Below are 45,445 nucleotides of genomic sequence, written 5' to 3' on the forward strand. Positions count from 1 at the left end.
CTGGGCGACGATGGCGGCCAACAGGCCCTGCCAGTGCCCGGCAAGCTGGGCGATGGTGGCTTCGTCGAACAGCGCGGTTGCGTAGGTCAGCGACACTGCAATCCCTGCCTCGTGCTCCACGGTCTCCAGCGTCAGGTCAAACTGCGCTGTCCCGCGTTCCCAGTTCAGGGTCTCGACAGCCAAGCCAGGCAGCTGCCGACCCTGCCCACGCGCTTCGGTCCGGTGATTGAACATGACCTGGAACAACGGGCTATGGCTGAGGCTGCGCTCTGGCTGCAAGGCTTCGACCAGCTGCTCGAACGGCAGGTCCTGATGGGCCTGGGCACCCGAGACGCGTCGCTGAGTCTGCTCAAGCAGTTCAGTGAAGGTCATCCCCAGGTCGAAGTCCGCCTTGAGTACCTGGGTGTTGACGAAAAAGCCGATCAGGCCTTCGGTCTCCATTCGATTGCGGTTGGCCGTGGGTATGCCGACACGGATATCGTTCTGCCCGCTGTAGCGGTGCAGCAAGGTCTGGTAGCTGGCCAGCAGGAGCATGAACACGGTCACGCCCCGATCACGCGCCAGCTGCTTGAGGCCGGCACACAGTGTGTCGTCCAGGCTGATATCCAGGCTTGCACCTGCCCGGCTCTGCACGGCCGGGCGAGGACGGTCGATCGGCAGTTCCAGCACCGGCTGCTCCCCCCCCAGCTCGGCCTCCCAGTACGCCAGCTGACGCGCCAGCTCACCCGCTTCCATGCACCGGCGCTGCCAGATGGCATAGTCGGCATACTGGATCGGCAGTTCCGGCAACGACGCCGGCTGGCCAAGGCGATGCCCCTCGTAACTGCGGATCCACTCGTCCAGCAGTATCGGCATCGACCAGCCATCGGAGACGATATGGTGCATGACCAGGATCAGCACATGGTCGGCCTCGTTCACCTGCAGCAGCCTTACCCGCCACAGCGGCGCCTGCCGCAGGTCGAAAGGCTGGCCGGCCTCTTCTTCGATGCGACGTTCAAGGCGCTCGGCAAAATCAGCGTCGGGTGCCGCTGCAAAGGGCTCCTGCACAATGTCCACCCGCACACTCGGTTCAATGACCTGGACAGGCTGGTCGCCGTCCTGGGCAAAAGCGGTGCGCAGGCTTTCGTGGCGGTGCACCAGGTCTTCAAGGCTACGCTGCAGAAGCGCGGGGTCCAATGCGCCCCTGAAACGCAGGGCCATGCTGATGTTGTAGGCCGCGCTTTCGGGCTCGAACTGCCAAAGGAACCACTGGCGCTGCTGGGCATACGACAACCCGATGGGCCCCCATTCGTCCCGTATCCGCGGGATCGGCAGCCGAGCGAAGCTCATGCCCTTGGACTGCATCTTTTCAAAGAATTGCTTGCGCTGCTCCAGTGGCAGATGCAGAAACCGTTTAACCAGCTCGATGTTCTGGGCCGTCATTTCAAACACTCTCCAGTTCTGCCAGGAAATCACTCAACTCATCGACATCCGCTGGGCTGGCAGGCGCCAGCTCAGCCATCGTCGCCACGTAGTCCGCAAGTCGCCCGGCACTGAACAGGGCCGAAAGCGGCACCTCCAGCCCCAGCAGCAACTGCACGCGCTGGGTCGCCTGGACTGCCAGCAGCGAATGCCCGCCCAGCTCGAAGAAGTTGTCGTTCATGCCGACCCTTTCAAGCTTCAGCACATCGGCCCAGATCGCTGCCACCTGCACTTCAAGTTCGCTGCAAGGCACCACGAAACCTTCCTGAAGCGTGTTTGCATCCGGTGCAGGCAGGGCTTTGCGGTCCAACTTGCCATTGGGGGTCAGTGGCAGAGCGTCCAGCGCGACGAAGTGCGCCGGGACCATGTATTCCGGGAGCATGGCCTTCAGATACTCACGCAGGGTGTCGCGAAGCGACTGCATGCACGCATCAGCCACAAGGTACGCGACCAGTTGCCGCCCACCCGGGCCTTCGCTATCGATCACCACCGCTTCGCGAATGGCGGGATGCGCAAGCAGCTTGAGTTCGATCTCGCCCAGCTCGATGCGGAAACCACGGATCTTCACCTGATGATCGATACGCCCGATGTACTCGATCATGCCGTCGTTGCGATAGGACGCCAGATCACCGGTCCGGTACAGACGGCCTCCGCCATGCTCGGAAGTGTCGAAAGGATCAGGCAGGAATTTCTCCGCGGTCAGTGCCGCACGCCCCAGGTAGCCCCGGGCAAGACCGGCACCGGTAAGGCAGAGCTCGCCCGCAACCCCGGACGGCATGGATTTACCATTGATGTCCAGCGTGTACGCTGTCGTGTTCGCGATAGGCCGGCCAATATTGGCTCGCCCACCGGACTCACGGCGGGTCCAGGTGGAATAGGTGGTGTCTTCGGACGGCCCGTACAGGTCGTAGACATGCTCCACGTGGCCCAGTGCATAGAGCCTGTCCACCACTGGCTGCCGCAAGGGTTCGCCTGCCAGGTTGACAATGCGCACGCTCGCAGGCAGCGAACCGGCGTCGAGCAGCGCCTTGATGGCCGAGGGCACGGTATTGACCAGGCGTACGCGTTCTCGTGCCGCCAGGTAGGGCAGTTCCAGCGCATTCTGCGCGAGCACCGCGTAGCCACCCGCAGCCAGCGTGACAAACAGCTCCCATACCGACAGGTCGAAACAGATGGACGTCGATGCCAGCACGCCTTGCAGGTCCTGCGTGGTGTAGACCGTGCGCGCCCAGCCGATCAGCGCCGTGACATTGCGGTGCTCGATCAGCACACCTTTGGGCAGCCCTGTGGATCCCGAGGTGTAGATGCTCAGTGCCAGGTTGCCCGGCGCGGTGACATTGTCCAGATGCCCATCAGCGTCGTCTCGCAGCTGCAACCGGTCAAGCAGCAAGACTTCGGCCGTCCCGCCCTGCGGCAAGCGATCCGCCAGCGAAGCCTGGGACAGCAACAGACGAGCCTGACTGTCCTGCATCATGTAGGCCAGGCGATCACGGGGGTAGAGAGGGTCCAGCGGCACATACGCACCGCCTGCCTTCAAGATCGCAAGCAGACCGATCACCATCTCCAGGCTGCGCTCGAGTGCAACCCCTACCAGTACATCCGGGCCCACCCCGCGTTCGCGAAGGTGGTGCGCCAACTGGTTGGCACGCCGGTTGAGCTGCTGATAGGTCAGGTGTTGGTCGCCGAAAATCAGCGCGGTGGCATTCGGCGTGCGAGCGGCCTGCGCTTCGATCAACAGGTGTACACAAGGCGCGTCCGAAAGCGACAAGGCATCACCGTGTCGATGAACGAGGTCTTGCAGGTCCTCGTCCTCGGTCGTCATTGCCAGGTCACCCAGCCTCTGATCTGCACCACTGACCAGCGCCTGCAACAGCGTGCCGAAGTGGCGGGCGATCTGCGCGATGCTTTCTTGCGTGAAACACTGGCGGTCGTAGCTGTAGTGCACCGACAGGTGCGTACCTGCGCCAATCGCCAAGGTCAGCGGCACGCTCGACTGTTCATGCCCGTGCACGTTGCCGAACACGAGCCCGGCGGGTGCGCTCTGCTGCAGCGCATCGCCGACTGGGTAGTTCTCGAACACCAGCAAGGTATCGAACAGCCCTTCCCCACCCGATCCGGCCCAGCGCTGGATGTCGTACAAGGGGCTGTGTTCGTATTCGCGCAGCGCCAGGTTCTGCGCCTGCAGTTGCTGCACCCATTCTGCCACCCGCTGCTGCGGACGCGGGTTGGCGACCACCGGCAGCGTGTTGATGAACAGCCCCAGCTGTTGCTCCACACCGCGCAGCTCCGCCGGGCGACCGGATACCGTCGCACCGAAGCTCACGCACGATTGCCCGGTGTAACGCTGCAGAAGCAGCAGCCACGCCGCTTGCACCAAGGTATTGACGGTCACCCGCTGCTGCCGGGCAAAAGCAGCCAGCGACTGCGTCTGCTGCTCGCTCAAGCGCTGCTGGTGTTCACCGTAGCCGGTACCCAGGCGGGCCTTGTTCTGACGCATGGCCAGTGCCAGGCGCGTAGGCTCGTTCAGGTCATGCACCTGCTGCTGCCAGAAAGCCTGAGCTTGCCGGGCATCCTGGCGCTGCAACCATTCGATGTAATCGCGATAGCGGCCCGGCAGCCCACCGTTCGGCACCCCGGCATACGCCTGGAGCACCTCCGCGAGCAACTGCGCATTGCTCCAGCCATCCATCAGAATGTGATGGCTGGTGAAGACCAGATGGCACGATGCTTCACTGGTGCGGATAACCGCCAGGCGCAGCAGGGGGTCATGCTGCAGGTCGAAGCCCTTGCGCAGATCCGCTTCGGCCCAGCTGTCCAGAGCCGCACCCTGCTCGGCGATGCCGGCCCAGTCCAGGTACGTGAACGGCAATTCGAGCTGCCTGCGAATGACCTGCAGCGGGTGCTGGAAGCAGGTCACGAAGTTGGCCCTGAGCACCTCATGGCGATCGACAGCGGCCTGCCAGGCGAGCCTGAAGCGTGGCACGTCGAGCCCTTTGACGTCGACGCGCATCTGGTTGATGTAATGCCCCCCGCCTTGCTCGAACAGGCTGTGGAACAGCATGCCCTGCTGCATGGGCGCAAGGGGATAAAGATCTTCGATCTGCGCCGCCGGAACAGGCAGGCTGTCCAGTTGGGCCTGGGTCAGCCCGGCCAGCGGAACATCCGAAGGCGTCAAACCTGCGTGGGTATCCGCCAGGCAATGCTCGACAATCGCCTTGAGCTCGGCAGCGAACTGGTCGGCCAGGCGCTGCACCGTGTCAACGTTGAACATGTCGCGGCTGAAGGTCCACTCAAGGTTCAGCTCACCGGCATAGACCTGGCCATTGATCGACAACCAGTTGTCCAGCGGCGCTTCGCTGCTCTGGCTGGCGCCGGCGCTTTCGCCAGCAGGCACCAGGAACGCCGACGCATCGGCGTCCGAGCCCGGCGCGAAGCTGCCGTCGAACTGCCCCAGGTAGTTGAAGGTGATGCGGGGGTTCGGCAACTGCGCGAGCGCCGCGCGGGCCTGCTCATCGCCCAGGTAGCGCAGGGCACCGTAGCCAATGCCTTTGTCCGGGATCGACCGTAGCTGTTCCTTGATCCGCTTGATCGACGCATCAAGCGTCTGCTCTGGGCTCAGTCGCACCGGGAACACGCTGGTGAACCAACCCACGGTCCGCGTCAGATCAATGGTATCGAACAACGCTTCGCGGCCATGCCCCTCCAGTTGCACGAGCACGTCGCTGCGCTGGGTCCAGCGTGCGATGACGCGGGCCAGTGCGGTCAGCAGCAAGTCGTTGATCTGCGTACGGTAGGCAGCAGGTGCCTGTTGCAGCAGTTGCCGGGTACTGGCCGAGTCAAGACGGGTGCGGGCGGTGCCGACATGCATGCCATGCAACGAGCCACCCGGGTTGTCGCAAGGCAGGTCGGCATCAGCCTGGCCGAGTTGCGCCTGCCAGTAAGCCAGCTGCGCCTGCAGCGTTTCGCTGCGAGCGTAGCGCTGCAAGTGCGCAGCCCACGCCTGGGTCGCGCTGGTCTTGGCTGGCAGGTCGACTGGCTGGCCGGCGTGCAACTGGCGGTAGGCGGTTTGCAGGTCTTCCAGCAGCACGCGCCAGGACACCCCGTCCACCACCAGGTGATGGATCGCCAGCAACACGCGCTGGCTGCCATCCGCGAGGGTTGCCAGCAATGCCCGCAGCAACGGGCCGCGCTGCAGGTCAAGGCTACCCTGGACGTCATTGCACAACGCTTCAAGCGCCTCGGCATCCGCCACAGTAGCCTGCCACAGCAGACCTTGCTGTGGCTCTGGCGAACCGTAACGAGCCGTCCATTCACCCGCTGCACAATCGAAGCGCAGGCGCAGCGCGTCATGGTGGATCACCAGGGCCTGAAGCGCTTGCTCCAGTGCCTGGCTGTCGAACGCCTGACCTGCCTTGAGCAACAGCGCCTGGTTCCAGTGGTGGCGCTGGGCAATGTCCTGCTCGAAGAACGATTGCTGGATCGGCAGCAGCAGGGTCTGGCCAGTGGCAGCCTTCTGCTCGATCAGCAATCCGCCTTCGTCCCCTTGCCTGGCGACCGAGGCCAGTCCTTGGACGGTCTGGTGCTGGAACAGCTCTTTGGGGGTGAAGTGGATACCCGCCTGACGCGCGCGGCTGACCACCTGGATCGACATGATGGAATCGCCACCCAGTTCGAAGAAGTTGTCGGACAGCCCCACCTTGTCGACTTTCAGAACATCCGCCCAGATCCCGGCGATGGTCTGCTCCAGCGCGTTTCGAGGTGCCACGTACACTTGCTGCAGCTGAGTGACGTCAGGCGCTGGCAGGCCCTTGCGGTCCAGCTTGCCATTGGGCGTGAGCGGCAACGTGTCGAGGAACACCAGGTGCGTGGGCACCATGTAGTCCGGCAAGGTCGCCTTGAGGTGATCGCGCAGTTCGCTGCGCAGCAGGCTTTGCCCCGGCAGGTCGTCAAGCTGCACATCCGCACTGACCAAATACGCGGCGAGCTGCTTGCCGCCTGGGCCCTGGATGTCGATGACCACACTTTCGCGCACCGCCGGGTGATCCTGCAACCGCGCCTCGATCTCGCCAAGCTCGATACGGAAACCGCGGATCTTGACCTGATGGTCGATGCGCCCCAGGTAGTCAACCAGACCGTCGGCGCGTGTGCGGGTCAGGTCACCGCTGCGGTAGACGCGCTCGCCGTTCGCGGCGAACGGGTCGGGGACGAAGCGCTCGGCGGTCAGGCCTGGGCGGTCGAGATAGCCACGCGCCAGGCAGAGCCCGCCAAGGAACAGTTCGCCACTGTGCCCCAACGGCACCAGGTTGAGGCTGGCATCGAGGACATAACTGCGGCGGCGCCCGACCAGGCGGCCGATAGGCGCGTAGGCCGCGCCGCAGGTATCGCCTGGCGACGCGCTCCAGAGCAACGGTGTGACCACCGTTTCGGTCGGCCCGTAGCCGTTGAAGATGTATTGCGGGCGCAGGGCCTGCCAGGCCAGCTCGTATCCAGCTTGCGGTACGGCATCACCACCGAAGCAATAAATGCGCACCGGTGGCGGGTTGCCCACCCGCAGGGCATGCTCGGCCAGCTGTTGCAGATAGACCGGCGGGAACACGGCAATGGTCACGCCATGCCGGTGCATCTCGGCGTAGGCCTGCTCGGGCAGCCACAGGCTGTCGTCACGCACCAGCACACTGGCGCCGTTGATCAGCAGGTGCATCCAGGCCTCATGGGCGCCATCGAAGGCGAAGGACATGAAGTGCAACTCGCAATCCTGCGGGCCGGTTTCATAGCGTTCACCGTTGGCCAGAATGTGCGAGGCCAGAGGCCCGTGCGCCACTGCGACACCCTTGGGCATGCCGGTCGAACCCGAGGTGTAGATCACATAGGCAAGGTTGTGCTTTGACAGCGCCACCTCGGGCGCCGTGTCCGGGCCTTGTTGCCAGGTGGCCGGCAGGTCCACCGCCAGCGTCGGCAACCCGTGCGGGATTGGCAGCGTGCCCAGCACATCGCTCTGCGTCAGCACCAAGGCCGCAGCGCAGTCCTGCATCATGTAGCGCAGGCGGTCCTGCGGATAAGCGATGTCCAGCGGTACATACACGCCACCGGCCTTGAGCACCGCCATGAACGCCACCATGATCTCGGTGGAGCGGCGCATGGCGATGACCACCCTGACCTCCGGGCCGACGCCTTGCTCGATCAAGCGGTGCGCCAGGCGATTGGCCTGCGCATCGAGTTGGCGGTAGCTCAGGCGTTGATCGTCGAAGCGGATCGCGATGGCTTCGGGGGTGCGGGCAACCTGGTCTGCGAACAGTTGATGGACGAAACGGTCGTCCGGATGGTCGTCGCCAGTCTGGTCCCACCTTGCCAACAGTTGCTCACGCTCCTGCCTGCCCAGCATCGCCAGTTCGGCGACACGCTGATGGGGTTGACGCACGATGTCGGCCAGCAGGTTGCACCAATGCTGCGCCAGCGCCTCGATGCGCGGGCGGTCGAACAGCGCGGTGGCGTAGACCAGCGAAGCGCCCAGCCCCTCGGCATGCTCGAAGGTATCAAGGGTGAGGTCGAACTGTGCGGTATAGCGCTCCCAGGCCATGCCTTGAACTTCCAGCCCGGGCAGGCTGCGCACCTGCCCCCGCTGTTCGGTCTGGTGATTGTAGAGCGCCTGGAACAGCGGGCTGTGGCTCAGGCTCCGCTCAGGGTGCAGCGCCTCGACCAACTGCTCGAACGGCAGATCCTGATGAGCCTGGGCCGCCAGGGCCGTCTGACGCGTTTGCTCAAGCAGCTGGCTGAAGGTGGTGTGCAGGTCGAACTCGGCCTTGAGCACCTGGGTATTGACGAAGAAGCCAATCAGGCGCTCGGTTTCCAGGCGGTTACGGTTAGCGATCGGCACCCCAACGCGAATGTCGTCCTGCCCCGAATAGCGGTGCAACAGGGTCTGGAAGCTGGCCAACAGCAGCATGAACAGGCTGACGCCCTGCTGCTGGGCCAATGCCTTGAGCGCGTGCACGAGGTCGCGGTCCAGGTCGATGGCGAAACTGGCGCCGGCGAAGTCCTGGTTGGCCGGGCGCGGGCGATCACCGGGCAGTTCGAGCACCGGCTGCCGGTCGCCCAGCTGGGCCTTCCAGTAGGCCAGCTGGCGCTCACGCTCACCGGCCTCCATCCACTGGCGCTGCCATACGGCGTAGTCGGCGTACTGGACAGGCAGCGCAGGCAACTGCGCCGCCTGCCCGTTGCGCAGCCCTTGGTACAACTGCACCAGTTCATCGACCATCACCGGCATCGACCAGCCATCGGAGACGATATGGTGCAAGGTCAGTACGAGGACATGGTCATCCTCGGTCACGCGCAACAGTTTCACGCGCAACAACGGCCCGTGCTCCAAATCGAAGGGGCGTTGCGTCTCTGCCTCGACCAGGCGCTTGAGCAGCGCGGCCTGTTCGTCTCCCTCGCACGGTTCGACCCCTTCGCAGGCCAGGCTGAACGGCTGCGCCGGGTGGATCACCTGCAGGGCTTGGTCACCGGCCTGGCGGAAGGTGGTACGCAGGGTCTCGTGCCGCGCGATCAGCGCTTCGAAACTCAGGCGCAGTGCCTCGACATCCAGCTCGCCGCGCAGTCGCAGGACCGTGGCCATGTTGTAGGCGGTACTTTCAGGGGCCATCTGCCAGAAGAACCACTGCCGCTGCTGGGCATAAGACAAGGCCAACGGCTGCGTGCGGTCGACCGGCTGCAACGCCAGGGCAGGCGCGTGCGTGCCCTGCCCTGTCAAGGCAACGAAATCAGCCAGCACCGGGGCTTCGAAAAGCGTGCGCAGGGGTATTTCCAGGCCCAGTACCTGGCGAATGCGCGAGGTGACCTGGGTAGCCAGCAACGAATGCCCGCCCAGTTCGAAGAAATGGTCGGTCAGGCCGATGCGTTCAACCTTGAGGACCTGGGCCCAGATGGCTGCAATCTGTTTTTCGCGTTCGCTGCGAGCGGGCACGTAGGCAGGCTGGTCGAGGCTCAGGTCAGGCCTTGGCAGTGCCTTGCGGTCCAGCTTGCCGTTCGGCGTCAGCGGCAATTGGCCGAGGAACATCAGGTGCGCCGGAACCATGTAGTCCGGCAATGCAGCCTTGAGGTGGCTTGACAGGTTTTCACGCAGCGCATCCTGCGGCTCAACACCGCCCTCGATTACCAGATAGGCGACCAGTTGCTTGCCGGTGGGCCCGTCGATGTCGATGACCTGTGCTTCACGCACCCTGGCATGCTCTTGCAGTCGCGCTTCGATCTCGCCCAGTTCGATGCGCAGGCCGCGAATCTTGACTTGATGGTCGATGCGACCGACATAGTCGAGAACACCCTCGACACGCGCGCTTGCCAGATCACCGGTACGGTACAGACGGCCGCCGCCGACCGGGTCGAACGGGTCGGGAATGAAACGCTCGGCGGTCAGCGCCGGGCGGTTGAAATAGCCACGGGCGAGGCAGCCGCGACCACCGATCAGCAGTTCGTTCACCCAACCGGCCGGGGCCAGGACAAGGCCATCGTCACAGACATAGGTCACCCTGCCGCCCACCGCCCGCCCGATCGGCACGATGGCCTTGCCACCGGCACCCGGCTGCAAGCCTGCACAGTCCTGAACAGTGGTTACCACGGTCGCCTCGGTAGGCCCATAGGTATTGAGCAGACGTGCCTGCTGCAATCCGCTGGCGTACCAGTCGCCAAGGCTTTCCATCGGCATGGCTTCACCGCCCACGTGCACCTGACGCAGCGATGCGCAGGCGCCGGCGGGCAGCTTTTCCGCCGCCAGCATGCGCCAGTAGGCGGTGGTCAGGTCCGCCACGGTGATGCCGTGGGTGACGATGGCCTGCTTGAGGGTTTCGATGTCCCACAGCTGCGAGCCGCGCATGACGACCCGGGCACCGCAACACAAGGCCGGGTAAAGCTGCTCGACAAAGCCGTCGAAGTTGACCGTGGCGAACTGCAGCACCCGATCACTGGCATCGAGCCGCGAATAGTCAGCCGCCACGCTGCAGAACACCGACAGCTCCCGATGAGCGATGGCCACACCTTTGGGCTTGCCGGTGGACCCGGAGGTGTAGATCACATAGGCCAGGTTGTCGGGGACGGTCAGGCTCACCGGGTTGGCCGTACTGTAGTTGCCCAGCCACTGCTCACCCGCCTGCATTTCAAGGCAGGTCACCGTTGTGGAAACCGGCAGCATCGGTACCAGGTGGGGCTGGGTCAGGAGCAGGTGAACACCGCTGTCCTGCATCATGAAGCGCAGGCGCTCCTGCGGGTATTGCGGGTCGAGCGGCACGTAGGCACCACCGGCCTTGAGAATGCCAAGCAGGCCTACCACCATGTCCAGGCTGCGTTCCACGGCGATGCCAACACGCACCTCAGGCCCCACGCCAAGCTCGCGCAGCTTGTGGGCCAACTGGTTGGCGCGGCGGTTGAGTGCCTGATACGTCAGTGCCTGATCATCGAGGACCAGCGCCGTAGCCTCCGGTGCGCGCAGAACCTGCGCCTCGAACAGCTGATGCACACCGAGGCCTTCGGCGAAACGCAAGGGGGCCGGGTCGACGGCTTCGAGTGCCAGCGTGTGCTGGGCAGCCGACAGCAAAGGCAGCTCGGCCACCGGCAATACCGCGTCCTTGGCCAGGGCGCCCAGCAGGTTGACCCAGACCGATGCCAGGCGTTCGATACGCTCGACGTCGAACAGGTCCGATGCATAGCCAAAGGAAGCGATCACACCATCGCTGCGTTCGAGGGTGTCCAGCGACAGGTCGAACTGCGTGGTGTGTTCGACCAGGTCGACCTCCTCGACACGCAACCCTTGCACGCTGTCGCCGGAGACCCGCTCGCCAAGGTCGCTCAGGTGGTTGTACATGACCTGGAACAGTGGGTTGTGGCCCAACCCCCGCTCGGGTTTGAGCGCTTCCACCAGCACATCGAAGGGGATGTCCTTGTTCGCCTGAGCCTGCAGGGTGGTCTCTTTGACCGCCAGCAACAAGTGCCTGAAGGACTGCAACGGATCGACCGCCACGCGAGCGACCAGTGTGTTGACGAAGAAACCGATCAGCCCTTCCAGCTCAAGGCGATTACGGTTGGTCACCGGCATGCCGATGTTGAGCGTTTCGCGCCCGCTGTAGCGCGACAGCAGCAGTGCGAACGAGGCCAGGAACACATGGAACAGCGTGGCATTGGCAGCAACCGCCAGACGCTGCAGATCGGCGGTGAGCGCGGCAGGCAGGAGTATATCCACGCGCCCGCCGCGATAGCTCTGGACCTGAGGGCGAATACGGTCGGCAGGCAGTTCGAGGACTGAAAAATCGTCTTCCAGCGTGGTTTTCCAGAATGCCAGCTGGGCCTGCAGCTCGCCCGAGGCCAGGCGTTCGCGCTGCCAGGCGGCGTAATCGGCGTACTGCACCGCCAGCGCCTGGCGCTCGAGCGACTGCCCGGTGGTGTGGGCGTTGTAGACGGCAGCCAGCTCGCGGACCATGACGCTCATGGACCAGCCGTCCGAGACGATGTGGTGCAACAGCACGGTCAGCACCTGCTCGTGCGAGCCACCCTGGAACAGCTTGACCCGAATCAGTGGCCCCTGCTCGAGGTCGAAGGGCGTAAGCGCCTCGTCCTGTAGGCACTGCTGCAGCGCCCGGCCGTCGGCAGTGCTGAGGTCATGGTACTCGATGCACGGCGACGCTGCGGGCAGTATGCGCTGCCGGGGGATGCCGTCATGCTCTTCGAAGACCGTGCGCAGGGATTCATGGCGCATCACCAGCGCATCGAACGCGGCCTGCAACGCGGCCCGGTCCACCTGGCCTTGCAAGCGGATGGCCAGGGGGGTGTTGTAGGCGGTGCTTTGCGGGTGCAGCTTCCAGAACATCCACTGGCGATACTGGGCGTGCGAAACCTGCAGCGGCACCGTCCGGTCCAGCACCTGGATCTCGCCCCCGGCGACCTGCTCCAGCCCCTGCAGCGCCTCGACGAAACCGGACAGGTCGGCAGTGTCGAACAGCACCCGCAAGGCCACGTCCAGGCGCAGTTGCTGCCTGATCCGCGAGACCACCTGAGTGGCCAGCAGCGAATGGCCACCCAAGGCGAAGAAATTGTCGTCGAGGCCGACCCGGGATTGTTGCAACACGTCGGCCCAAATGGCCGCGACCTGCATCTGCAGTGCGGTCTCGGGAGCCCGGTAAAGGGCTGTGACGGCGACCGGCTCAGGCAATGCCTTGACGTCGACCTTGCCGTTGAGGGTTACCGGCAGATGCTCCAGCAGCATCAGGTAATGCGGCACCAGATGCTCAGGCAGGGCGAGCTTCAACGCGGCCCGGACACCTTCGACGACTGCTTGACGGGCTTCGTCCTGCGCAGCCCAGTGCTGCGGGACCAGGTAGGCGGCCAGCTGCCGATCGGCGTCTTCGCCAACCACGCGCACAACGGCGCTTTCGATTCCCGGCAACTGCCGCAGACAGGCATCGATCTCGGCCAGTTCGACGCGGTAACCGCGAATCTTCACCTGGCCATCGATGCGCCCGGCAAACATGCATTCGCCGTCAGCGTTCAGGCGTACCCAGTCGCCGGTACGGTACATCCTCGCACCCTCGGTGCCGCAGGGGTCGGGCACGAAGCGCTCGGCGGTCAGCGCCGCCTGGCCCAGGTAGCCACGCGCAAGCCCTGCACCGGCGATATAGAGCTCCCCCCTGGCCTTGCCGGGCACGGGCTGAAGGCAGCTGTCCAGCGCATGGGCGCGCAGGTTTTCCAGCGGCTGGCCGAGCACCGGTCGATCCTGCAGGGCATGGGTAAGGACGCCGACCGTTGTCTCGGTGGGACCATAGTGGTTGATCACCTCGAGGTCGGGCGCCAAGGCCTTGATGCGGCCCAGAAGCGCCGCAGTACACGCTTCGCCCCCGACCACCAGGCAGCGCCGTGGCAAGGCTTCGGCACCTGCGGCGAGCATGGCCTGCAAGTGCGAGGGGACGATCTTCAGTGCATCGATGGCATGCGCCTGCAGGTAGGCGGCGAAGACCTGGGCATCGAGCACGGTCTCCTTGGGCAGCATGTGCAGGGTCTTGCCGTAGCACAGTGCACCGAACAGCATGGTGTGGCCAAGGTCGGCCGCCGGCGTGGTGACCATCGCCAGGTTGGCGATCTGGTCCATGGGCAGGCGTTGGCTGACGCCGTGCACGTAGTTGACCAAGGCGCCATGGCTGACCGCGACGCCCTTGGGCTTGCCGGTGGTGCCGGAGGTGTAGATGACATAGGCAAGGTTGTCGGCATGGACCGCCACCTTGGGCGCCGACGCTGACGGGTAGTCGCCCGCCACGTCAATCGCTGTGACGCCTTCAGGCAAGCTGATCTGCCTCGCTCGGCCCACTACCCATTTGACCTCGCTGTCGGCAAGCATGAAGTCGATGCGCGCCTGGGGCTGGTCAGGGTCCAGCGGCAGGTAGGCGGCACCGGCCTTGAGCACGGCCAGGATGCCGATGAGCATCTCGCAGGATCGGTCGGCCACCACGCCGACCCGCTGATCCAGCTGTACGCCACGCGCCAGCAGTGCGTGGGCCAGGGCATCCGAGCGTGCCTGCAAGGTGGCATAGCTGATTCGACCGGCGTCGCCGCTCGCTGCAAGGCCTTGCAGGTTGAGGTTGGCGGCCGTTTCGATCAGGTGATGAACGCACAGGCCGGGCGTTTGCGCCCCGGCAGCTTGCGGTTCCAGCGGCTGTACCGCCTGGGTCGCCAAGGGCAGCTCGCCGACCGCAGTGGAGGGCGATTGGGTCAGCCCGTCGAGCAGTCGCAACCAGTCCTCGCCGAAACCGATGATCGTGGCTTCTTCGAAGACATCCAGCGCATAGGTGAACACCGCGTGCAGACGCCCGGCGCTTTCATAGGTGTCCAGGGAAAGGTCGAAGCGAGCGCTGTGCTTGTCCAGGGCGACTTTTTCCAGCGTCAGCCCACTGCCAAGGCGGACCTGACCGGCGTCGGCGATGGCCGCCTGGTGGTTGAACAGCACCTGGAACAACGGGCTTTGCGCGCTGCTGCGATCCAGTTCGAGCGCCTCGACCAGGCGCTCGAACGGCAGGTCCTGGTGCGCCTGGGCGCCCAGGGCGGTGTCTTTGACCCGGCCGAGTAGCTGGCTCACATCCATGAGCGGGTCGATATCGGTATGCAGCACCTGGGTGTTGATGAAGCAACCGATCAAGCCTTCTACTTCGGTACGGTGGCGGTTGGCGACCGGAACGCCGACGCGGATGGCGCGCTGGCCACTGTAGCGTTGCAGCAGCAGCTTGAACGATGCCAGCAGCACCATGAACAGGGTAACCCCTTGGGCGCTGGCCAACGCCCTGAGACGCTCGGCAAGCGCGGGGTCGACCTGCAACTCGCGCCGCGCACCGCGATGGCTCGGTGCGCCGACACGGGGATGGTCGAGCGGCAGCTCAAGCACGGCATGATCATCGCCCAGTTTCTCGCGCCAGTAGCTCAGCTGTCGCGCCTGCTCACCGGCTTCCAGCCAGCTGCGTTGCCACAGCGCATAATCGCGGTACTGGATGGGCAGCGCCGGCAGGGTCGCTTCGCTGCCCTGACAGGCAGCATCGTACAAGCGCACGAACTCATCGATCAGCACGTTCAGCGACCAGCCATCGGCCACGATGTGGTGCAGGGTGAGCAGCAGCACGTGCTCGTCGGTAGCCAGTTGCAGCAGGTTCACGCGCAACAGCGGCCCTTGCAGCAGGTTGAAAGGTGCCTGCGCCTGGCCTTCGGCCAGTGACGCGACACGGGCCTCGCGTTGCGCCGCTGCCAGGGCGGTGAGGTCGTGCTCGACGATGGCAACGGCCTCGGCAGCGAGGACCTCCTGGTACAGATGCTCACCCTGGGTACGCAGGCGCGTACGCAGGCTCTCGTGGCGCGCAACCAGGCGATCGAACGCTTGCTGCAGGGCCTGGCGGTCGAGCTTGCCCTTCAGGCGCACAGCCATGGGCAGGTTGTAGGCAGCGCCCTGGGGGTCCAGCTGCCAGAGAAACGACATACGCCGCTGGGCGTAGGACAACCCATCGCGGTCATCGCAGGCAACATCGGCAGGGATCGGAAACAAGGAAAAATCGACGCCCTCTGCCTTTAGCCCGGCCAGGAACAAACGGCGTTTCTCCGGCGGCAGTTCGATAAAGCGGCGAGCGAGTTTCAACGAGTTTTCGGCATTCATGCAATGCGTCCTTAGCGATAGGAAGCGGGACCACAGGGCCCAGTCATCCCTCAAAGACGAAACAGCCGCGAGCTGATTTAGCCAAAGCCCCGGCCACCGCCGGCAGCCCAGGCTGCGCGCTTAAATCACCGGGTGGGCGACTCGTCTGAACGTCATACCCATCCTCCAGAAGGCGGCCCTCGCGATGCTCTCCACCCTGGCCAACAACCTGCGCAAGCGGGTCACTCAAGCGCTCCCCGGCAAACGCCCCAGCTATCGAATCTTCAATGTCCAGCTGAAGCGGCGGATCGCGCTCAGCCCTTCGCTCACCCGGCTGGTATTCACCGGCCCGGAGGTTGCTGAAATGACCACCCTGGCCCCAGACCAACGGGTCAAGCTGCTGTTTCCCGCCCCCGACGGCTCACCGCCCAGCCTGAACAACGACCTGCACTGGAAGGCCGCGCACAGTGCCCTGCCACCGACCCAGCGCCCGCCGATGCGCACCTACACCATCCGTGCCTTGCGCCGTGAGGCGCTGGAGGTGGATATCGACTTCGTGCTGCATGGTGTCAACGGCCCCGCCTCGGCCTGGGCCACCCACGCGCAGGTGGGTGACCGTTTGCAGATAGTCGCGCCCAACCTGGCCTATGACGGCGACCCCGGCGGTTATGAATGGAAGCCACCGCAAGGTGTGCGCAATGTGCTGCTGGTAGGTGACGAAACCGCACTGCCGGCGATTGCCGGCATCCTGGAGCAACTGGCTGACACCCAGCCCGAGCTGGCGGTGCAAGCATTCATCGAGGTGCCGCTGGAGGCGGATTGCCTGAGCCTGCGCCATGGCGATGCCACGGCGCTGCGCTGGCTGCCGCGCGAACGGCTGAGCTGCGCACATGGCCAAGCCATGCAGCACGCCGTGCGCGAGCTGGCCAGCCTGCCGCTTGGGCACGCCGCACCACGGGCGAAGCTGGAAGACGTGGATATTGAGACTCGCATCCTGTGGGAACAGGCCAGTAGCGACAGCAGCGAGTTTCACGCCTGGGTGGCGGGGGAATCGGCGACGGTGATGGAGATACGCCGGTACCTGATCAAGGAACGTGGATTGCAGCGAGAATGCCTGACGTTGATGGGGTATTGGCGGGCCGGCCGAACCTTTGATTGACGTGAGACAGCCGAGGGCGTTGTGCGCCCCCGGCTATCGGTCAGACTGCCGCGATGAACGCCTCGGCAAAACGCTGCGCCACTTCATCGACCTGCTCGCCGCTGATGATCAACGGCGGCAGGAAACGCACCACGGCGCCATGCCGCCCACCCAGCTCCAGAATGAGCCCACGCTTCAGGCACTCTCGCTGCACCTTGGCCGCCAGATCGCGGTTGGCCAGCGGCTGGCCAAGCGCATCCCGCTTACCTTGCGGGTCCACCAACTCCACGCCGAGCATCAACCCACGCCCGCGAATGTCGCCCAGCTGCGGGTAATCGCGCTGCAACTGCTGCAGGTGCCTGCGCAAGCGCAGCCCCATGGCCTCGGCGTGGTCGGCCAGGCGGTGTTCCACCAGGTAGTTGATTACCGCCGAACCCGCCGCCATGGCCATCTGGTTGCCCCGGAAGGTGCCGGCGTGCGCGCCCGGCTTCCAGGTGTCCAGCCAGTCGCGGTACACCACCACCGCCAGCGGCAGGCTGCCGCCAATGGCCTTGGACAAGGTGACTACGTCCGGTACGATGCCGGCATGCTCGAAGGCGAACATACGCCCGGTACGGGCAAAACCGCTCTGGATCTCGTCGACGATCAGCGCCACACCGGCCTGCTCGGTGATGCGGCGAACGCCCTTGAGCCATTCGATATCGGCCGGAATCACCCCGCCCTCACCCTGCACCACCTCCAGGATCACTGCCGCCGGCAGCGGCACACCGCTTTCCGGGTCGAGCAGCAGGTTTTCCAGGTAATGCAGGTTGGCCTTCACCCCGGCTTCGCCACCCAGGCCGAACGGGCAGCGGTAGTCGTAAGGGTACGGCATGAACTGCGCGCCATTGCCGAGCAAGGCCCCCAAAGGCTGCTTCGGCCCATGGCTGCCCATCAGGCTCAACGCCCCCAGGCTCATGCCATGGTAAGCGCCCTGGAACGCCAGCACGGTGCTACGACCGGTGGCCGTGCGGACCAGTTTCAGCGCTGCCTCTACCGCATCGGTACCAGTCGGGCCACAGAACTGCACCTTGGCCTCGCGGCATAGCGCCTCGGGCAGGATGCCGAACAGGTCCTGGACGAAGCGGTCCTTGACCGGCGTGGTCAGGTCCAGGGTATGCAGGGGCAACTCATCGGCCAGTACCCGCTGGATCGCCTCGACCACCACCGGGTGGTTATGGCCCAACGCCAACGTGCCGGCGCCGGCCAGGCAGTCGATGAACTGGCGGCCTTCGACATCCTCTACGTAGATGCCACGGGCGCGCTTTAGCGCCAGCGGAATGCGCCGTGGGTAGCTTCGGGCGTTGGACTCCTGTTGTTGCTGGCGTTGCAGCAGGGGCGATTCGGTAAATTCGTACAAAGGTTGCGACGCGCTGACCGGTGCAACCTGGGCAAGGCTGGAAGCGGTGGACATGGGTGAATCCTCGCAAACAAGCGAATGGGCAGTTATCGCTTGGAAAACGCTTGAGTGCCGGGAGGATTTAGCGGTTGTTACTGAATTTTACTTAGCCCGCGCTGGCCCTTTCGCGGGTAAAACCGCGAAAGGGCCAGCACAGGCAGTGAAGATCAACCGGCCGAGCGCGCCGGTACTTGCAAGAGCACCCGCAACCCATCGCTACGGCTGTCGAAGCGCAAGCTGCCGGCACACCGCTGCACGATCGCCTGCACAATTGCCAACCCCAACCCGCACCCACCACTCTGTCCATTACGCCAAAAGCGCTCGGTCAGGTGCTCAAGGTCGGCGTCGGCAATCCCCGGCCCATGGTCGCGCACCATGAACCCCACCTGCCCGTCGGCCATCTGCACCTCCAGCTCCACTGCCTCGTCGCCACCATGGCGCAGGGCGTTGTCCAGCAGGTTGCGCAGCGCGGCCACCGCCAAGGGGGCCGGCATGCCCAGGTAGATCTGCGTCGCTTCTTCAGGCAAACGCAGCACGATGCGCCGGTTATCGCCGCCACCGGCGTCCTGCACCGCCTGCCGGGCCACCTGTTCGGCGCTGCACTGCACGCCATCTTCGAACGACAGGCTGCCTTCCACCCGCGCCAGCATCAGCAACTGTTCCAGCGTGCGATGCATGCGGTCGGCCCCTTGTTCGGCATGCTCCAGCGCCTGCTCGCGCACGGTACCGTCGGTCATGCGCGCCACTTGCAGGTGGGTCTTGATCGCGGTCAGCGGGCTGCGCAGCTCATGGGCGGCATCGTCGGTCAGGCGCCGCTCGCGCTCGAGGGTCTGGGCAATGCGCAGGAACAGCTGGTTCTGGGTTTCCAGCAACGGCTGCAATTCGCTGGGCATGCCTGCCACCTGCAGTGGCTCGACGCTATCGGCACGCCTTCGCCGTAGCGCATCGCGCATGCGGTTGAGCGGCTCGAGGCCTTTGCCCAGGCCAATCCACAACAACCCCAGGCTGCCGAGCAGGGCCATCAGCACCGGTGCAGATGCCGCCAGCAGAATCGACTGGTTCAGCGCCTCACGCTCCATGTGCCGGTCAGCCGTGGTGATGCGCACATCACCATGGTTGTAGGTGAAGGTACGCCACAGTGCACCGTCGATCGTCTGGTCACGGAAGCCACTGCGCTCATCGTCCATGGCGCCATCGTGCTTGTGGTTGCTGGCAAGGATCTCGCCACGCAGCGAGCTGACCTGGCAGGCCATGCCGTCCGGCACGCTGAACTGGTCGGCAGAAATGTGCGCCTCCCCGCCCTTGGCGGTGAGCGGCTGCGGCAACTGGTCGATCAGCCCGGCGACCATACGCGCCGACGCCACCAGGCGCTGGTCGAGGGAAAACATCATCTGCTGGCGCAGGTCACGCAGCATCCACGCAGCGGCCAGCACCCAGATGATCACAAAAGCACTGCCCAGGATCAGGCTAAGGCGTACCCGCAGGCTCATGATGCGGCCTCTTCCGGCGCCTGCGCCGGGCCCAGGCGGTAACCCAGGCCACGCACAGTCTCGACGATGCCGTTGCCCAGCTTGCGCCGCAGGTGGTGGATATGCACGTTCAGGGCGTTGCTCTCGACTTCGTCGCTAAAGCCGTACACACAGTCTTTCAGTTGTTCGCTGGACAACACCCGCCCGGGGTTCTGCAGCAATGCCTGGAGCAGGGCCTGCTCCCGGCGGGACAAGTCGACCGGCCGCCCGGCCAGGGTCGCCTCGCAGCTGCTGGGGTCGTAACGCAACGGGCCGTGTTCGATCACATTCACCGCCCGCCCCGCCACCCGCCGCAGCAGCGTGTGCAGACGAGCGGCCAGCTCGCGCAGGTCGAAGGGTTTGAGCAGGTAGTCGTCGGCACCGGCCTGCAGGCCATCGACGCGGTCGGTGACGGCATCACGGGCAGTGAGCACCAGTACCGGCAGTGTTTCGCCCTGCTGACGCAGGCGGCGCAGCAGTTTCAGGCCGTCTTCATCGGGCAGGCCGAGGTCGAGAATCATCACATCGAACTGCGCGGCCTGCAGCATCGCCCGCGCACTGGCGGCGTTACCCACCCGGTCAACGGTCAGGCCCTGGGCGGTAAGGCCGGCGCAGATGCCGGCGGCGATCAGGTCGTCGTCCTCGCAGAGCAGAACGTGCATGGTGGGGCTCCCGGAGTGGTGTGGCTGGCATTGCACCTTGGGCGGATTAAGGTGAGATTATGAACCAAGCGAGGCCCTGCGGCGTGTCGACATCCAGCAATACCCCTGCATCTTCCACCTCGACCACCACACAGCTACCCCGGTGGGCATGCACCACCGAGCGCGCCCCTCCATCGCCATGCAGTTGCCCCAGCGCCGGCCAGAAATCCCGCCCGAAGATCACCGGGTGCCCCTGCTGCCCTGCGTGGCGTGGCAGCACGATACGGGACGCATTGGCGGCCTCGGCCAGGCGGCGCAGGGTTGCCGGGTCGATACATGGCATATCACCCAGCAAAATCGCTACCGCCTGTGCCTGGCTGTCGTGAAGCGACCGTGCCCCGACAGCCAAGCTATGCCCCATACCGGACGCGGCATCAGGGCTGCCGATTACCCGGCAACCGGCAGGCAACCCGAAATCCTCCCCACGCTCCCCCTCACGCAAGACCACACGCACCTCGTCGAACACCGCCCTGGCCCGCTCCACGCTGTGCGCCAACAGGCTGCGGCCATCGGCCAGGGTTGCCCGGCGCTTGTCGGAACCGAAGCGCGTGCTGCTGCCAGCCGCCAACACCAGCGCCATGACGCTCACGGCGCGACCTTCTGGCGCTTGCCAAGCCACTGCAACGCCCGGCATACCCCCTTTCGTTCACAATGCTGCACGTTTGCTCCGCCTTCAGCGCGACGAATCGCAGGAATTCAGGACCGACATACAGGGGGCCACAATTCGTATCCGTTGAAAAGGGGTTAACCTTGGGTTAATCGACTCCAGCCAGCATGACCCCATTCCTGGATCTACCAAGGCGAAGACATGCGCGTTTTCCTGCTCTTCCTGACACTGTTGCTGGCCGGCCCCTTGCAGGCCAACCCGTTCGACGTCAAACCTGACTTTTTACCGGTCAACCAGGCCTTCGTGCTCACCCACGACCGCCAGGCCGATGGCCAGATGCGCCTGTACTTCCAGATCAAGCCGGGCTACTACCTGTACCAGAAGCGCCTGAAGTTCGACGGCTTGCCCGCCGACCAGCACCCGCAGCTGCCGCCGGCGCTCAACCACCATGACGAGTTCTTTGGTGACAGCGCGGTGTACCGCGACCAGCTTGAGCTGCTGCTGCCCGCCAATGCCCAGGGGCAATTGCGCCTGGGCTGGCAGGGCTGTGCCGACGCCGGCCTGTGCTACCCGCCGCAAACCACGCAAATCGACCTGGGTGGCGGTGTGGCGCCTGCCGCCGAGCAAGCCGGCGACCAGGCGCTGGCCAGCGGCCTGCAACAGGACCACCTGGCCTGGAGCCTGCTGGCGTTCTTCGGCCTTGGCCTGCTGCTGGCCTTTACCCCCTGCTCGCTGCCAATGCTGCCGATTCTTGCCGGGCTGGTACTGGGCAACGGCGCTAGCGCCCGGCGCGGCTGGCTGCTGGCCGGGGTGTATGTACTAAGCATGGCGCTGGTGTACGCCGCACTGGGCGTGGTTGCCGCGCTGCTGGGGGCCAGCCTGCAAGCCTGGCTGCAGCAACCCTGGCTGCTGGGCAGCCTGGCGGGGCTGTTCGTGTTGCTGGCCCTGCCGATGTTCGGCGCCTTCGAACTGCAATTGCCCGCCGCCCTGCGGGACCGCCTGGACCGCGCCGGGCAAGGCACCCGTGGCGGCAACCTGTATGGCGCTGCACTGCTGGGGGCGTTGTCCGGCCTGCTGCTTGGCCCGTGCATGACCGCGCCACTGGCAGGGGCGCTGCTGTACATCGCCCAAAGCGGCGACGTGTTGCAAGGCGCGCTGGTGCTGTTCAGCCTTGGCCTGGGCATGGGCGTACCGCTGCTGTTGCTGGTGACCCTGGGCAACCGCTACCTGCCGCGTCCGGGCGCCTGGATGGAGCGGGTCAAGGGCGTGTTCGGCTTCGTGTTCCTGGCCATGGCGCTGTACACCGTGCGCAGCCTGCTGCCCGCCACCCTGCTGCTGGCGCTGAGTGGCGCCTGGCTCGTCGCCTTGGCCTGGGCCAGCTGGCCGGCCCTGCAGCGTCTGCCAGCATTGCGCGCTGTGCCACTGTTGGGTGCCCTGTGGGGCGGCTTGTTGCTGGTAGGCGCCGCAGCAGGTGGCGACGATCTCTGGCAGCCGCTGCAACCGTTCGCCGGTGGTGGTGCGCCAGTTGCTGGTCAGCATGCCGAGGACAGCTTCGTCACGGTGAGCCGCCCCGAAGACCTGCAACGTGAACTGGAAGCAGCAAAGGCCCGTGGCCAGTGGGTGATGCTCGACTACTACGCCGACTGGTGCGTGTCGTGCAAGGTCATGGAAAAGCAGGTGTTCGCCCGCAACGACGTGCAGGCCGGCCTGGCCGGCGTGCACTTGCTGCGCTTGGACGTGACCGCCGACACGCCAGCCAGCAAAGCCCTGCTGCAACGCTACCAGGTACCCGGCCCGCCCAGCATCATCTGGATCGGCCCGGAGGGCGACGAGCGCCGAGCGCGGCGTATCACCGGTGAAGTCGACGCCGCTGTGTTCCAGCAACACTGGGCCCAGACCAGGAGCCAAGGCTGATGCTGACCGTAACCCTCGGGCCACTGACCATGGCCCTCAACCACCTGCTGATGCTCGCCGCCCTGGGGATTGCCTGCGTGGTCGGCTGGTGGGTCGCCCGGCGCGGTGGCGAAAGCCCGGAGTCGGCACTGTTCAACCTGTTCCTGATCGGCGTGCTGGCTGCCCGCGCAGGCTTCGTGCTGGCCTACTGGCCGATGTACCGCGATGAGCCGTTGCAGATCATCGACATTCGCGACGGTGGCTTCCTGTTCTGGTCGGGCCTGGCCGGTATCGTCCTCGCTGCCCTGTGGCAAGGCTGGCGCCAACCGGGCCTGCGCCGCCCGCTCGGTTGGGCGCTGTTCAGTGGTGCGTTGTTCTGGGGCCTGGCCAGCCTGGGCGGGCACCTGTACAGCAAAGGCACCGAGCTGCCGGAACTGAGCCTGCGCAACGCTGGCGGCCAATCCGTCGCCTTGCACAGCTACCGTGGCAAGCCGCTGGTGATCAACATCTGGGCCACCTGGTGCCCGCCCTGCCGCCGGGAAATGCCGGTGCTGCAACAGGCGCAAAGCGACTATCCGCACGTGACCTTCCTGTTCGTCAACCAGGGCGAGACCCCGGAAAACGTCAGCACCTTCCTTGCCACCACCGGCCTGAGCCTGACCCACGTGCTGTTCGACGGCACCGGCCTGCTGGCCCAGCGCGTCGGTTCCATGGCCCTGCCCACCACCCTGTTCTACGACGCCGACGGGCGGCTGGTTGGCAGCCACCTGGGCGAGCTGTCCCGGGCCAGCCTGCGCCACGCCCTGGAGCCTTTCGACCGGGCCACCGCGCCCGCCCCTGCCGCACAAGGAAACTGACATGCGACTGACTGCCCTGCTGCCCCTGTCCCTGGCCCTGCTGGCCGCCCCCGCCTTGCAGGCCGAAGAGCTGCCCAAGGCCGTTCAGCAACTGCAAGCCAAGGGCGCTGTGATCAAAGGCAGCTTCGATGCGCCCAACGGCCTGCGCGGTTACGCCGCCGAGTACCAGAACAACGCCCTGGCCCTGTACCTCACCCCCGACGGCAAGCATGTGCTGGTCGGCAGCCTGTTCGACGAACAAGGCAAGGACCTGAGCGCCGAACCGCTGGAAAAGCTGGTGTATGCGCCGATGAGCAAGGAAATCTGGGCGAAGATGGAGAAAACCGCGTGGATTGCCGACGGCAAGGCCGATGCGCCACGCAAGGTGTACCTGTTCAGCGACCCCAACTGCCCGTACTGCAATATGTTCTGGGAACAGGCACGGCCCTGGGTGGAATCGGGCAAGGTGCAGTTGCGCCACATCATGGTCGGCATCATCCGCGAGGACAGCCCGGGCAAATCGGCAGCCCTGCTGGCGGCGAAAGACCCGGCCAAGGCATTGCAAGCGCATGAAAAAGCCGGCAAGGCCAGCAAGCTGAAGGCACTGGAGCAGGTGCCGGAGGCCGTGCAGCAGAAGCTGGCGGCGAACATGGCATTGATGGAAGAGATGGGGTTGCAGGCAACCCCGGCGATTTTCTATCAGGATGAACAGGGCAATTTGCAGAGCCAGCAAGGGGCACCTCGGCCAGAGATGCTTGGGAAGATTCTCGGTAAGCGCTGATCGCCGGTTGCCTGTACCGGCCTCTTCGCGGGCGTGCCCGCGAAGAGGCCAGTACAGGCTAGCCAATCACTTTAGAGCCCCTCAAGCTCAGCCATCAGGTCACTAAGCCGGTCGACCTTGTCGTCATCCAGCGCACTGCCCTGAAGCCCCTGCACATACTCGGCCAGCTCCTCCACCGTGCTGCACTCGAACATCGCCCGCAGTGGCACGTTCAGTTGCAGCTGTTTCTGCACCCGCGAGGCAATTTGCGTGGCCAGCAACGAATGCCCGCCCAACTCGAAGAAGTTGTCGTGCACCCCCACCCGTTCGGCCTTGAGCACATCGGCCCAGATACCGGCCAACACTTCCTCCAGCGCGTTGCGCGGCGCCTGATAGGCCTGGCTGTGCTGGCCGCCGATGTCGATGGCTGGCAACGCCTTGCGGTCGAGCTTGCCATTGGCGTTGTGCGGCAGGTGGTCGAACCAGCCCCAGTGCAGCGGCACCATGTATTCCGGCAACTCGGCACGCAGGCGTTGCTTTACCTGCTCCAGCAACCCGGCGTCAGCGGCGATACCCTGGTGGGCCACGAGGTAACCGACCAGATGCTTGCCATTGACGCCTTCCTGCACGCCCACCGCAGCGTCGCGGATTTCTGCCTGTTCGTGCAGGCGCGCTTCGATCTCGCCCAGCTCGATGCGGTAACCGCGAATCTTCACCTGGTGGTCGATGCGCCCGACGTATTCCAGCACACCGTCCGGGCGCTGCCGAGCCAGATCGCCGGTGCGGTACAGGCGCTCGCCCGGCGATCCGAAAGGATGAGGAATGAACGCCAAGGCCGTGCGCACCGGGTCGCCGACATAACCACGGCCCACGCCAGTCCCTGCAACACACAGCTCGCCCACCGCACCCAGCGGCACCAGCGCCTGGTCTTCGCCGAACAGGTACAGGCGGTTGTTGTCGGTCGGTGTGCCGATAGGCAGGTAGCTGCCTTGGGTTGACGCAGCATCGACACGGAAGAACGCCACGTCATCGGAACATTCTGCCGGCCCGTAGGCATTGACCAGGCCAATGTGCGGGTAGCGTTGCAGCCACTGCGCCGCCAGCTCCGGCGGCATGGCTTCGCCGGTCGGCAGCATCCAGCGCAGGCCGTCGAGGGCCTGGTGGTCGTTGGCCAGCATGCCTTGAATCAGCGATGGCACGCTTTCCAGCACGGTGATGCCGGTCGCCTGCACATGTGCCAGCAGGCCCTGCGGGTCATGGGCGATGGCGTTCGGCACAATCTCCACCTTGGCCCCGAACAACGGTGCAGCGAGGAACTGCCACACCGAAATATCGAAGCTCTGCGAGGCAGTCTGGGCGATCACGTCCTGCTCGCTCAGCGCCAGGTACGGCACCTTGCTCAGCTGGTTGTTGAGCATGCCGCGCTGCTCCACCATCACCCCTTTTGGCAGGCCGGTGGAGCCTGAGGTGTAGATCACATAGGCCAGGTTGTCCGGGCCACTGTGAATGCCAGGGTTATGGCTGGCAACCGGGCTTGCCTGGATGTCTTCCCACACCAGCAACTGTGGCCGTAGCGCAGCCTCCAGTTCGCCCAGCAACTGCCGGCCTTGCTCGGCACAGGCCGCGCTACACACCAGCACCGGGGTACGACTGAGCTGGATGATGCTTTGCAGGCGCGCCGCCGGCAGGCCCGGGTCCAGTGGCAGGTAGCCCGCACCGGCCTTGAAGCTGCCGACGATCATGCCCAACAGCGGCAAACCGCGCTCGGCCAGCAGTGCCACCGGCTGGTCCACCTTCACGCCTGCCGCGACCAAGGCGTGGCCCAGGCGGTTGGCCGCCAAGTTCAGCCCGGCGTAGTCGTAAGACGCTTCCAGGCAGCGGGCGACGGTACGTTCCGGGTGCGCAGCCACCTGTGCTTCGAACTGCGCGATGTAGCTCTGCTCCAGCGGATAAGCCCGCTCAGTGCGGTTGCAGTCCTCCAGCAGGAAGCGCTGTTCTTCTGCACCCAGCAGCGGCAGTTCGCTGACCTCGCCGTCGAAGCCTTGCACCAGCGCCAGCAGCAGGCGCTTGAACTCGGCCAGCAAGCGCTCGACGGTTGGGAAGTCGAAGTAGCGCTGGTCGAACGACAGGTGCAGGCCAAGGTCGTCGCCCGGGTAGCACACCGCCGTCAGCGGGAAGTTGGTGTGGGTACGGCCCGAATCGGAACTGGCATTCAGGTGCTGGGCATGATCGAGCACGGCGGTTTCCACCGGGGCGTTCTCGAACACGAACAGGCTGTCGAACAGCGGCTGGCCTTTAGGCAGCTCGCTGCACTCCTGAATCGCCACCAGCGGCAGGTATTCGTACTCGCGCAGCTCCATGTTGCTTTGCAGCAGGCCTTGCAGCCACTGGCGCACACTGCGGCGCTCACCGGCTACCGGCAACTGCACGCGTAAGGCAACGCTGTTGATGAACAGGCCGACGGTGCGCTGCATCTGCGGCATGCTCACCGGGCGCCCGGCCACGGTCACGCCAAAGGCCACATCGCGGTCGCCGCTGTAACGCGCCAGCACCAAGGCCCAGGCCGCCTGGGCGAAGGTGTTGACGGTGAGCTGGTGGGCCTGGGCCAGTTCGCGCAGGCGCACGCCATCACTGACGTCAAGGCGGGTGTAGCAATCACCCACCACCATGCCGCTGCCGGCGTGGTCATGGCGCAGCGGGCGGTCACTCGGGATGGCAGTGGCGCGCTCGAAACCGGCCAGGTTCGCCTGCCACCAGGCGCGTGCGTCGTCCAGGCCCTGGCGTTGCAGCCAGCCGATGTAGTCGCGGTAACGTGGCGGCACCGGTAGCTGGGCCTGACGGCCTTCGCCAAGGGCCTGGTACACCTCGAAGAAGTCGTTCATCAACAGCGAGCGGCACCAGGCATCGATCAGGATGTGGTGGTTGCTCATCATGAACCAGTAGCGCTCGTCGGCCACGCGCACCAGGCGCAGGTGGAACGGCGCCTCACTGAGCAGGGCGAACCCGGCCTCACGCTCCTGCTTGTGCAGGGCTTGCAGGCGCTGCTCCTGAGCATCGTCCGCGAGACCGCGCCAGTCCTGATAGTCCACCGCCAGGCTGCCCGGCTTGTGGATGATCTGCAGCATCGCCTCGCCACTGTTCCAGCTGAACGATGCGCGCAACGCTTCATGGCGTGCCACCACGGCCTGCCAGGCCTGGGCGAAACGCGCGGGGTCCAGGGCGCTGTTGATGCGGTAGCGGTCCTGCATGTAGTACAGGCCCGTGCCGGGCTCCAGCAGGGTGTGCAGCAGCATGCCTTCCTGCATTGGCGTCAGCGGGTAGACGTCTTCGATCTGTGCCGCTGGCACGGGCAGCGCATCGATCTGCTCCTGGCTAAGGTGTGCCAGCGGGAAGTCCGACGGAGTGAAGCTGCCGTTGCCATCGGCCAGGCAATGGGCGACCAGCGCCAGCAGTTCCTGGCGGTAGGCTTCGGCCAAGGCAGCGATGGTGCGCTCGTCGTAGCGCTCGGCACTGAACGTCCAGCGCAGTTGCAAGGCACCGCCATACACCTGGCCATCGACGCTCAACCCGTTGGGCAGCGGAGCATCGAGGTCATGCGCCAAGCCGGCCGGGGCTTCCAGCGGCTGGAACAGCGCCGCGCGGTCGAACTGCTGGTCGAACTGGCCCAGGTAGTTGAAGGTGATGCGCGCCTGCGGCAAGGCCGCCATCGGCTCGCGCACTTGCGGGTCGGCCAGGTAGCGCAGCACGCCATAGCCCAGGCCTTTGTGCGGCACCTGGCGCAGTTGTTCCTTGATGCGCTTGATCGAACCGGCCCGCGCCGCATCGTCCTCGCCTGACTGTGGGCGCAGGCTGAGCGGATACGCGTTGGTGAACCAGCCGACGCTGCGGGTCAGGTCCATGTCTTCGAACAACCCGTCACGGCCATGGCCTTCGAGCTGCACCAGAACCTCCTCATCGCCGCTCCAGCGGCACAAGGTTCGCGCCAGCGCCGTCAGCAGCAGGTCGTTGACCTGGGTGTGGTAGGCCGCCGGAGCCTGTTGCAGCAGTTGCCGAGTCTGCTCCACATCCAGGCCGATGGCCAGGGTGCGGGCGTGGCGGTGCAGGTTGCCACCTTGCGGGTGATCGCACGGCAACTCGCGGCGCACGCCACCCAACTGGCCTTGCCACCAGCCCAGTTCGTCACGCAGCGAATCGCTGCCCGCGTAGCTGGCCAGGCGCGCGGCCCAGTCGCCCATGGCGTGGGTCTTGGCCGGCAGCGGCTGGCCACGGTACAACGCCTGCAGGTCTTCAAGCAGCACCCGCCAGGACACGCCATCGACCACTAGGTGATGAATCGCCAGCAACAGGCGCTGGCTGCCCTGCCCGTCACGCACCAGCAAGGCACGCAGCAGCGGGCCCTGTTGCAGGTCGAGGCTACGCTGCAAATCGGTGTATAGCGCCTGGCAATCGGCGAAGTCGGCGACAGTGGCGGTCCACAGCAGTTGCTCGGCGGCTGGCTGGGCATACTCGGCCTGCCAGCGGCCATGGGCCTCGCTGAAACGCAGGCGCAAGCTGTCGTGGTGCTGGACCAGTGCGGCCAAGGCCTGCGCCAGCGCAGCCTCATCCAGCGGCTGACGCGCTTCCAGCAACACCGCCTGGTTCCAGTGCTGCGGCTGCGGCACCTCGCTGTCGAAGAACCAGTGCTGGATCGGCGTCAGGCCGACCTGGCCCTGGCGCTCGCCCTGTTCGATGGTGCTGGCAGCTTCGCTGCGCTGAACCACCTCAGCCAAGATCTGGATGGTCTGGTGCTGGAAAAGGTCGCGCGGGGTGAATTGCAAGCCGGCCTGACGGGCCCGGCTGACCACCTGAATCGACAGGATCGAGTCGCCGCCCAGTTCGAAGAAGTTGTCTTGCACGCCAACCTGGGCAACATTGAGCACATCGCGCCAGATCTGCGCGAGTTGCGCCTCCACTTCGTTGCCGGGGGCTTGGTATTGCTGGCGGGCCTGCTCCAGATCGGGCAGCGGCAAGGCACGGCGGTCGAGCTTGCCGTTACCCATCAGCGGCAGGCTTTCGAGCAGCACCAGGTGCGCAGGCACCATGAAGTCCGGCAGGTGCTGGCGGGCATCAGCCTTTACTGCTTCGCGCAACAGGCTTTGCGCCTCGCTACCGGCAGCGGCCTGCTTGCACACCAGGTAACCCACCAGCTGCTTGCCACCAGGCAGGTCGAGGGCCAGCACCACAGCCTCTTCGACGTCGGCATGCGCCTGCAGGCGGCTTTCGATTTCGCCCAACTCGATGCGGAAGCCGCGAATCTTCACCTGCTGGTCGGCACGGCCGACGTATTCCACCAGGCCATCCGTGCCCAGGCGCACCAGGTCGCCGGTGCGGTACAGGCGCCCGCCTTCAGTGCTGAACGGGTCGGCGACGAAGCGCTCGGCGCTGAGGCCCGGGCGGTCGTGGTAGCCCTGGGCCAAGCCGGCACCGCCGACATACAGTTCGCCAATGCCGCCCTGTGGCAGCAAGGCCAGATCTTCGTCGAGGATGTAGGCCGTGCGGCTACCGATGACGCGGCCGATCGGCACGCTGCCCAGCTCTGCCTGCAGCGTTTCTGGCGCCAGGCAGGCCAGCGGCATGACCACGGTTTCGGTCGGGCCGTAGGCGTTGAAGAACTGCTGCGGCGCAAAGGCCTGGCGAATACGCTGCAGGTGCTCGCCAGTCAGCGCTTCGCCACCGGTAATCACCAGGCGCACCGGCAGTTGTTCGCCTTGCCCGCCCAGGTATTGGGCCAACTGGCTGCCATAGCTGGGGGTAAAGCCCAGAATGCTTACCTGCTGATCACGTACCAGCTGGCAGATCTCTTCGGCGCCCCACTGCCCCTGAGCGCGCAGCACCACGCGGGCACCGCATAGCAGCGGCACCCACAGGCGCTCGCTGGCCGCGTCGAAGTTGATCGAATAGAAATGCAGCTCGCAGTCATCGCTGCGCATGCCGAATGCGGCGATCACCGCCTGGCAATGCATGGCGAACTCGCCGTGGCTGACCACCACGCCCTTGGGCTTGCCGGTGGAGCCGGAGGTGTAGATCAGGTAGGCCTGGTGCTGCGGCAGGCTGAGGTTGTTTAGCGGTGCATCGCTGTAGGCCGAAAGGCTGGCGGCATCGTCTTCCAGGCTCCAGCGGGCCACGCCTTCGGGCAGGTCGCCCAGGGTTTGCAGCAGCTCGCGCTGGCTGATCAGCAAGCCAATGCGGCTGTCCTCGATCATGTAGCGCAGGCGGTCGAGCGGGTACTCTGGGTCCAGCGGCACATAGGCGCCCCCCGCCTTGAGGATGGCCAGCAGGCCGACGACCATTTCCAGCGAGCGTTCCAGCGCCAGGCCCACGCGTACCTGCGGGCCGACACCACGCTCACGCAGGGCGCGGGCCAGGCGGTTGGCCTGCTGGTCGAGCTCGGCGTAGGTCATGTGCTGGCCGGCGAAGGTCAGCGCACCCGCCTGTGGCGTGCGGGCCGCCTGGGTGGCGAACAGGCCATGCAGCGTGTGGTCAAGGTCGAAGTCCTGCTCACCCTGCAACTGGCCCACCAACACCTGCTGCTCGGCGCTGCTCAGCATCGGCAGCTCGCACAGGCGCTGTTGCGGGTTGTCCAGCAGACCGACCAACAGTTGTTGCCAGTGCTCGGCCATGCGTGCGATGCGTGGCTCTTCGAACAGGTCGCGGCTGTAGGTCAGGCAGCAGCCCAGGCGGCCGTCGAGGTCGGTCACTTCCAGGTACAGGTCGAACTTGGTGGCGCTGGCGTCGTTGACCAGGTAATCCACCTGCATGCCGGCCAGCGTACGGCTTTGCTGGAAGGCCCAGCGCTGCACGTTGCACATCACCTGGAACAGCGGGTTGTAGGCACTGCTGCGCGGTGGCTGCAAGGCCTCGACCAGCTGGTCGAACGGCAGGTCCTGGTGCGACTGGCCTTCGATGGCGGCCTGGCGCATCTGCTCCAGCAGGTCGCTGGCGGTCATCTGCCCGTCCAGCTCGCAACGCAGCACCTGGGTGTTGAGGAAGGCGCCAATCAGGCCTTCGCTTTCCGGGCGAATGCGGTTGGCCACCGGCGCGCCGATGCGCAGGTCTCGCTGGCCACTGTAGCGGTGCAGCAAGGCGGCCAGGGTGGCGGTCATGGTCATGAACAGGGTCAGGCCGCGCTGGCTGTTGAAGGCATGCACGCGAGCGACCAATGCTGGGTCGAGCTCGAAGCGGTACAGCTCGCCACGGTGGCTCTGCACGGCCGGGCGCGGGCGGTCGGCGGGCAATGCCAGCACCGGGTGTTCGTCGCCCAGACGGGCCTTCCAGTAATCCAGCTGGCGGGCACCCTCGCCGCTTTCCAGCCACTGCCGTTGCCACACGCTGTAGTCCAGGTATTGCACCGGCAGCGGCGCCAGCGGCGATTCGCGGTCATCGACAAAGGCCTCGTACAGCTCGCCCAGTTCGCGGGCGAAAATGTCCATGGCCCAGCCTTCGGTGACGATGTGGTGCAGGGTCAGCACGAAGAAGTGCTCACGCTCCTGGGTCTTGACCAGGCAGGCGCGCAGCAGCGGGCCACGCTCCAGGTCGAACGGCTGGTGCGCCTGGTCGTCGGCCAGTTGTTGCAGGCGTTGCTGGCGGGTATCGGCGGGCAAGGCGCTGAAGTCTTGCCAGTCCAGCTGCAGGCCGCTGTCTTCGGCCACGCACTGGTACGGCACACCGTCGATGCTGGGGAACGTGGTGCGCAGGGTTTCATGGCGCACGATCAGCGCCTGCAGTGCACGCTCGAAGGCGTCTACATGCAGGGTGCCGCGCAGGCGCGCCATGCCGCCGACGTTGTAGGCCGGGCTGTCCGGCTCCATTTGCCAGAGGAACCACATGCGCTGCTGCGAATACGACAACGGCACGGCCCGGCTGCGGTCGACACGGGCGATTTCGCCTTGCAGGTTGCGCTCGCCGGCGGCGCGGATGCGTGCGATCTCGGCACAGAACGCGCCCAGCTCGCTGGCTTCGAACAAGGCCTTGAGTGGCAGTTCGACGTCACAAGCCTGGCGGCTGCGCGAGACGATCTGGGTGGCCAGCAGCGAATGCCCGCCCAGGGCGAAAAAGTCGTCCTGCAGGCCGACACGCGGCAGGTTCAGCACCTCACGCCAAATGGCAGCGACCTGCTGTTGCAGCTCGGTTTTTGGCTCGACGTGTTCGCGTTGCTGCCACACCGGGGCCGGCAGCGCCTTGCGGTCGACTTTGCCGCTGGGGCCCAGTGGCATCTGTGCCAGCGGGATGAGTTGCGCCGGCACCATGTAGGCGGGCAGTTGTTCAGCCAGCACCGCCAGCAACCCGGCGGGTTGGGCACTGCCGCTGTAGTAGCCGACCAGTTGCGCGCCGACAGCATCCTTGTGAATCAGTACCAGTGCCTGATCGACACCGGCCTGGGCCAGCAGGCAGGCCTGTACTTCCTCCGGCTCGACACGGAAGCCGCGCACCTTCACCTGCTGGTCGAGGCGACCGAGGTACTCCAGGGCCTCAAGCTGAACCTGCCAGCGGGCGCGGTCGCCGCTGCGGTACAGGCGTTCGCCATTGCCGTCGGCCTGGGGCACGAAGCGTTCGGCGGTAAGGCCGGGGCGGCCCAGATAGCCACGGGCCAGGCCTGCGCCACCGAGGTACAGCTCGCCCGGTACGCCGGGGGCCGTCAGTTCCAGCTCATCGTCCAGCACGCGGCACAGCACATTGCCCAACGGGCGGCCGATGGGCGAGCGCTCGCCATCGGCCACCTGGCAGTGCCAGTGGGTGACGTTGATGGCGGTTTCGGTCGGGCCATAGCGGTTGTGCAGTTGCACCTGTGGCAGCACTTGCAATACGCGGTCGCGCAAAGCGGCAGACAGCGCTTCGCCGCCCGAGAACACGCGGCGCAGGCTGTTGCAGGCGGCCACCTGCGGCTCCTGGACAAACACTTGCAACAGCGGCGGCACGAAGTGCAGCGTGGTCACACCATGGGCCTGTACCAGCGCAGCGATGCGCTGCGGGTCGCGGTGCTCGCCGGGGCCGGCCAGTATCAGCTTGCAACCGGTGACCAGCGGCCAGAAGCATTCCCATACCGATACATCGAAGCTGATCGGCGCCTTCTGCATCAGCACGTCGCTGTCATTCAGCGCATAGGTGGCCTGCATCCACTGCAAGCGTTCGGCCAGTGCCGCATGGGTGTTGCCCACGCCTTTGGGCTGGCCGGTGGAGCCGGAGGTGTAGATCACGTAGGCCAGGTTGTCGCCGTGCAGCTGCAGGCCTGGCGCGTGGCTGGGCCAGCTGTCCAGGTGCAACTGGTCGAGGGCGATGGCGCTGACGCCGTCGACCTGCGGCAACTTGCCCAGCAGGCTGCTGTGGCTCAGCAGCAGGCCGGCGTTGCAGTCGGTGAGCATGTAGGCCAGGCGTTCGGTCGGGTAATCGACATCCAGCGGCACGTAGGCGCCGCCCGCCTTGAGGATGGCCAGCAGGCCAACCAGCAACTGCGGCGAACGCTCGATGGCAATGGCGACGCAGGTGTCGGGGCCGACGCCTTTGTCACGCAGGTAATGGGCCAGGCGGTTGGCCTGCTGGTGCAGTTCGGCGTAGTCGAGGCTGCCGCCGTCCCAGACCAGCGCTGTGCGCTGCGGGGTCAGGCGGGCCTGTTCGTTAAGCTGCTCGACCAGCAGCCGTTGCGGCGCGATGGCCGGCGCCTGGCCCCAGCTCAGCAGCTGCGCTCGGCCAGCCTCGTCCAGCAATTGCACCTCACCCAAGGCCCGCTGTGGCGCGGCACTCACTTGCTCCAGCAGCGTCAGCAAGTGATGGGCCAGGCGTTTGACGGTGCTGGTGTCGAACAGCTCGCCCGCATAGTCGAAGGCCAGGCTCAGGCGGCCCTGGTGGTCTTCTTCACTGTGCAGCTGCAAGTCGAATTTGGCTTCGCGGCTGTGCCACGGCAGCTCCTCGGCCAACAGACCCGGCAGGCGGCGCAAGGCCGACAGGTCGCGCTGCTGGTGGTTGAACATGACCTGGAACAGGCCTTGTTCGCGCGCTTCGGGCAGGGCTTCGACCAGCTGTTCGAACGGCAAGTCCTGGTTGGCCTGGGCCTCCAGGGTGGCTTGGCGCACCTGGGCCAGCAGCTGCGTGAACGGCAGGCGGCCATCGAGCTGTGCGCGCAGCACCTGGGTGTTGATGAAGAAGCCGACCAGGCCTTGGGTTTCCAGGCGCGGGCGGTTGGCGTTGGGCACGCCGACGCGGATGTCGGCCTGGCCACTGTAGCGGTGCAGCAGCGCCTGCCAGCCGGCCAGCAGGACCATGAACAGGCTGGCCTGCTGTTCGCGGGCCAGGCCTTTGAGTGCTTCGGTGAGCTTGGCCGGCACCTTCAGATTGAAACGTGAAGCACTGTGCTCGCGCTGGCTGGCGCGGGGGTGGTCGGTGCACAGGTCAAGCGCCGGCAGGTCGCCGCCCAACTGTACCTTCCAGTACTGCAATTGGCGTTCGGCTTCACCGTCGGCCAGCCATTGTCGCTGCCAGGTGCCATAGTCGGCGTAACCCAGGGTCAGCGGCGCCAGGTTGGCCTCCCGGCCCTGGCAGCAGGCGGCGTACAGCCTGGCGAATTCATCCAGCAAGATGTTCAGCGACCAGCCGTCGGCGACAATGTGGTGCAAGGTCACCCACAGCTGGTGGTCTTCATCGTCCAGCCGGGCCAGGGTCACGCGCAGAAGCGGGCCCTGGGTCAGGTCGAACGGCTGGCGGGCTTCGGCTTCACGCTGGGCGCTGACCTGCTCGGCGGACTGGCCTTCGAGGTCCAGGCGGTGCAGGCTGAACGGCTGTTGCGCCAGGATGCGCTGCAGGGCCTGGCCGTCTTCTTCACTGAAGACGGTGCGCAGGGATTCGTGGCGTGCCACCAGCGCCTGGAAGGCAGCCTCCAGCGCGCTTTCGTCCAGCTCGCCACGCAGCTGCAGGCCGGCCGGAATGTTGTAGGCCGCCGATTGTGGCGCCAACTGCCACATCAGCCATAAGCGGTTTTGCGCCAGCGACTGGGGCAAGGCCTGGCCGCGTTCCAGCGTTGCGATAGTGGCGGTTTCGGCAGCGCCCTGCGCGATGACCGACGCCACAGCGCTACTGTAATCGGCCAGCACCGGCGCTTCGAACAGGGTGCGCAGGCTCAGGTTGATACCCAGCTCATCGGCCAGTCGGGCGGTGGCCTGGGTGGCGGCGATGGAGTTGCCGCCCAGCAGCAGGAAGTGGTCGTCGGCCGCAATCGCCTCGACCTTGAGGATGTCGCGCCACACCGCAGCGATGCGTGCCTGCAGTTCATCGGCAGCACCCGCGCCCGTAGCGGCTTCGCTCACATCCGGGAAGCGGGCATAGCAGTCCAGGCTGCCATCGCCCATGCGCAGGCGGCAGGCCGAGCGCTGCAGCTTGCCGCTGGAGGTCTTGGGCAGCGCGCCGGGGTTCAGTAGCAGGACCACGGCCGGGGCCTGGCGGCAGGCATCGGCGATTACCTGGCGCAGGGTCTTGATCAGGTCTTGAGGCTTGATTGCCTTTTGCACGTTGCGGCTTATCTCCACCGCCACGCCGATGCCCTCCTCGCCCTGATGCTCGACGGCGAACACGGCCACCCGCCCTTTGCGCAATACTTCAACTTCACGCTCGAGGGTTTTCTCCAGGTCCTGCGGGTAGAGGTTCTGCCCACGCACGATCAGCATGTCTTTCAGGCGCCCGGTGACGAACACCTCGCCCTCGCGCATGAAGCCCAGGTCGCCGGTGCGCAGCCAGGTCTGGCCGTCCATTTCGACAAAAGTGCGTGCGCTGGCTTCGGGGTTGCGCCAGTAACCCAAGGCGATGCTTGGGCCACCCGCCCAGATTTCACCCACCTGGTTGTCGCCCAGTACCTGCAGCTGCTGCGGCTCGACAATGCGCACGGCGTGCCCAGGCTGCGGGTAGCCGCAGCTCATCAGCACGCTGCCCTGGCCCGGCTGGGCACGGTTGGCGGCGAAGGCTTCGGCGTCCAGCTCCAGCGCGGCGATACCCTGGCCGCGGCGGCTGCCGCTGACGAACAGGGTGGCTTCGGCCAGGCCGTAGCTGGCGAAGAAACTGGACGCATCGAAACCGCAGGCCTGGAACTTGTCGGCGAAGGTGGCCAGGCTATCCTGGCGGATCGGTTCGGAGCCGGAATAGGCCACGCGCCAGCGGCTAAGGTCTAGCCCGGCCAACGCGGCCTCGCTGACCCGTTCGCTGCACAGGCGGTAGGCAAAGTCGGGGCCACCGCTGATGGTGCCGCCGTACTCGCTGATGGCCTGCAACCAGCGCAGTGGCCGGGCCAGGAAGTAGCCAGGCGACATCAGCACACACGGCACTCCGCTGAAGATGGGTTGCAACAGGCCGCCGATCAGGCCCATGTCGTGGTACAGCGGCAACCAGCTGACGATCACGTCGTCGGGGTTGAGATCGATGCCGAAGCCTTGGCGAATCAACTGCTCGTTGGCCACCAGGTTGCCATGGCTGACTTGCACGCCCTTGGGCAACGCGGTGGAGCCGGAGGTGTATTGCAGAAAGGCGATGTCATCGCCTTTCAGCGTAGGTTCGCGCCAGTTCGCGGCCAACGCCGGGTCCAGGCTATCCACTGCCAGCAGCTCAGGGCCGTTGTCCGCTGCCAGGGCTTCCAGGCCCTGCAGGTTGCCGTGCAGTGCCGCCACGGTCAGCAACAGACGTGGCTCGGCGTCATCGATGATCGACAGCAAACGCTCCTGGTGGTGCTGGCGCGCGGACTCTGGCGGATACGCCGGTACCGCGATCACGCCGGCATACAGGCAGCCGAAGAACGCTGCCACGTAGTCCGGGCCGCTGGGGAACAACAGCACCGCACGGTCGCCGAAGCCGGCACGGGCCTGCAAGGCGGCGGCGATGGTGCGGGCGCGCTGATCGAGGTCCCGATAGCTGAGCACGGCCTGCTCGCCGGGGGCGTCGGCCAGAAAGCGCAAGGCGACCTTGTCCGGGGTCTGGGCGGCGCGTTGCGCCAGGGCCTGGACCAGCGAGAGCGGGAGTTCGAAGGCGTCCGTCATGGGGTGTTCCTGCCAGTGTCTGGGTGGGGCGGGCCGGCTGCGGCGCGAACGTGGGCGGGCAGCGAATGGCGACCAAGGATGTACACAGGGGAACGGATGGGCAGGGGCAGAAATTAACGGGTCATGTCTTGAGAGGTGTGACGCCTGGGAGATCGAGCGCCGCCCGCGCGGCGCATCGCCGGCAAGCCGCCTCCCACATTTGTTTCGGGCCAGTTATTCCTGAGACAGAGACGCGCGGCCTTAGAACTGAAAAATACAGATACTAATTAAGTTTCGCATTTGACAATCATTATCATTATGAATAGCTTGTCGCACGTCGTAGGAAGCTTCCCAGCCTTGGGTGCCTCCTTTCCCCTCTGTGACAAGGTGATTTCCATGGCGGAACAACTATCCACAAGTAAGTGCGATTCACCATTACTGCAGGCCTTCGTCGACAACCGCAGCATCCTGGTCAAGATCGCTGCGCGCATTACCGGCTGCCGCTCGCGCGCCGAAGATGTGGTGCAGGACGCCTTCTTCCGGCTCAGCGCCGCCCCGCAGATCACATCGTCGTTCAAGGCGCAGCTCAGCTACCTGTTCCAGATCGTGCGCAACCTGGCGATCGACCATTACCGCAAGCAGGCGATGGAGCTGAAATACTCCGGCAGCGAGGAGGAAGGCCTGAATGTGGTCATCCAGAACGCCTCGCCCGAAGCCACGCACATCAACCTCGCTGCGCTGGATGACATTGCCGAGGCACTGAACGAGCTGCCGCAGCGCACCCGCTACGCCTTCGAGATGTACCGCTTGCACGGCGTGCCGCAGAAGGACATCGCCAAGGAGCTGGGCGTGTCGCCGACACTGGTCAACTTCATGATCCGTGATGCACTGGTGCATTGCCGCAAGACGGCCAATCGCCAAGGTTGATCTTATGGGGCCGCTAAGCGGCCCCATGACCCTCAAGCCAATCTGCAGCGATCGAAGAAGCGCTCCCGCCCCAGAATCATCAACGCCGCCCGCTTGTGCGGGAAGTCGAACTCCTTGTCGCAATGGAAGCACTGGTCCTGCATGTAGCCGATCATCTTGCCGTTGTCGGCACGCGGCTCGGCCACCACCCGTTGGGTACGCGGGTCATCCAGAAACAGGTAGTGCACCAGCGCCGACAGCCAGCTGGCGACCTTGTGTGGCCCGCGATGGCTCTCTTCCCCTACCAGCATGTGGATGCCACGGTCGTAATCATCGGCCGGGTAAAACGGTGCAATACGGTCTTCCTTGGCCCAGTACGCCTCGAAGTAGGCAAACGGCTCATCATCGAAGCAGCCGATCAGCGTCAGGGTGTGCGGGTCGGCTTCGAGTTTGTCCAGGTATTCGCGGTGCTGCGCCAGCGTACCGCCCTCCTGCCAGAACGCCTCTACCCGTGGGTTGTTCTGCCAGCGGTTGAAACGCTCCAGGTCGTGCTCGATCTCAAGGGTGCGCAACGACACCCAGCTTCCCAGGCGCGCATCGAAGCGCCGGTACACCTCACCACGCGGCTTGGGTGCGCGGCGTGGGTGGCGTTTGCCGTTGCTGATCTGCATCTGCTGCGGGTACACCGCCGCCATCGACTCCCCCAGCCAAGGCTGTGGCAACTGCCAGAACAACGCCCGCTCGCACAGGTATTGGCCAGGCTGCTCGCCCACCCGCAGCAAACCACAGGCCAGCGCCTGAGGCTGTGGCTCGGGCAAGTGCCAGACCAGGCGCTGGCAGGCCGTGTCTCGAGACAGCAACCAGTAGCAGGCAGCCCACAAGGCCTGGTACGGGCGCTCGGGGCAAAGACGGTCCAGGTGAACATGCAAGGCGGCACCGGCCTCCAGGCGCACCTGGATCAACGGTCGGCCTTCAAGGGTAAGGCTCAGCCAGCCGCCCCCCTCCTCGGCACTGAGGTGGCGCCAGCGTGGCGGTGACGGGGGCTGCGAAGCGGCATCGAACGGCATGGGCTTGACTCACGAAAATGAAGAAAAGGCTCACTGCTGAGAACGTTGCCGTGGCGCGTGAATTTAGTCTTTCGGGGCCAAGACGGTGATACGGTAAGGCTCGAAGATCCGGGCCAGCTCACCGCTGTCACGCAGGTCTCGCAGCAGGCCGGCGAACGACTGCTGGCCGATAGGCGCCCCCGGGCGCAGCAAGGCGTAGTGGTGATACACCTGATCAATGCGCTGCGAGGGCACAAGCTGCGCCTTGCTGGCCGGGTTGCGCGCCATGAAGTCACTGAGGTAGGAGCGCGTGACCAGGGCGATGTCGGCGCGGCCGGCCTGCACCATCAGCAGGTTGCTGTCATGGGAGTAGGTCAGGGTCGCGTTGTACGCCTTGCGCAGGTAGTCCGGGTCGGGGTTGAAGCGGGCGAACGCGTAATGGTAGCCGTTGAACAAGGCCAGGCGTTTGCCGCGCAGGTCGTCGAAGTAATGCGGGTCACGGCCATTGGCCTGGCGGGCGACGAACACTTCGGCATCTTCCAGGCCCATGTCCACGGTCTGGTGGGCAATCTGCTCCCAGCCCCATTGCGGGTTCTCGAAAATGGCCATGTCGGTGCGGCCCTGCTGGAAGTCACCAAAACGCCGCTGGATGGACGTGGGCACCAGGACGAAGTGGTAAGCCTGTTGCAAGCGGTTGAGCGCGTCGACCAATTGCGGCAGCAGGCCGGTGTCGGCCCCCTGTTCGGGGCGCACCGTGTAAGGCGGGAAGTGCGCAGCGCCGATCTTCACCTCGACGGCATCTGCGGCCCATGCCGGCACCGCCAGCCAGTACACGGCCAGCAGCATCAGGGAGGACAGGGCCTTGAGGCCGGGCGCTGGAGTCAAGACGGACACTCATCACGGTTCATGCCTGGGTCCGTCTAAGCTAGGCGTTTTCCCTTGACGGCACAACTGCCGGTTCCCATCTTTGTGCCAAAGCAGGCGGCAAAATGCCATAGGGTGCCGTATGCCCCGACATTGGCTACGCTCTAGCAGGATCTGCAAGGGAGCCTGGTATGGGCCATTGGTTGGTGATCGACCTGGAAGCCACCACCGACGATGGTGGGTGGCCGGTCACAGAGATGGAAATCATTGAAATCGGCGCAAGCCTGGTCACCCGCGAAGGCCGCGAGGTTGACCACTTCCAGCGTTTTGTGCGGCCACGGCGGCGTCCGCAGCTTACCCCGTTCTGCCGTGAGCTGACGCACATCAGCCAGGCCAGCGTGGACGGCGCCGCACCGTTTCACGAGGTGTGGGCAAGCTTCGAGCGCTGGCTCGGGCACCACCGTGGGCAGCTTCAGGCCTGGGTCAGCTGGGGCGACTACGACCGCCAGCAACTGCACCAGGAATGGCAGCAGCACGGGCTCGACAGCCTGCTGCGCACCCTGCCGCACATCAACCTCAAACAACGCTTTGCCAAAGCCCGTCACCTGCAACGCCCCACGGGTTTAAACGGGGCCTTGCAACTGGCCGGCATGCACTTTTGCGGGCAGCAGCACAGGGCGCTGGAAGACGCGCGCAATACGGCGCGGTTGCTGCCGCTGACGCTCCCCGCCAATGGCCCCTGAAAGCAGATGACGCAGGCAATGGGCTTGGGCATACTGGCCAGCCATTTTTCATCACCCTGTTCAGGAGTCGCCCATGTTCCAGGTCAACGAGTACTTCAACGGCACCGTCAAGTCGATCGCATTCACGGGCGAAGAAGGCCCGGCCACTGTCGGCGTGATGGCCCCGGGCGAATACGAGTTCGGTACCGCCAAACGCGAGATCATGCATGTGGTGTCGGGTGCGCTGACCGTGAAGCTGCCAGGCAGCGACAACTGGGAAACCTTCAAGGCGGGCGACAAGTTCAATGTACCGGCTGACAGCAAGTTCCAGCTGCAGGTGAAAGTGGATACCGCTTACCTGTGCGAGTACCGCGACTAAGCGGTAGCCCGTTCCGGCCTCTTCGCGGGCTCGCCCGCGAAGAATCCAGCACTAACCCTTCAGGAATGCCGCAACCTTTTCAGCCGCCGTCTGCAAATGCTGCTCATGGCTGAACCCCGAAGCCTTCAACGGCTTCAGGTCATGGTCCCCCGCCACTAGCCAGCTCACTTCGATCGACGGCGACAACGCATACCCTGCCACCGCCTCACGGTTGCCCAGCGCATCGCGCTCGCCCTGCACGATCAACGTCGGTGTTTTCAACCCGGTCAGGTGCTCCACGCGCGGCTTCTCAGGTTTACCCACAGCGTAAAAGGGATAGCCCAGGCACACCAGTGCATCCGCCCCCAATTCGTCGGCCAGCAGGCTGGCCATGCGCCCGCCCATGGACTTGCCACCCACCGCCAACCTGCCCGCGACCAAAGGTCGCACCTGCCGGTACACCTCGCGCCAGCATTCCAGTAACACCTTCTGCTGGTTCGGCGGCCGCTTGCCACCGGTAACCCTGCGCTCGGCCATGTACGGGAACTCGAAGCGCACGACCGCCACCCCAAGCGCCGCAAGCCTTTGCGCCATTTCGTCCATGAACCCGCTGTCCATCGGCGCACCTGCGCCGTGGGCCAGGATCAGGCAGCCCTTGTAGCCGTCCTTACCCTGAACCTGTGGAGGATCGCAGCGCAAGCCTGGGACATTTCCGACCTTCGCCCATTGATCCCCGTCAATACCGGCACTTTGCCCATTAATCATGCTTGCCTCGCTGTAAAGCCTGCCAAATAACCGTGGATGGGAACCCATACATGAACACAACCAGCAGTACCGCCTATAACTACAAGGTGGTCCGCCAATTCGCCATCATGACGGTGGTGTGGGGAATCGTCGGGATGGGGCTCGGCGTCTTCATCGCCGCCCAGCTCGCCTGGCCTTCCCTCAACTTCGACCTCCCCTGGACCAGCTTCGGCCGCCTGCGCCCCCTGCATACCAATGCGGTGATCTTCGCTTTCGGCGGCTGCGCGCTGTTCGCCACCTCCTATTATTCGGTGCAACGCACCTGCCAGACCACCCTGTTCGCACCGGGCCTGGCCGCGTTCACCTTCTGGGGCTGGCAACTGGTGATCCTGTTGGCGGCCATCAGCCTGCCGCTGGGCTACACCAGCTCCAAGGAATACGCCGAACTGGAATGGCCGATCGACATCCTGATCACCATCGTCTGGGTGGCCTACGCCATCGTGTTCTTCGGCACGCTGATGAAGCGCAACACCAAACACATCTACGTGGGTAACTGGTTCTTCGGGGCCTTCATCCTGACCGTGGCGCTGCTGCACATCGTCAACAACCTGGAACTGCCAGTCAGCCTGACCAAGTCGTATTCGGTGTACGCCGGCGCTACCGATGCCATGGTGCAGTGGTGGTACGGCCACAACGCGGTAGGCTTCTTCCTGACTGCGGGCTTCCTGGGGATGATGTACTACTACGTGCCCAAGCAGGCCGAACGCCCGGTGTATTCCTATCGCCTGTCGATCGTGCACTTCTGGGCGCTAATCACACTGTACATCTGGGCCGGCCCGCACCACCTGCACTACACCGCCCTGCCCGACTGGGCGCAATCGCTGGGCATGGTGATGTCGCTGATCCTGCTGGCACCGAGCTGGGGCGGCATGATCAACGGCATGATGACCCTGTCGGGCGCCTGGCACAAACTGCGCAGCGACCCGATCCTGCGCTTTTTGGTGGTGTCCCTGGCGTTCTACGGCATGTCCACCTTCGAAGGCCCGATGATGGCCATCAAGACGGTCAACGCCCTGTCCCACTACACCGACTGGACCATCGGCCACGTGCACGCCGGCGCCCTCGGCTGGGTGGCGATGATCTCGATCGGCGCGCTGTACCACACCATCCCGAAAGTGTTCGGCAAAGAGCGCATGTACAGCCTCGGCCTGATCAACGCGCACTTCTGGCTGGCCACCATCGGCACCGTGCTGTACATCGCCTCGATGTGGGTCAACGGCATCGCCCAGGGCCTGATGTGGCGCGCGGTCAACAGCGACGGCACGCTCACGTACTCGTTCGTGGAAACCCTGGTGGCCAGCCACCCAGGCTTTGTCGTGCGCTTCGTCGGCGGCGCGATCTTCCTCAGCGGCATGTTCCTGATGGCCTGGAACACCTGGCGCACCGTGCGTTCGCCAGCGCTTGATGTCGCCCCTGCGAACGCCCAGTTGGCTTGAGGAGAAACGCCTGATGAAACATGAAGTCATCGAGAAAAACGTCGGCCTGATGGCCCTGCTGATGGTGTTCGCCGTCAGCATCGGCGGCCTGACCCAGATCGTCCCGCTGTTCTTCCAGGACGTCACCAACAAGCCGGTGGAAGGCATGAAGCCCTACACCGCGCTGCAGCTGGAAGGCCGCGATATCTACATCCGCGAAGGCTGCGTGGGCTGCCACTCGCAGATGATCCGCCCGTTCCGCGCCGAAACCGAGCGCTACGGCCACTACTCGGTAGCCGGTGAAAGCGTATGGGACCACCCGTTCCTGTGGGGCTCCAAGCGCACCGGGCCAGACCTGGCCCGCGTGGGCGGCCGCTACTCGGACGACTGGCACCGCGCGCACCTGTACAACCCCCGCAACGTGGTACCGGAGTCGAAGATGCCGTCGTACCCGTGGCTGGTCGCCCAGCAGGTCGACAACAGCCACACCGACACCAAGATGCGCACCCTGCGCACCCTGGGCGTGCCGTACTCCGACGACGACATTGCCGGCGCCCGCGACGCGGTCAAGGGCAAGACCGAGATGGACGCGCTGGTCGCCTACCTGCAGGTGCTCGGCACCGCGATCAAGAACAAGAGGTGAGTGCGATGGAACTGGACATCGGCATGATCCGCGGCCTGGGCACCCTGGTGGTGATGATCGCCTTCATCGGCCTCTCGCTGTGGGTATTCAACCGCCGCCGCGACCGTGATTTCGCCGAAGCGCGCCTGCTGCCCTTCGTCGACGACCGCCTGCCCCCTGCCGGGCAGGAACCTGCTGCAAAAAGGAGTAACGGGCAATGACCACCTTCTGGAGTACGTACATCAGCGTACTAACCATCGGTAGCCTGATTGGCCTGACCTGGCTGTTGCTCGCCACCCGCAAGGGCGAGAGCAAGCACACCACCGACCAGACCATGGGCCACAGCTTCGACGGCATCGAGGAGTACGACAACCCGCTGCCCAAGTGGTGGTTCTGGCTGTTCGTCGGCACCTTGGTGTTCTCGGTCGGCTACCTGATCCTCTACCCGGGCCTGGGCAACTGGAAAGGCATCTTGCCGGGTTATGAAAACGGCTGGACTGGCGCCAACGAATGGCAGAAGGAAATGGACAGGGCCGATGCCAGATTCGGCCCGATCTTCGCCAAGTACGCTGCCATGCCCGTGGAAGAAGTCGCCAAAGACCCGCAAGCGCTGAAAATGGGTGGCCGCCTGTTTGCCTCCAACTGCTCGGTGTGCCATGGCTCGGACGCCAAGGGTGCCTTCGGCTTCCCCAACCTCACCGACAAGGACTGGCGCTGGGGCGGCGATGCGGAAACCATCAAGGCGTCGATCATGAACGGCCGCCATGGTGTGATGCCGGCCTGGGCCGAGGTGATCGGCGAGCAGGGTGTGGCCGATGTGGCCGCGTACGTGCTGACCAGCATGGACGGCCGCACCCTGCCGGAAGGCGCCAAGGCCGACCCGGCCAAGGGCAAGGAGATCTTCGCCGGCAACTGCGTGGCCTGCCACGGACCGGAAGGCAAAGGCACTCCCGCCATGGGCGCGCCAGACCTGACCCACCCGCAGGCGTTCATCTATGGGTCGAGCTTTGCCCAGTTGCAGCAGACCATTCGTTATGGTCGCCAAGGGCAGATGCCGGCGCAGGCCGAGATCCAGGGCAACGACAAGGTGCACCTGCTGGCGGCTTATGTGTATAGCCTGTCGCAGGATGGCGCTGCTGAAACTGTGACCGCCAAATGAGTTCGCCGAGAGGGATTCGGCGCCTGTAAGACCGAG

At 65.2% G+C, this 45,445-nt stretch carries 21 protein-coding genes; 11 read left to right on the forward strand and 10 right to left on the reverse strand.

Annotated features, from left to right (window positions below; translation table 11 throughout):
* Nucleotides 1-1,422, reverse strand: a 1,422-nt coding sequence (locus APH36_RS26030) for a condensation domain-containing protein (protein ID WP_256219354.1), incomplete at its 3' end; no start/stop codon positions are given.
* A gap of 1 nt (nucleotide 1,423) precedes the next feature.
* Nucleotides 1,424-15,628 (reverse strand): non-ribosomal peptide synthetase, encoded by a 14,205-nt coding sequence (locus APH36_RS26035; RefSeq protein ID WP_060501177.1) that lies wholly within the window; start codon nucleotides 15,626-15,628, stop codon nucleotides 1,424-1,426.
* A gap of 184 nt (nucleotides 15,629-15,812) precedes the next feature.
* On the opposite strand from APH36_RS26035, the gene APH36_RS26040 reads away from it, so the two are divergent.
* Nucleotides 15,813-16,766, forward strand: coding sequence for a siderophore-interacting protein (locus APH36_RS26040; protein ID WP_060501180.1), 954 nt, complete (start codon nucleotides 15,813-15,815; stop codon nucleotides 16,764-16,766).
* A 40-nt stretch (nucleotides 16,767-16,806) separates the two neighbouring features.
* Here the strand turns inward: APH36_RS26040 and APH36_RS26045 are convergent, their stop codons facing one another.
* The 4 genes from APH36_RS26045 to APH36_RS26060 all read right to left on the reverse strand — a co-directional run bounded on the left by APH36_RS26045 (nucleotide 16,807) and on the right by APH36_RS26060 (nucleotide 20,981).
* Complete coding sequence (locus APH36_RS26045; RefSeq protein WP_060501182.1) at nucleotides 16,807-18,198, reverse strand: aspartate aminotransferase family protein; 1,392 nt, start codon at nucleotides 18,196-18,198, stop codon at nucleotides 16,807-16,809.
* Between the two features lie 152 nt (nucleotides 18,199-18,350).
* Entirely contained in the window at nucleotides 18,351-19,673 is a 1,323-nt protein-coding gene (locus APH36_RS26050) for an ATP-binding protein (RefSeq protein ID WP_060501184.1), read from the reverse strand.
* The gene (locus APH36_RS26055) at nucleotides 19,670-20,353 is read right to left on the reverse strand and encodes a response regulator transcription factor (protein WP_060501186.1); all 684 of its coding nucleotides are present in this window, start codon (nucleotides 20,351-20,353) and stop codon (nucleotides 19,670-19,672) included. Before APH36_RS26055 ends, APH36_RS26050 begins: the two co-directional genes overlap by 4 nt.
* A 46-nt stretch (nucleotides 20,354-20,399) precedes the next feature.
* Nucleotides 20,400-20,981, reverse strand: a complete 582-nt coding sequence (locus APH36_RS26060) for an NTP transferase domain-containing protein (protein ID WP_060501210.1) — start codon at nucleotides 20,979-20,981, stop codon at nucleotides 20,400-20,402.
* Nucleotides 20,982-21,200: 219 nt separating this feature from the next.
* On the opposite strand from APH36_RS26060, the gene dsbD reads away from it, so the two are divergent.
* The 3 genes from dsbD to dsbG are packed head-to-tail and all read left to right on the forward strand — an operon-like array spanning nucleotide 21,201 to nucleotide 24,509.
* On the forward strand, nucleotides 21,201-22,913 hold the full coding sequence (dsbD, locus tag APH36_RS26065) for a protein-disulfide reductase DsbD (RefSeq protein ID WP_060501188.1): 1,713 nt from the start codon (nucleotides 21,201-21,203) through the stop codon (nucleotides 22,911-22,913).
* Complete coding sequence (locus APH36_RS26070) at nucleotides 22,913-23,749, forward strand: TlpA disulfide reductase family protein (protein WP_060501190.1); 837 nt, start codon at nucleotides 22,913-22,915, stop codon at nucleotides 23,747-23,749. Before dsbD ends, APH36_RS26070 begins: the two co-directional genes overlap by 1 nt.
* Before the next feature lies 1 nt (nucleotide 23,750).
* On the forward strand, nucleotides 23,751-24,509 hold the full coding sequence (gene dsbG / locus APH36_RS26075) for a thiol:disulfide interchange protein DsbG (protein WP_016711686.1): 759 nt from the start codon (nucleotides 23,751-23,753) through the stop codon (nucleotides 24,507-24,509).
* Between the two features lie 71 nt (nucleotides 24,510-24,580).
* On the opposite strand, the gene APH36_RS26080 is transcribed toward dsbG, so the two are convergent.
* A complete protein-coding gene (locus APH36_RS26080; RefSeq protein WP_060501192.1) occupies nucleotides 24,581-37,534 on the reverse strand; it encodes a non-ribosomal peptide synthetase in 12,954 nt (4,317 codons plus the stop codon).
* A 375-nt stretch (nucleotides 37,535-37,909) separates the two neighbouring features.
* Between APH36_RS26080 and APH36_RS26085 the strand changes: the two genes are divergently transcribed.
* Entirely contained in the window at nucleotides 37,910-38,440 is a 531-nt protein-coding gene (locus APH36_RS26085; protein WP_016711688.1) for an RNA polymerase factor sigma-70, read from the forward strand.
* Between the two features lie 32 nt (nucleotides 38,441-38,472).
* Here APH36_RS26085 and APH36_RS26090 read toward each other — a convergent pair whose 3' ends face one another.
* Nucleotides 38,473-39,486, reverse strand: a complete 1,014-nt coding sequence (locus APH36_RS26090; RefSeq protein WP_060501194.1) for a GNAT family N-acetyltransferase — start codon at nucleotides 39,484-39,486, stop codon at nucleotides 38,473-38,475.
* A gap of 63 nt (nucleotides 39,487-39,549) precedes the next feature.
* Nucleotides 39,550-40,350 (reverse strand): ABC transporter substrate-binding protein, encoded by an 801-nt coding sequence (locus APH36_RS26095; protein WP_060501196.1) that lies wholly within the window; start codon nucleotides 40,348-40,350, stop codon nucleotides 39,550-39,552.
* A gap of 170 nt (nucleotides 40,351-40,520) precedes the next feature.
* On the opposite strand from APH36_RS26095, the gene APH36_RS26100 reads away from it, so the two are divergent.
* Together APH36_RS26100 and APH36_RS26105 are read left to right on the forward strand one after the other, a co-directional pair.
* A complete protein-coding gene (locus tag APH36_RS26100; protein WP_060501198.1) occupies nucleotides 40,521-41,072 on the forward strand; it encodes an exonuclease domain-containing protein in 552 nt (183 codons plus the stop codon).
* A 73-nt stretch (nucleotides 41,073-41,145) separates the two neighbouring features.
* The gene (locus APH36_RS26105) at nucleotides 41,146-41,430 is read left to right on the forward strand and encodes a pyrimidine/purine nucleoside phosphorylase (RefSeq protein ID WP_060501200.1); all 285 of its coding nucleotides are present in this window, start codon (nucleotides 41,146-41,148) and stop codon (nucleotides 41,428-41,430) included.
* A gap of 51 nt (nucleotides 41,431-41,481) precedes the next feature.
* On the opposite strand, the gene APH36_RS26110 is transcribed toward APH36_RS26105, so the two are convergent.
* Nucleotides 41,482-42,174: an alpha/beta family hydrolase gene (locus APH36_RS26110; RefSeq protein WP_060501203.1), complete on the reverse strand. Its 693-nt coding sequence runs from the start codon at nucleotides 42,172-42,174 to the stop codon at nucleotides 41,482-41,484.
* Between the two features lie 50 nt (nucleotides 42,175-42,224).
* Here APH36_RS26110 and ccoN point away from each other — a divergent pair, with 50 nt between their 5' ends.
* The 4 genes from ccoN to ccoP are packed head-to-tail and all read left to right on the forward strand — an operon-like array spanning nucleotide 42,225 to nucleotide 45,409.
* Nucleotides 42,225-43,649, forward strand: coding sequence for a cytochrome-c oxidase, cbb3-type subunit I (ccoN, locus tag APH36_RS26115; protein WP_016488335.1), 1,425 nt, complete (start codon nucleotides 42,225-42,227; stop codon nucleotides 43,647-43,649).
* 13 nt (nucleotides 43,650-43,662) lie between these two features.
* Nucleotides 43,663-44,271 carry a cytochrome-c oxidase, cbb3-type subunit II gene (gene ccoO, locus APH36_RS26120; protein ID WP_060501205.1) on the forward strand — a complete coding sequence of 203 codons (609 nt, stop codon included), beginning with the start codon at nucleotides 43,663-43,665 and terminating at the stop codon, nucleotides 44,269-44,271.
* Between the two features lie 5 nt (nucleotides 44,272-44,276).
* Nucleotides 44,277-44,471 carry a cbb3-type cytochrome c oxidase subunit 3 gene (locus APH36_RS26125; protein ID WP_016711696.1) on the forward strand — a complete coding sequence of 65 codons (195 nt, stop codon included), beginning with the start codon at nucleotides 44,277-44,279 and terminating at the stop codon, nucleotides 44,469-44,471.
* On the forward strand, nucleotides 44,468-45,409 hold the full coding sequence (ccoP, locus tag APH36_RS26130) for a cytochrome-c oxidase, cbb3-type subunit III (RefSeq protein ID WP_060501207.1): 942 nt from the start codon (nucleotides 44,468-44,470) through the stop codon (nucleotides 45,407-45,409). Before APH36_RS26125 ends, ccoP begins: the two co-directional genes overlap by 4 nt.
* Nucleotides 45,410-45,445: the final 36 nt, after the last annotated feature.

The organism is Pseudomonas sp. NBRC 111133, from assembly GCF_001320605.1.
GTDB classification, from domain to species: Bacteria; Pseudomonadota; Gammaproteobacteria; order Pseudomonadales; family Pseudomonadaceae; genus Aquipseudomonas; species Aquipseudomonas monteilii.

What these genes read in the sequence shown, in the direction of transcription:
- APH36_RS26035 (WP_060501177.1), bottom strand. Translation starts at nt 15,628, where the DNA reads ATGAATGCCGAAAACTCGTTGAAACTCGCTCGCCGCTTTATCGAACTG.
- APH36_RS26040 (WP_060501180.1), top strand. Translation starts at nt 15,813, where the DNA reads ATGCTCTCCACCCTGGCCAACAACCTGCGCAAGCGGGTCACTCAAGCG.
- APH36_RS26045 (WP_060501182.1), bottom strand. Translation starts at nt 18,198, where the DNA reads ATGTCCACCGCTTCCAGCCTTGCCCAGGTTGCACCGGTCAGCGCGTCG.
- APH36_RS26050 (WP_060501184.1), bottom strand. Translation starts at nt 19,673, where the DNA reads ATGAGCCTGCGGGTACGCCTTAGCCTGATCCTGGGCAGTGCTTTTGTG.
- APH36_RS26055 (WP_060501186.1), bottom strand. Translation starts at nt 20,353, where the DNA reads ATGCACGTTCTGCTCTGCGAGGACGACGACCTGATCGCCGCCGGCATC.
- dsbD (WP_060501188.1), top strand. Translation starts at nt 21,201, where the DNA reads ATGCGCGTTTTCCTGCTCTTCCTGACACTGTTGCTGGCCGGCCCCTTG.
- APH36_RS26070 (WP_060501190.1), top strand. Translation starts at nt 22,913, where the DNA reads ATGCTGACCGTAACCCTCGGGCCACTGACCATGGCCCTCAACCACCTG.
- dsbG (WP_016711686.1), top strand. Translation starts at nt 23,751, where the DNA reads ATGCGACTGACTGCCCTGCTGCCCCTGTCCCTGGCCCTGCTGGCCGCC.
- APH36_RS26080 (WP_060501192.1), bottom strand. Translation starts at nt 37,534, where the DNA reads ATGACGGACGCCTTCGAACTCCCGCTCTCGCTGGTCCAGGCCCTGGCG.
- APH36_RS26085 (WP_016711688.1), top strand. Translation starts at nt 37,910, where the DNA reads ATGGCGGAACAACTATCCACAAGTAAGTGCGATTCACCATTACTGCAG.
- APH36_RS26090 (WP_060501194.1), bottom strand. Translation starts at nt 39,486, where the DNA reads ATGCCGTTCGATGCCGCTTCGCAGCCCCCGTCACCGCCACGCTGGCGC.
- APH36_RS26100 (WP_060501198.1), top strand. Translation starts at nt 40,521, where the DNA reads ATGGGCCATTGGTTGGTGATCGACCTGGAAGCCACCACCGACGATGGT.
- APH36_RS26105 (WP_060501200.1), top strand. Translation starts at nt 41,146, where the DNA reads ATGTTCCAGGTCAACGAGTACTTCAACGGCACCGTCAAGTCGATCGCA.
- APH36_RS26110 (WP_060501203.1), bottom strand. Translation starts at nt 42,174, where the DNA reads ATGATTAATGGGCAAAGTGCCGGTATTGACGGGGATCAATGGGCGAAG.
- ccoN (WP_016488335.1), top strand. Translation starts at nt 42,225, where the DNA reads ATGAACACAACCAGCAGTACCGCCTATAACTACAAGGTGGTCCGCCAA.
- ccoO (WP_060501205.1), top strand. Translation starts at nt 43,663, where the DNA reads ATGAAACATGAAGTCATCGAGAAAAACGTCGGCCTGATGGCCCTGCTG.
- APH36_RS26125 (WP_016711696.1), top strand. Translation starts at nt 44,277, where the DNA reads ATGGAACTGGACATCGGCATGATCCGCGGCCTGGGCACCCTGGTGGTG.
- ccoP (WP_060501207.1), top strand. Translation starts at nt 44,468, where the DNA reads ATGACCACCTTCTGGAGTACGTACATCAGCGTACTAACCATCGGTAGC.